A 56100-nucleotide genomic window follows, 5' to 3' on the forward strand; every position below is an offset into this window, starting at 1 on the left:
TTCTTCGTTAAGCGTTGGCCCGCTTGCAACCTCTTCAACCGTGATTGGCTTGCCGGACTTGGCGATGGCATCCTTGGCGCCGTCGAACCGCGGCTGGATGTTGAGCTGGCCTGGCGTCGCAATGAACAGGGCGACATGGCCGGATCCCACTTCATCGGCTATCCGGAGACCCATCTGGTAGCCCGCCTTGTAGAGGTCCTGGCCGATGTAGGCGAGGCGCTTGTTCGGGCTGCCCAGCGGAACGTCCGCATTGTAGGCAAAGACCGGAATGCCGGCTTGGAGGGCGCGCTCGGTCGGCTCGTTGAACGCCTTCGGGTCGACAAGGCAGCAGGCGATGCCGTCGGCCTTGGACGCGATTGCCGCGTTCAGCGAGTTCACCATCTGGCCGGCGTCGCTGGTTTCCGAGCCGGTCCACTGGTAGCCGCAGCCGAGCAGCTTGCAGGCGTCGGCAATGCCATACTGCGTCGGCACGAAGAAGGGGTTCGTCGTCACGTGGTTGATAAAGACGAACTTCCAGCGCGGATGATCCGGAAACGCGTCGGCGGCCGCGCGGGCCTGGGTGGCGAGGCTGGCCAGCATGGTCGCGGCGCCGCCGGCGACAGCGCCTGTCAACAGCCCGCGGCGCTGCAATCCGCGGCGCGTCTCAGGGCTAATCGTCTCATTGGTCTCGACCGGCGTCCGGTCTTGATCGTCACTCATCAGAAGCTCCCCAAACCCGGGCACGCGTCCTGTTCGGACGGAACCCGCAACGCATTATTGTGGTGCCCCGGCTTGGTCCGCGGCACACTCGCACCCCACCGGCGCGTGCGCGCTTATGTGGAGCAGGGCCTTTTAGAGTGTCAATGGTCAGACCTATGGCTAATAACCAGGATAGCGCTGTCAGACCAAAATTCGTTAAGCGTATGACACTCAACAAAAGATGCGGGGTAAGACAAATGGCGGAACCTGAGGTGCCTCCAGTCCTCCGCCCGATCTGGGCGATCAACCAGATGACGGCTTCCGAGTTCGCTGCGGTGTTCGCCGGCGTCTTCGAGCACACGCCCTGGGTCGCCGCGAAAGCTGCCCTCGAACGGCCTTTCCCATCGAAGCAGGCTCTGCTGGGAGCCATGGCCAAGGCCGTGGCAGCAGCTCCGGAGGAGGATCAGCTCGCGTTGCTGCGCGCTCACCCCACTCTGGGTGGCGAGGCCGCAAAACGGGGGGAGGTTACCGCCTCGTCGCAGTCGGAGCAGGCCGTTCTCGGGCTCGATCATATGGATGGCGATGAGGATGCGGCGTTTGCGGCCATGAACGTCGCCTATGAGCGGCGCTTCGGCTTCCCGTTCATCATTGCGGTCAAGGGGCAACGGGATCGCGCCGCGGTGCTGGCCGCTCTGACCCATCGTTTCGACGAGCCCCCGGATCGCGAACGGCAGACGGCGCTCGCCGAAGTCCTTAAGATCGCGGGTTTCCGTGTGGAGGCCCTGATCAGTGAGGAGCCCGCCGTGGAGCCGGGCAGCAGCGGCGATGCGGCGCTGTGACAGACGCCCATGGCGGCCCGACCCTCAGCCTGCACGTGCTCGACACGGCGCGTGGTGAGGCCGGCGCGGGTCTGACTTTTTCGTTGAGCCGGATCGCAGGAGACCGGCGGATGATCCTCGCGGAGGGCACGACCGATGGCACCGGACGTTGGGCGTTGGAGCCAGCGATCCGCCTTGATGACGGCATCCACGAGTTTGTATTCGCGGCCGAGGAATATCAGGCGCGGTTCGGCGTTGCCGGTTTCTATGACATCATCGCCATCCGCTTCCGCCTGGCTCGGGACGGCGGCCACTACCATATTCCGCTCATCCTCTCGCCCTTCGGCTACAGCACGTATCGCGGCGGTTGACGCCCCATCCGGTCAGTCACTGACGCCCGGGCGGCGAGCGTAAGAACAGCTTTCGTAGCTCGCGCTTCCTTGACACCACCGGGGGTGGTCGGTAGCAGACGGTTGCCTCGCGGGGCCGGAATATGCAGGTCTTATTTCGGTTCAGGGGCGGTGGAATGAGCGGCGATCACGAGGGGCAGTCTTTCGAGGAGCGTTTGGCGAAGGCGCGGGATAGCGCCAAGCTCGACCGGCCACCTCGGGAGGGGAAGGCGGCGAACGCGCCGGACAGCAGCGCCATGCGTCTGGCCATGCGCCTCGGGGTGGAGATGGTTGCGGCCCTTGTGATCGCTGTGGTCATCGGCTGGGGTCTCGACCGGCTTTTCCATACGCGGCCATGGTTGATGATCGCCTTCGTGCCGCTCGGTGCGGCGGCTGGGTTAAGGAACGTGTTTCGGGCTATGGGTCCGGAACGCAAAAGCTAATACGACTACTGGGAAACGTTCATGGCTGCTCCTACGATCGATGCGCTGAGCCAGTTCCGGCTGACCACGAGCCTCGGACCGATCGGTCGCGTCGTCAATTTCACCAACTCGAACGAGATGATGCTCATCGCAGCCGCGATCATCGTCATTCTGTTTGCGGTCGGGATGCGTACCCGGGCCGTGGTCCCTGGCCGTCTGCAATCCCTGGTTGAGTCCTTGTACGAGTTCGTCTACGCGATGTGTATCGACAACATCGGGGAGGAGGGCCGGAAGTTCTTTCCGCTCGTCTTTACGATCTTCATTTTCATCCTCCTCGGCAACCTTCTTGGGCTCTTTCCCTACTTCTTTGCCTACACGAGCGGGATCGTCGTCACGCTCACGATGGCTTTGTTCGTTTTTCTGTTCACGACCGCCGTCGGCTTCTATGTGCACGGCTTCCGCTTCCTCAAGTTCTTCGTGCCTGAGGGCGTTCCCGGCTGGCTTTTGCCGCTGCTGGTGCCCATCGAGATCATTTCGTATCTGTCGCGGCCAGTCTCGCTGTCCGTCCGACTTTTTGCCAACATGACTGCCGGTCATGTGATGCTGGAGGTCTTCGCGGGGTTCATGATTCTGCTGACGGCCAGCCTTGGAGTGTTCGGCGCCGTCGCCTCCATTATCCCGCTTGGGCTGAATGTGGCGTTGATCGCGCTTGAACTGCTGGTGGCCTGCTTGCAGGCCTATGTCTTCGCCGTGCTGACTTGCCTCTATCTGCACGACGCCGTGCATATGCACTGACCTGACTCTTCTTGAAGGATAACGGATTATGGATATCACTGCTCCGCTTCTCGCCCGCGACATCGGCGCGGGCCTGGCCACCATCGGCGTCGCAGGTGCCGGCGTGGGTATCGGCAATCTTTTTGGAGCGTTCGTCTCCGCAGTTGGCCGCAATCCTGCCGCGCGCGACCGCATGTTCCGTGACGTGCTGCTCGGTTTCGCGCTGACCGAAGCGATCGCGCTCTACGCGCTGGTTATCGCGCTCGTCATTCTTTTCACCTGATCCGCCGGACCTCGAAGCCGATCATGCGCCGCCTTCTCGCCACTGCTCTGCTGTCTTTCGGAGCAATCCTCGGGTCGCTCATCCTGCCGGGCGCTGCCCGTGCGGCCTCGAACTTGCCGCAGATGGATTTCAGCAACCCCCTGAATCTCTCGCAGGTGGTTTGGCTCGTTATCATCCTGGTCGCGCTGTATTTTATCCTCGCGAACTGGGCTTTGCCTGGCGTCGGGTCGGTACTCGCCGATCGCGCGCATCGCATCCAGGTCGATCTCGATGCGGCGCACCGGGCGAAGGCGGAGGCGGATAACGCCATCGCCGAACTACAGGCTGCCATCAAATCTGCGCGAGGCGAGGCTCAAGCCGAGGTGACGAAAGCAGCAGAGCGAGCCAAGGCGGAGGCTGCGCGGCAGGCCGAGGCGCTGGCGCACAAGCTAGATGAGCAACTGGTGAAGGCGGAGGCGGACATTGCCTCGGCCCGCACTGAAGCGATGAAGGCGATCCGTCCGATCGCCACGGAGACGGCGGGTCTGTTGGTGGCGCGCCTGACCGGCCGCGCCGCCGATCAGGGGCGGCTTGGCAGCGAGATCCAGGATGCCATGGCCACGCGCGGCTTGGCCTAGGCAAGAGGAACTAAATGGAAAACGAAGCGCTATCCTCTGCGCCGTGGATTCACGGGGCATTCTGGGTCCTCGTCGCCGTACTCATATTTATCGTCGCGTTTGGCGCCAGGATTGCGGTTCCGCTGGGCAAGCTTCTCGACAGCCGCGCCGCGGCGGTCAGGCAGTCTCTCGACGAGGCCGCACAGCTGAAGGCTGAAGCCGAGGCGATGCTGGTCGACGCCCGCAAGAAGCGCGCGCAAGCCCTCGCCGAAGCGAAGGACATTCTCGCGCGCGCTCATGAGGAGGCTGCCCGCGCGGCCGCCGAACTTACCGCCGAGGCCGAAATGCGCGCCCGTGCCCGGGAGCGGATGGCCGAGGAGCGCATCCAGGCAGCTCAGGCGTCTGCCATCGCTGAGGTCCGGTCGGCGGCTGTCGACGTGGCCATAGCGGCTACGGTTCAGGCTCTGCGCGATGGCTTGACGGCAGCTGAAGACGGCCGCCTGGTCGATCACGCGATTGCCGAAGTGCCAAACGCCTTCACCCGCCGCGCGGCGTAAGCCGCACCTGCTCTTCAGCCGCTGCGTCTACAGATACGGCAGCAGGAGCCTGGCTCCAGCATCCCTCATGCGGATGACGATATTGCGGGCGTTGATGTCGCTGAGTTCCAGTCGGCTCGACTTGTTCCCTTCCACCAGCGCCTCGAGCGCCACGGACAGCTCAGGGTCGTAGATCTCGACGCAGAGTTCGAAGTTGAGCCGGAAGCTGCGCATATCCCAGTTGCTGCTGCCGATCAGTGACCATTCGCTATCTACGATCATGACCTTCGAGTGCCGGAAGGGTGGCGGGCAGAGCCAGACCTTGACCCCGTCCTTCAGCATTGGACCGATATTGCCGCGTACGGCCCAGTCGAGCAGCCGATGGTTCCCCTTTTGTGGGATCACCACCTGAACGTCGACGCCGCGCATCGCAGCAAGCGACAATGCCGTGGTCAGCCGTTCGTCGGGCAAGAAGTATGGTGTCATGATCATGATGCGGTCGCGCGCGCAGGCAATCGCTTGCAGAACGGCGAACTCGACTTTCTCAAGGTCCTCGTCCGGCCCTGCCGTGACGACGCGCGCCAGCGAATCGCCCTGGGCGGCGAGCGCCGGGTACCAGGCTTCCCCATCCAACTCCTCATCCGCCACAAAAGCCCAGTCCCGGGCGAAAGCGAAGACAAGTTGGCCCACGATCGGCCCTTCGATCCGGAAGTGAGTGTCCTGCACCGGGTCTTTCGGACGCGTCGCGACCACGTTCTGGTCCGCGATATTGATGCCTCCGGTAAAGCCGATCCGCCCGTCGACGACGAGGATTTTCTTGTGGGTGCGCAGGTTCAGGAATGGCATCCGCCACGGCATGTAGGAATGCATGAACCTGCCGGCCGGCACGCCCGCCGCTCGTAGCCGGGTGTAGACCGGCGATCGCAGCCAGCCGCTTCCGATGCCGTCCACGATCACCCGGACCTCGACGCCGCGCTGTTTTGCCGCTTGCAAGGCGTCGACGAAGCGGCCCCCGATCTCGTCGTCCTTCATGATGTAGCTGGACAGGCCGATGGTGTGCCGAGCTTCCTCGATCGCGGCGAGCATCTCCGGATAGGCTTCGTCGCCATTTGACAAAGTTCGTATCGAATTGCCTGGCTCCGTTTGCCGTCCCGTGATGCGGCCGACGCCGTGGCGGAGGGCGGCCAGATGGTTGTCCTCTTCCGCCAGTTCGCGCCTCCTGAGAATGCTTTTTCCCTGGCGTGCGGACGGGGCGCGCACCCTGCGAGCACGCCGCCGCACCCGGTTCACGCCCAGCACGAAATATGCGAAACCGCCGAAGAAGGGCGCGAACCAGGCGAGGCCGATCCAGGCCGTGGCCGCCGCCACCTCTCGCTTTGTTTGCAGGACGTGGACGGTGACGATCAGCGCTATGAGCAGACCCACACTGAGTTCGATGTCGGGTCTGACCCTGGTCAGAAACTGTAGTAACTCGTCCATGGGTGGCTCACAGGCTAGAGGTGTCGGCGCGCGCACGCTCGCCGGAGGTTCAGAAGTTCTTGCTCCTCCCTAGAAAAGAAGCGCGCTCTCACTGTTCCCACGGGGGCGGGTCCGCTGGTGGCTCGATACCAGAAAAAGCCGCTTGGCCACTATCCGGGCGAGATCCAGCCTTGGCCCGCGAAAAAGTCCCCGACATTGGTCGCTACGTGCTTGGCCAGGTCCTCGGCATCCTTGGCGAGGCCGCTCCGTTGCCGCGCCACGGTTCCTGCAACCGAGCCGGCGACCGCCATGGCGACATGTCCTGCGGCGGCGCTTGCGGCGCCGAGCCCTAAGCCCGGCGTACGACCGCTGTTGGCATTCGCGTCATAGGTCTGCAAAAGCCTGTTATCGCCGGTTGGCTCCGCCCGCAGCACCTGGACATTCGCATAGACCTGGCTCTTACCCGCGCCGAACCCGATGAGCGTGCGTCGCGTCGCATTGCCGGCCGTCACGCGAACGATCTGCCCTTGGATAAGCACATCGCCGGGACGGGGCTGCTCACCGGGGCTGGCCGCCACGGCGGGCAAACCCATGCGGTCGATCGCATCGACCAGCGTTTGCGAGATCGCACTGGTGATCTCATAGGCCAGTTCCTGGCGCTCAGCCGGGGGATTGGATGAGCCGCTGATCGCCGCCAGCCGAGCCTTCACGCCTGAGTCGAGCTGGATAATGTCGGGATCAAGGGTGAACCCGTACACCAGCACCTCTGACGGCCGGGGCGTCGCGCGACCGCTCTCCTGAACTGGAACGACGTAGGTGCCGGTGTTCTGCACGTGGGTTGAGCAAGCTGCCAGCCCAAGCGCGGCTCCTGCCAGGAGGCCGACGAGCCGAAGGTGCCGGAGCATTCTGAAGCCGTGAATAATCGGTTTCATTTTCCAAGACCCTAATTTGTTTCGAACTCGAGCAAGGCTGGGCTCCGGCGTCAATGCTCCATCAGACGAACGCGAGAGTGAATGTGCGGAGGGTGGCGCGGAATCCTCTTTACAGCTAACCCAAGCGAATAAAATCCCCGTGGAGACGACTGGGTATGGACGATCTCATGCCGATGCAGGAACTCACGCCCGAACAGGTCGTCGCGCGTCTCGAATTTGGTTACGACCATGCATGTGGCGCCCTCCGGGATGCCCTCAGCCGCTACTCCAGGACCGGCATCGGCCCCACCGCCGCCGAGCGGCGGCACTTCCGGTATCCGCGTCTGGACGTCGCGTGGCACCCGACGGGTGCAGTTCGCACCACCACCACCCGCGCCTGGGCCAAGCTCCAGGAACCCGGCGTCTACTCCACCACCATCACCCAACCTGCCTTCTTTCGCGCCTACCTGCTGGAGCAACTGCAACCGCTCGTAAGCGAGTTTGGCGCCACGCTCTCAGTGCATATCAGCGACCTCGAAATCCCCTATCCATACGTGACCGAGGTCGGAGACGAGTTTGTGCATGGCGCCGTTCAGGTAGAGGAGTTGGCGCGCCTCTTCCCAACGCCTCGCCTGTCGTCGGTCGGGGACGAGGTCGCGGATGGGCTATGGATTTTCGATCCTGCAAAGCCGCGTCCGCTCGCTCTCTTTGATGCGGTCCGCACCGATTTTTCGCTCAAGCGGCTCACTCATTACACCGGCACGAACTGGCGCACGCTCCAACCCTGGATTCTACTTACCAACTACCAACGCTATGTCGACGGCTTCGTGCGCTTCGCGCTCGACGAGCTTGCGCGTCCACAATCGCGTTACGTCGCGCTGCATCTCCCAGGTGGGCGAAGCGTAACGCGAGGCACGCTCCCCGCGGAGGCGGCCGAGATCGTCGCCAGCGCACCGTGGCAGAGTTTTCAGATGCCCGCCTACAACTTGCAGAGGGATGACGGGCAGGGCATCACCATCGTCAATATCGGCGTCGGCCCCTCCAACGCGAAGAACATCACCGACCACCTTGCCGTGCTGCGGCCGAACTGCTGGCTCATGATCGGGCATTGCGGCGGCCTGCGGCAGAGTCAGGTCATCGGCGACTACGTATTGGCGCACGGCTACCTCCGGCGAGACCGGATCCTGGACGATCTGCTGCCGCCGGAAGTTCCGGTGCCTGCCTTGGCCGAAGTTCAGCTTGCCTTACAGGAGGCGGCGGCGCGCGTCACCGGCGACCGGGGGGATGCGCTCAAGCGCCGGCTGCGGACCGGCACCGTCGTCACCTACGACGATCGCAACTGGGAGCTGCGGTGGTCGCAGGAGCGGCGGCGGATCAACCTCAGCCGTGCGATCGCGGTCGACATGGAGAGCGGCACCCTGGCGGCTCAAGGCTACCGGCTGAGGGTGCCCTACGGCACGCTGCTCTGCGTGTCGGACAAGCCGTTGCACGGGGAGATCAAGCTCCCCGGAGCCGCGACCGCTTTCTATCAGCGTGCGGTCGGGGAGCATCTGGCGATCGGGCTGGAGACGATCGACCTGCTGCGTGATCAGCTTCACTCGCTTCATTCACGCAAGCTGCGTGCGTTCGACGAGCCGGTCTTCCGCTAGAGATCTCCGTCTTCTGTTCCTTGCAATCTTGTTGCGAAACCGATCCTTGTTATGTTAGTTTCGATAACAAGACAAGGAATGGTTGGATGGTTCTGGTCGATGAGGCGGTGCTGAAGGCTCTGGTTCCCGGTGAGAGCGGTCTGAGGGCAACACGGCAAGCCGCGATCATGGCGGGCATGGCGGCGCCCGTTGCCTCTACGCTCGCTGGTCACAGCATAGACACGCCGCTCCGTGTCGCTCATTTTCTGGCCCAGGTAGCGCACGAGTCTGACGGTTTTTGCACGACGGAAGAATATTCCGATGGCCGCGCCTATGAGGGGCGGCGAGATCTCGGCAACGTTCAGCCGGGGGACGGGCCGCGTTACAAGGGCCGCGGGCTTATCCAGCTTACCGGGCGGATGAACTACGCGTCCGTGGGAGAGGCTCTGGGCCTCGATCTGGTCGGCGACCCGCTTTCTGTGAACGATCCCGTGACCTACCTGCTCGTCGCCTGCCAGTTTTGGACGCGCCTCAAGATCAACGCGCATTGCGATGCGGACGACCTCTACGCCGTGACGCGCCTCGTCAACGGTGGGCTCAACGGCCTCGAAAGCCGGCTTGCTTACCTGACGCGCGCCAAGACCCTGATCGCTCCTTTGGCCGCCAGCGCCATACCGGCGTCCAACTGGCCGGTTCTATACCGGGGCACGACCGGCGAGGCCGTGGCGCAGTTGCAGCAGGATCTGGCGGCCCATGGCTACCCGGTCGCTCGCGACGGCAGTTTCGGACCGGGAACCGAGACCGCGCTGCGTCATTTCCAGAGCTTGCATGGCTTGGCGCCCGATGGCATCGCCGGTCCTGTTCTTTGGGAGGCGCTCGCATGAAGCGAAACTCCAAATCTCATAGTTGCAAAACCGTAACATTCTGCTAGCTTTGCCTTGGTCACGATGTGTCTGGCCAGCCGGCATCAGGGTGTTTCCGCGAGCATGCGTCTGTCGTCGCCTTTCCTGCCGGCGCCCACAGGTTCGATGGCCCACGCATGCGGCGCGTCGGCTCTCGCACGCGGTTTGGCGTTGATGGACGCTTTCAGGCCGGACGAGGCCGAGCCGTTCCTGCGCGCGGCTTTGGCGGCAGCGCCGGCAGACAAGGACGTGCTTCTGGCAATGGCCGACCTGCACCAGCGGCGTGGCACCGCTCCCGCGGCTCAGCTCGACTACGCGTTCCGCGTGGTTCGATCGCATCCGGACTGTGCTCAGGCCCACAAGCTTTTCGCATTGGCCGCCCGGGCGCTGGGGCTGGAGCCTCTGGCCATCGGGCATCTCCGCCGCTGCATCGAACTCGCCCCCGTCGACGGTAATGCCCGCTTCCACCTTGGCCTGACGCTGCTGCAGTTTGGGCACTGGGAGGAGGGCCGGGCAATCTACGAGCAGCGCCCAACGCAGCCTTCAGCCAACGGCTATGTCAAACCGGCGCCGCCTGGGCGTTTGGAGTGGCGTGGCGAGGATTTGCATGGCCGGACGCTCGTCTTGCTTGGCGAGGATGGGCACGGCGACCAGATCCAGAATTTTCGTTTCGCGCGTCATTTTTTGGCCGCGCGACCGAAACGTATGGTCATCGACGTCCGGCCGCCGCTCCGGCGGCTGTTCCTGCATGCGCTTCAGTCATCCCCTGGCGGGGAGGCGTGTTTGGCCGCCACGTTGGACGCGGCGGGAACAGATGTGGATTACGTGCTTGCATTCGGCAGCATGAGCGGCTGGCTTGGGAAGCGCGAGAGCGAACTCGCGGCGGAAACGCCCTATCTGCGGCCGGTGGCGGCGCCGCCGGCGCGGCTGCCTGACGAGGTGCGGATCGGGATCGCGTGGCGCGGCAACCAACGTTTAGACACCGATCGGGTCCGGTCGATCCCCTTCTTTTCATGGACGGCGCTGCTGGCGCTTCCTTTGCCGGTACGGTGGGTGAGCCTGCAACATGATGACCACCGGCCGGAGGAGCTTATCTTGATCCGTCAGTACAACGTCGAAACGCCGTTGCGCGGTGGCGACGACTTTTTGGATACGGCGGATGTCGTGGCAGGGCTCGATCTCGTTATCTCAGTGGACACTGCGATGGCGCATCTGGCCGGGGCGCTTGGGCGTCCTATCTGGCTGCTCAATCGTGCGACAAGCGAATGGCGCTGGGGATGGAAAGCAGACCGCTCGCCACTGTATCCGACAATGGCGCTCTTCAATCAGGAAACCCTCCTGGAGTGGGCGCCAGTCATGGCGGCGGTTCAGTCGAGGCTGACCGACAGCTTCGCCGCCCAAAGCAGATGACGGCATCGCTCCCCGGACCGAAGGATCCTCGCACCGTGGGTACAGCCGCGCCGATCTCCTATGCCATCCTCGTCCCCACCGTTTACGGCCAGATGCTGATCAATCGCCATGACATCAACCAGGCGAACGCGTTGATCAAAACCTGCAAAGGACACGACCACCACGAGATCGAGATGATTGCCCGGATTTTCGACATCCTTGCCGCGCCCTTCGGCGTCTTCATCGATGTCGGCGCAAATATCGGCACTCACACGCTGGGCATAGCCCGCCATCTTGGACGAGGTGGACGCGTGTACTCCTACGAGCCGCAGCGCCTGCTGTTCCAGATGATTTGCGGGTCGCTGGCGCTGAATGCGGTCACCAATGTCTTCTGCATGAACGAGGCCGCGGGAGCCGCGCCGGGTAAAATCGCCGTCCCGCAGTTCGACTACTTCAGCCCGATGAATTTCGGCAGCGTCGAGTTCGGCCCTCAGCAGCGGGAGAAGCTCGATCAGATCCGTGGAGATGACCCCGCCAAGGCGGAGTTCGTTCGTGTTTCAACGATCGATCATCTCGAGTTGGCTGAGGTCCATGTCATCAAGATCGACGCTGAAGGCATGGAACTGGATGTCCTGGCGGGCGCACAAGAAACGATCGCCCGTTGCACCCCTATTCTGCTGGTCGAGTATCTCAAAGTCGACCGCAAGCTTTTGCTCGCGGTCCTCAAATGCGCCGGCTATCAGGTCTACCAGTTCGACATCAACGTGCTGGCTATTCCAAAAGTCTACGAGGCAAGGGTGCTCACCAATCGGCCGCGGCTATGACGCCAGCGGCCTGATTGCGAGAATGACGTTAGCGCCAATAGCCGTAGTCGGGGTGGCCGTAGCCGTGGTGATAGCCGTGGTAGGGAAAGTAGCAGCCACCGAGCGACAACGCGATCAGAACGCCGGCGCCGAGCCGCATCAAACTCTTCTTCGACATGATTAACCTCCTGTTCCACGCACCATTTGGGGCACGTCCTTTGGCTGAGGTTTGGTCAAAGCATGGCAAAACAAGGGCTAGAGTCAGAAAACAATGCCCGACAGCAAATCCTGAGCGGCTGCGGCATCCGCCACTATTTGCGCCCGGAGAGCATCGAAGCTCGGAAACTTCTGCTCGGCACGAATAAAGCTGCGCAGCGAGACCGAAATCTCCGTTTCGTAGAGGTCTCCAGAGAAATCGAATATATTCACTTCCAGCCGGCTCTCCATTGCATCGGTCACCGTCGGCCGGTAGCCGATGTTGGCTACGCCCTTGTGGCGGGTTCCGTCGGGTAGCCCGACCATCACCGCGTAGACGCCGCGGGCCGGCTCCAGATGGCGCCCGAGCGGCAGGTTTGCGGTGGGGAATCCGATTGTCCTTCCTCGCTTGTCGCCGTGCGCGACGGTTCCACGGATCGTCCAGGGCCGGCCGAGCAGAGCGTTCGCGCGCTCAGGGTAGCCGTCCTGCAGCAATCGCCGGATGCGGGTGGAAGAGACCGGGCCACTCAAATCGCTGAACGCTGGCGCGATTGAGAGGCCGATGCCCAGTGCCTCGGCCTTCGCCGCCAGAAACGCCACATCGCCGCCACGCCGGTGGCCGAAGGCGAAATCCGCGCCGCAGATGAGATGCCGCGCGTCCAGCCGCTCGTGCAGCAGGGCGCGCGTGAAATGCTCGGCGGATTGCTGGCTGAAGTCATGGTCGAAATGCTGCACGAACACCCAGGCCACGTTCAGGCCGGCGAGCGCCGCCGCCTTTTCGGGCAGCAATGTCAGCCGAAACGGCGGGTCGTCCGGGCGAAAGTATTCGCGGGGATGCGGCTCGAAAGTCAGGACGGCCAGCGGCGCATCCGGCCGCGCCGCATGGGCTGCGCGCAGAACGGCGGCATGGCCGAGATGGACGCCGTCGAAATTTCCGAGCGCCACCGTGGCGCCCCGTGCTTCCGGGGGGATGGGGTCGCCGGGGCCAATGATACGGATGCTCATGAGGTCGAGATGCCTGCGTCGTCGGTGGAGTCAAGCGTCCAGGCGCTCTAGCCCTTGGGGTGGGCGCGGCGCCAGACATCCATGAGCTGCGCCGTATCCACCGCAGTATAACGCTGTGTGGTGGAGAGGCTGGCATGGCCCAGCAGCTCCTGGATCGCCCGCAAATCCGCGCCTTGCGCCAGCAGGTGGGTGGCGAAGGAATGCCGCAGCGCATGCGGCGTCGCGTGCTCGGGCAGGCCATTGAGGCGCCGGAAGTTCCGTAGCGCGAGTTGAGCAATGGCCGGGTCCATCCGCTTACCCCGCGCGCCGAGGAACAGCGGAGCCTCCGGCGCAGGCTGCCAGTGCAGCGTGATCCAGCGGGCCATCACCTCGCGCACGATGGGAAGCACCGGCACGATCCGCGTCTTGCTGCCCTTGCCGAGGACACGCAGAGGCGCATCGGACCCGGGCAGCGGCGCCTCGCCCCGCTGCAGGCCGAGCGCCTCCGAGATGCGCAACCCGCAGCCGTAGAGGAGCGTGAACAGTGCCGTATCGCGTGCCTGGATGGCGGCCATGTCGGAAACTTCGCCGATGTCGGTGGTGATCAGCCGGGCATCGACCGCAGTCAGCGCGCGGGGCAGGGGCTTCCGGGCGCGGGGACTCGCCACCAGCCCGATCGCCGAGTTGGCCACGCCGTGCTCCCGCTCGACGTAACGGAGGAAGGAGCGGACGGCGGAAAGCTTCTTCGCCCTCGTGGCGTTGCCGTGGTCCTCGGCGGCCTCGGCGGCCATCCACGCGCGAAAATCCGCCACGCTCAGGCCGGCAAGATCGGGGAGGCTCGGTTCGCCGCCGGCGTGGCGCGTCAGGAACCCAAGGAAGCCGGCGATGTCGCGGCCGTAGGTTTCAACGGTCAGAGCCGCGGCGCGGCGTTCGCCGGCAAGCCAGCCGAGCCATTCCTGCCTTGCCGCCTCCGCCATCATGGAAGGAGTGGACTTGTCGTCATTGCCCGGACACACCTCATCGTCAGATGGACCAACGTAGCGATCATCCCGAGGCGGCGCGAGAGGCGGAGCCGCCACCTGTGGCCGGACGCGTCTCCGTTCTGCTGCCGGTGCCGTTGGCCGGGCCGCTCGATTACCGGGTGCCGCCGGAAGCCATCGTGACCGCCGGCGACGTGGTCATGGTGCCCCTGCATGGGCGGACCATGCATGGCGTGGTGTGGGATGCCGCACCGGACCCGGATTTGCCGCTCGCGCGACTGAAGCCTCTGATGCTCGTGCCCGGCCTGCCGCGCCTGGAGGCGCCGCTCCGCCGGTTCATCGACTGGGTGGCAGCCTACACCTTGTCGGCTCCGGGCGAGGTTCTGGCCATGACAATCCGCGCGCCGCTTCTGGCGGCCTTGCCGCAGAGGTCCGGGCTCGGCTGGCTGCCAGGTGAAGCGCCGCCCGACGCCGCGCTGACGCCTGCGCGCCGCCGCCTGCTCGATGTGCTCGCGGATGGACAGCCGCGAGCGTTGCCGGACCTCATCCGGGAGGCGGGAATAGGTCAGGGCGTCGCGCGCGCGATGGCTGATCGCGGCTGGCTTCGTCCGGTGGCTTTGGCCCAGCCGGCGGCTTTCGACCGCCCCGACCCGGATCATCCCGGCGCCGCCACGCTCTCGGCCCAGCAGGCGGAGGCTGCAGGAACCTTGGCGTCGAACGTTCGCACCGAGGCCTTCTCGGTGACCCTACTCGATGGCGTCACTGGATCGGGCAAGACCGAGACTTACCTGGAGGCAGTGGCGGAGGCCATCCGCCTCGGTCGCCAGAGCCTCATCCTTCTGCCGGAGATCGCGCTCTCGGCTCAGTGGCTGGAGAGGTTCGCCCGACGGTTCGGCGTGCCGCCTGCCGTCTGGCACTCCGATCTCACCCCGGCGACCCGGCGCCGCACCTGGCGTGCCGTCGCGGGTGGCCATGCGGAAGTCGTCGTTGGTGCCCGTTCGGCGCTCTTTCTACCCTTCCCGCGTCTCGGGCTGATCGTTGTCGATGAGGAACACGAATCCGCCTTCAAGCAGGAGGAGGGCGTCATCTACCACGCTCGCGACATGGCCGTGGTCCGCGCCCGGCTGGAGCACGCCCCGGTCGTGCTGGTCTCCGCGACGCCCAGTCTGGAGACCATGACCAACGCCGACCAAGGGCGCTATGGGCGGCTGACCCTCACCTCCCGCCATGCTGGGGCGGCGCTGCCGAAGGTCGAGGCAGTGGATCTGCGAGCGCACGCGCCGGAGCGCGGCCGGTTTCTCTCGCCGCCGCTCATCGATGCCATCAACGAGACGCTCGAACGCGGCGAGCAGGCGATGCTGTTCCTCAACCGCCGCGGCTATGCGCCGCTGACGCTGTGCCGGCATTGCGGCCACCGCTTCGCATGTAGCGCCTGTACCGCCTGGCTGGTGGAGCACCGCCAGCGCCGTCTGCTGCAGTGTCACCACTGCGGCCATGCCGAGCCGGTACCCAAAGCCTGCCCCGCCTGTGACGCCGAGGATAGCCTGACGGCCGTGGGTCCCGGCGTCGAACGCATCACCGAGGAGGCGACGCTGCTCTTTCCGGACGCGCGCCGGCTTGTCATGGCGAGCGACACCATCGGCGGCCCCGAGGGTGCGGCGCGGGCAGCGCAGCAGATCACCGACCGGGCCGTCGATCTCATCATCGGCACGCAGATCGTCGCCAAGGGCTGGCATTTCCCCCATCTGACACTGGTGGGTGTGGTCGATGCCGATCTCGGTCTTGCCGGCGGGGACCTCCGCGCGGGCGAGCGGACCCTGCAACTGCTCCATCAGGTGGCGGGGCGGGCAGGGCGGGCCGAGGCGCCGGGCCGGGTGCTGCTGCAAAGCTTCTCGCCCGAGCATCCCGTGATGCAGGCGCTCGTCGGGGGCGACATCGCGGCCTTCATGGCGGCGGAAGCGGAAGGCCGCAGGCCGGGCCACTGGCCTCCGTTCGGGCGTTTGGCGGCGCTTGTCATCGCGGGCGAGGACATGGCCGAAACCGATCGCGTGGCGACCGCGTTCGGTCGTGCGGCGCCGCACATGGCCGGGGTGGAAGTTCTGGGACCGGCTCCGGCGCCGCTCGCGATGCTGCGAGGGCGGCACCGCCGTCGGCTGTTGCTCAAGACCCGGCGGGACATCATGGTGCAGCCGATCCTGCGGGATTGGCTGGCGCAGGTCGTGGTGCCGCGCGGCGTGCGGGTGGACGTGGACGTGGACCCGGTGAGCTTCATGTGAGCGTTCCACGCGCGGCAAACCGGCCCGGCTCCGTTGCTTCGCCGGAACCCCTATGATAGTTCCGCCGCATCGAAGACAACTGGCGTTGGCGTCTCGGGAATGTTCTCGGACATCGGGTCGCGGGAACGTCTCGACAACATATGACGGGTAGGACACGTGGCCTCGGGCGCCGGCACTCAATCACCGAACCAGATCCTCGCGGGGCGCTACGCCACCGCACTCTATGAATATGCGGAGGAGGCCGGCTCGCTCGATCGCGTCATCGACGAGATGGATGCGCTCGGCCGGCTGATCGACGAGAGCCCGGAGTTCCGGTCGTTTCTCGCCAATCCTCTGATCGACATCCAGGAGGGCACGAAAGCAGTGCGTGCCGTTCTGCAGGAGCAGGGCTTTGGCACGCCTGTGCAGGACTTCGTCGGCGTCGTGACCCACAACCGGAGGCTTTTCTTCCTCCGTTCGATCGTGCAGGCCTTTGCCGCTCTGGTCGACAAGAAGCGGGGCGTTGTCCGGGCGGAGGTCACCTCTGCTCACCCGCTGACCGACCTGCAATCCACTCAGCTGCGCGCCCGCCTGACCGAATTGGGCTACGGCCGCGTGCAGATCCACGAGGCGGTCGATCCGTCTCTCCTCGGCGGCCTCGTCGTCAAGCTCGGCGCCCGTCTCTATGATACCAGCCTCAAGTCGCGCCTACAGCGACTGCAATACGCGATGAAGGGAGCCGCCTGACATGGAGATCCGCCCAGCAGAGATCTCAGAGATCTTGAAGAAGCAGATCGCCAGCTTCGACACCGACGCCAATGTGGCCGAGACCGGTCAGGTGTTGAGCGTCGGTGACGGCATCGCTCAGGTCTTCGGTCTGCAGAACGTCATGGCTGGCGAACTGGTCGAATTTCCTGGCGCCGGCATGAAGGGCATGACGCTGAACCTCGCCGCCGACAGCGTCGGCATCGTCATCTTCGGGGACGACAGCCGCATCCGCGAGGGCGACACCGTCGTCCGCACCGGCGACATCGTCGATGTGCCGGTCGGCCGCGAGCTTCTCGGCCGGGTGGTCGACGCTCTCGGCAACCCCATCGACGGCCGCGGCCCAATTGCAACCACCGAGCGCCGGCGCTCCGAGGTCAAGGCGCCCGGCATCATTCCGCGCAAATCGGTGCACGAGCCGATGCAGACCGGCATCAAGTCGATCGACGCGCTGGTGCCGATCGGGCGCGGCCAGCGGGAGCTGATCATCGGCGACCGCCAGACCGGCAAGACCGCCGTCATCATCGACACCTTCATCAACCAGAAGACGATCAACGCCGGCGACGACGAGAAGCGGAAGCTCTACTGCATCTACGTCGCCATCGGGCAGAAGCGCTCGACGGTTGCCCAGCTCGTCCGCACGCTCGAAGAGTACGGCGCGATGGAATACTCCATCGTCGTTGCGGCCACGGCTTCGGACCCTGCGCCGATGCAGTTCCTGGCACCCTACTCGGCCTGCGCGATGGGTGAGTATTTCCGCGACAACGGCATGCACGCGCTGATCGCCTATGACGATCTCAGCAAGCAGGCGGTTGCCTACCGGCAGATGTCCTTGCTGCTGCGCCGCCCGCCCGGCCGCGAAGCCTTCCCGGGCGACGTTTTTTACCTGCACTCCCGTCTGCTCGAGCGGGCGGCGAAGATGTCGGATGTCGAGGGCGCGGGCAGCCTGACCGCCCTGCCGGTCATCGAGACCCAGGCCGGCGACATCTCGGCCTACATCCCGACCAACGTGATCTCGATCACCGATGGGCAGATCTTCCTGGAGACGGACCTCTTCTTCAAGGGCATCCGCCCGGCCGTGAACGTCGGCGCCAGCGTCTCTCGCGTGGGCTCCGCCGCCCAGATCAAGGCGATGAAGCAGGTCGCCGGCCGCATCAAGCTCGACCTTGCCCAGTACCGCGAGATGCAGGCGTTCAGCCAGTTCTCCTCCGATCTCGATCCGGCGACGCAGAAGCTTCTCGCTCGCGGGGCGCGGCTGACCGAGCTTCTCAAGCAGCCACAGTTCCATCCGCTGCCAGTCGAGGAAGAGGCGGTGGTCATTTTCGCCGGCGTGCGAGGTCTTCTCGACCGCGTGCCCGTCGACAAGATCGTCGATTTCGAACGCCGTTACGTGTCCGACCTCAAGACGCGGGAGCCGGGCATCCTGGAGGCAATTCGCAACGATCGCGAGATAAAGCCGGAGACGGACAAGAAGCTGACCGACTTCATCACCAAGCTCGTTGATGAATTCGTCTCCTGAGGCCGGCGAGAGATCTGAAAAATGCCGAGCCTGAAGGCCCTCCGCACGCGGATCAACAGCGTCAAATCGACGCAAAAGATTACCAGCGCCATGAAGATGGTAGCGGCGTCCAAGCTGCGCCGTGCCCAGGCGCAGGCCGAGGCGGCGCAGCCCTACGCCGATCGCATGGCGCGGATGCTCCGGGCACTCGCTGCCAGCATGACCGATCAGCCGCCGGGCAGCGTGCCGCCTCTGTTGGGTGGGACCGGTCGCGACCAGAAGCATCTGATCGTGAGTGTCACAGCCGATCGTGGCTTAGCCGGTGGGTTCAACGTCAACTCGTCCCGCTACACCCGGAACCTGCTGCGCCGGCTGGAGGGCGAGGGGAAGTCCGTCAAGCTCATCGCCATCGGGCGCAAGGGGCGGGACTATCTGCGGCGCGAGTTCGCCGACAAGCTCATCGAGAACCCGATGAAGGGCGGCAAGAAGCGCCCGGAGTTCGGAGACGCGGAACTCGTTTCGGCCCGTATTCAGGACATGCTGGCGAAGGGCGAGGTGGATGTGGTGACCCTCGTCTATAACCGCTTCGTTGGTGTGATGTCGCAGGTCCCGAGCGAGGTGCGCCTGATGCCGATGGCGCCGGACAAAGATCAGCTTCGGGACGAGGAGCGGGCGGAGCTTGAACGCGCCTCTTATGAATTCGAGCCGGATGAGGATGAGATCCTCGCCCGGCTGTTGCCGCGTGCCCTCAGCATCCAGATCTACCGCGCGATGCTGGACAATGAGGCCGGCTTCTACGCGGCACAGATGACGGCGATGGATTCGGCGACCCGTAACGCCGGAGACATGATCAAGCGTCTGACTTTGAACTACAATCGCGCGCGTCAGGCAAACATCACTTCGGAGCTGGTCGAGATCATCTCCGGCGCGGAAGCCGTCTAGGAGCAGGATACGAAAATGGCGAACAATTCGGTCGGTCGCGTCACGCAGGTTCTTGGCGCCGTTGTCGATGTGCAGTTTGAGGGCGAGTTGCCCTACATCTACAATGCGCTCACCACCAAGATTGGCGATCGCACCCTGGTGCTCGAAGTCGCCCAGGAATTGGGCGAGCATACAGTGCGCGCCATCGCCATGGACACGACCGACGGCATGGTGCGCGGTCAGGAAGTGGCTGACACAGGTGCTTCGATTTCCATGCCGGTGGGTCCGGCCACGCTCGGCCGCATCCTCAACGTGATCGGCGACCCGATCGACGAGCGCGGCCCTGTCAATGCGCAGACGCATATGCCCATCCACCGCGAGGCGCCGTCGTTCGAGGATCAGGCCTCGAACGCCGAAATCCTCGTTACAGGCATCAAGGTGGTCGATCTGCTCGCGCCCTACCTCAAGGGCGGCAAGATCGGCCTGTTCGGCGGCGCCGGCGTTGGCAAGACCGTGCTGATCCAGGAGCTCATCAACAACATCGCCAAGGAGCATGGCGGCGTGTCGGTGTTCGCCGGTGTCGGCGAGCGCACCCGTGAAGGCAACGACCTCTATTACGAGATGGTCGATGCCGGCGTCATCGATCTTGAAGGCGACAAGTCCAAGGTCGCGCTGGTCTATGGCCAGATGAACGAGCCGCCGGGCGCCCGCATGCGCGTCGCACTTTCAGGTCTGACGATTGCCGAATACTTTCGCGATGAGGAGGGCCAGGACGTGCTCTTCTTTGTCGACAACATCTTCCGCTTCACGCAAGCCGGTGCCGAGGTTTCCGCACTTCTCGGCCGCATCCCGTCGGCGGTGGGCTATCAGCCGACGCTCGCGACCGATATGGGCCAGTTGCAGGAGCGCATCACCTCCACGAAGAAAGGCTCCATCACCTCGGTGCAGGCCATTTATGTGCCCGCCGATGACCTTACGGACCCGGCGCCTGCGACCTCGTTCGCCCATCTCGATGCGACGACGGTGCTGAACCGTTCGATCGCCGAGCAGGGCATCTACCCGGCGGTCGATCCTCTCGACTCCACCTCGCGCTCGCTCGATCCCCGCATCGTCGGCGACGAGCACTACCAGGTGGCGCGCGACGTGCAGAAGATCCTGCAGACCTACAAGTCCTTGCAGGACATCATCGCCATCCTGGGCATGGACGAGCTGTCCGAGGACGACAAGCTCGTCGTTGCTCGCGCGCGCAAAATCCAGCGCTTCCTGAGCCAGCCCTTCCATGTAGCCGAAGTGTTCACCGGAAGCCCCGGCGTGTTCGTGCAGGTTGCCGACACCATCAAGGGCTTCAAGGAAATCGTCGCGGGCAAGCACGATGAGTTGCCGGAGGGCGCTTTCTACATGGTCGGCACGATCGAGGACGCCGTGAAGAAAGCGGAATCGATGCGCGAGAAGGCGTGACGGATGCCCGTCTCGCTGGAGATCGTCAGCCCCGAGAGGCTTCTCGTATCGCAGGCCGTGGACATGGTCGTGATACCGGCCTCCGAGGGCGACATCGGCGTCCTGCCTGACCACAGCCCAATGATCGTGCTTCTGCGCGGCGGTGAGGTCATTCTCTACGAAGGCGACACTATCACCGCCCGGTATTTCGTAACCGGCGGCTTCGCCGAGATCACCGAGGAGCGCTGCACGGTTCTCGCCGACACGGCCGAGCCGTCAGCGGCGGTCGATCGCGGCCTCGGTGAGCGCCAGTTGCAGGATGCGATGCACGATCTGTCCGAGGCCCAACGGGTCGGCGAACTTGATCGCCTTGTGCCGATCATGGAGCGGGTGCAGGTCGCCCAGGCCATCGTCGATCTCGGGGCCACAGGCGGCTGACCGTACAACCTCCTAATTGACGACGCCCAAGAGCAGCGCTTCCAGCCGGCGCGACTGCACTTGCGCGTCGAAGTCGCGGCGCATCAGGTGTGCCGCCGCCCTACCCAGCCGCAGCCGCCGAAGAGGATCGTCCATCAGTCCCGTGATCGCCGTCGCCAGGGCGTGTGCATTTAGCGCGGGCACGAGCACTCCTGTCTCGCCAGCGACCACGGCTCCGGCAAGCCCTGCCTCATCGGAAGCCAGCACCGGGAGCGCCAGCGCCATCGCCTCCATGGCGACGCTCGGCAGCCCTTCGGCGTCTCCGTCGGCGGCCGCAATGCTCGGCACGACGAGCAGCGCCGCCTCCCGCATCAACCCGGCCAAAGCCTCTGCGCTTTGCCAGCCGAGGAACCGGAGGCGCTCGAGCCCCGCGGCTTGATGATGAAGTTCATCCGCCAGCGGCCCATCTCCCACGATCGCCGCCTCCGGCTCCCGTCCCTCGGCGCGGAGCATCTGGAGGGCGTCGATCAGCACGGAGACGCCCTTCTTCGGCACAAGGCGACCCGCGAAGAGCAGAGGCCCCTGCAACGGCCCGGGCGGCACCTCGCCAGGAATATCTGTGCCGATCGGCAGCACGATCAGCTTTTCCGCGGGAAATCCGCGAGCCATGAGCTTCGTCCGCACACTCTCCGAGACGCAGACGAACAGCCGGGCCTCCTTGATCAGCGCGGGCAGTCGGCGGATGAACAGAGCAGGCGGGAAGCCGCCGCGGTAATGCTTGTTCTTGTGTGCATCGCCGCCGTGGAAGGTCACGACAAGCGGAATGTTCAGCGCGCGCGCGAGCGGCAGCGCGAAAGCGCCCCCTCGGCCGAACTGGGCGTGGACCACCACCGGGTTCTGCGCCCTGAGGGCGTCGAGGTCCGGCACCAGCCCGATCTCCTTGAACAAAACACGGCGGGCGACGCCGGCCGGACCATCCCCGCCAAGGCGATGCACCGCCAGGTTCGCCGAAGCAGCAACGGGCGTTATCTGCCGGCCGACCCAGAGCGGGCGGAGTTGCGAGAAGCCGAGGTATTGCCGCCGCATGAACCCGGCCTCGGATGCCGGCAAGATCACGTCGCGGTAGATCAGCGCAGTGGGTGTCATGCCGGAAGGGTCAAAGTGACCCTGGCGCCGCCTTCCGACCGATTGGCGAGCGTCAGGTCGCCACCGTGCGCCCGTGCGATATCCCTGGCGATCGGCAGGCCGAGACCGACGCCGCCCGTCTCCCTGTTCCGGCTTGTCTCGAGCCGCTGAAACGGCTGCATCACGCGTTCCATCTCCGACGGCGGGATACCAGGACCGTTATCCGCGATCTCGATGCGCAGCGAGGCCCCGGGCCGGTTCGGAGGCGCGAGACGCACGGAGGCGGCGTCACCGTACTTGATTGCGTTCCCGACGATGTTGGTCAGTGCCCGCTTGAAGGCCTGTGGCCGCACCCGCACAGTCCAATGGTCCGGTCCCTCGTACCTCAGGTTCTCGACGATCTCGGGCGCGGCATCGCCCGCTTCGTCCAGCACCGTCCGCAGTAGTTCCGCGAGATCGATTGGCGAAACCGGTTCGTTCGGGCTGGCGATCCGGCCGAAGGCGATGGTAGCGGAGACCATCGCCTCCATCTCGTCGAGGTCGCTCAGCATCTTGGCCCGCTGATCGTCATCCTCCATGAACTCCGCGCGGAGCCGCATGCGCGTGATGGGCGTGCGCAGATCGTGTCCGATGGCGGTCAGCAGCAGCGTGCGGTCTTCGACAAAGCGCCTGATCCGTGCCGCCATGGTGTTGAAGGCGGAGGCCGCAGCGGCGATCTCCGACGGCCCGTCTTCCGGCAAGGGTGGCGCGTTCACGTCCCGTCCGAGGGCTTCGGCGGCGGCGGCGAGGGTCCGCACCGGGGCTGTCAGCCGCCGCACGGCCCATATGGTGAGTGCCGCCGCCAACACCGTCATGATCACAAAGGCGACGAGGAACTCGGTGCCTTGGATGACGCCCGGTCCCGGCAGATGGCTGGAGATAACCAGCCAGGTGCCGTCCGGCATCTCGAGGCCGGTGAATTCCCGCCGCGTCTCCGGGTCGACCGCGAAGCGCATATGCTGTGGTCGCAACTCGGGCGGCAGCGGGAAGCTATCCATGTTGATGAGGATGCTGTGCCGGATCGGCGGCGGCGTCGGCATGAGAGTGGCAAAGACCGGGTCGATCTTGGGGCTGAGCTGGACCGTGAAGTTCTTGGGGACCGGCAGGTGTCCGATCCGGTTCGCCCGTTCAGCCAGGGGAGTTTCGGCGAGATCCCGGTAGATGCTCATGACGCGGAAGGTAAAGACGCGGACCGCCGCCACGCGCACCAAGTCGTTACGGTCCAGCGTATGAATGCCGAGCCCGAGCGTCTGGACGACTACCAACCCGATGATCAGGACGAAGGCCGTGCGGGCGGCGAGGCTGCGTGGCCACAAGGGGATGCGGCGGAACCAGGACATGGGATTAGTGCCTAGAGGGCGGAAGTCCGGTCATACCTCTAGTGGGGGAATTAGGAAATTCATCACCCTCAGGTGCGCTCCACGGTAGCCGCGAGCACGTAGCCACCTCCGCGCACGGTCTTGATCAATTGAGCGCCGCCGCCCTGGTCGTCGAGCTTGCGGCGCAGGCGGCTTACCGCCACGTCGATCGCGCGGTCGAAAGGGCCTGCCTGCCGGCCCCGCAACAGGTCCAGCAACATATCGCGGGTCAATACGCGGTTGGCGCGCTCGAGAAGCGCGAAGAGAAGATCGTATTCGCCGCCCGTCAGCGGCACCTCGACGCCTTCCGGGTTGAGCAGCCTCCGGCGTGCCGGCTCCAGCGTCCAGCCGGCGAAGCGCAACGGCCGGGCGATCCTCTCGCCGGAGCCGGGATTCTCCTGCGTGTCGCTTGCCCTGCGCATCACCGCGCGGATCCTCGCCATGAGTTCGCGAGGGTTGAACGGCTTGGCAATGTAGTCGTCCGCGCCGAGTTCCAGCCCGATGATCCGGTCGGTATCCTCGCCCATGGCGCTCAGCATGACGATCGGCACGTCTTCCTGATCGCGGAGCCAGCGGGCGAGGTCGAGGCCACTCTCACCGGGAAGCATGAGGTCCAGAACGACCAGTTGGAAAGCGCCGCGCGTCCAAGCTCTGCGCGCTTCCCGTGCGTCTCGGACGGCGGTTATCCGGAAGTCGTTCTTCTCCATGAACCGGGTGAGAAGATCGCGTATCTCGTGATCGTCGTCGATGACGAGCAGATGCGGCCGAATGTCCATGAGCACATCATAGGGGGCTAAGCGCATTGAGTGCAGATAGTGCAGCCCTCTGTTGCAATTTGTCGCGTTCGAGACGGATGCCCGTCACAGGAGGGGCTCATACGGCGGAAATCACAACGCAAAGGTGCATGTCATGGGACGTTTTGCCACTGCCGCCATCATCGCTCTCGCTCTGGCGGGTGCCGCGGTCGAGAGCCACGCCGACGATCTGACTGGCGCTGCTCCTGCCCGTGGCCCGGCGCCTCCGTCCAAGCAGTTTCTGGCTGACGCACCGCCAGGGAACGCCGGGGCGCCCATGCCCGCAGTAGTTGCCCCTGAGCCGGGTGCCCCTCAGCCGGGTGGACCGCAGCCAGTTGGACCGATGGGCGCCATGCCGCGGCCGCCCGGACCGGACGGCATGGGCTGGGGCGGAAGGCCAGACATGCACCCCGACATGTGGCGGATGCACCAGATGGCAGAAACCTGGGGCTTGTTCTTCAATCAGCGGGACAAGAACCTCTCAAACAGCGACATCCAGGTGCTGGCCCAGGCGATTTTGCTGATGCACGGCAACCACGCCTGGAAGGTCATCGATGTGGCTGATGCCGCCGACGGACAGGCGACCTTTGCCTATTCCACCTCGGACGGCTCGGTGATCGCGAGGTTCGAAATCGACCGCCATAGCGGCCGGATCATGCGGATCGGTTGATCCGAGGCTTGATCTTGCACGTCGCGACGCGGGTTTGCGCGTTGTGGTTAGGCTGCCCGATGGAGAAGGCCTTCCCCATTAAGCTAGGAGGTCCTGTCAAGCAGCAACTTTGGGTTGATCAAGGGGGTAGAGACCAGCGATAAACCAGCCAAGCGGGAGACCCTTTGGTGTTGAAGCAATCTAAGCCTCCTCGGTCGGCGCGTGCCATCCGGCAGAAGACTTCCCCGTCGCCCGTCGAACTTTCAGTTCATGAGGGTATTGTCTCGCTAAAGGCGCTCGGGAGCGCCCCGCTACCTGTCGGGACCTTCGAAATCTTGTTCGAGGGCAAGTCCTCAGGCCCGCTTTCGATTGCCGAAGCTTCCCGGACCGTCAATTTTCCGCTGCCGCTTCATCTATTGCCGGTTGAGGTCGACCTGATCGACAGCGCCACGGGCCGAAGCCCATTCCCGGCACCTCTGTCTCTCGAGCACGTTCTGCAGATGCGGGTCGAACGCGCGTCTCTTGGGGATGGAACGGTCACCGTCGAGGTGACGCTCGCCGGCGAGCCGGTGGATCAGCTTGCCGTACTTCTCGTCGTCGAACCCGAGACGGTTTACGGCTATGGCTTTGCCCGCCGAACCCGGCTGGAAGCGAATGGCCGGAGCTTATACGTCTGCTCCATCCCTCTGTTGACGCTCCTGCCGATCGACGCCTCATTGCCCTTGACCATCTTTGTCAGCGGCCGCCGTCTGGAGCCGCCGATGAGGGTCCAGGCGCAGGCGGCGGGCATCGCCGGGTATGTCGATCACGCCTCATCGGAGGGCATATCCGGCTGGGCTGTCGACCTGCGGGATCTTGCGCGTCGCCTGCCGATCGACGTGTTCGGGAACGGTCGGCGGCTCGGCACTGTCTTGGCCTCCATACCGCGTCCTGATCTCGCGACGGTGGGGGTGGTCGCGCCGTGCGGCTTCACCATTCCGAAGGAGATGTTCGCCGCTCTGCGAAACGGCGACGAGTTATCGCTCCTCATTGCCGGAACGCCGACCCACCTCATCCACAGCCCACTCAAGCTCACCGTCGAAAGCCATATCCGCGGGCTCTTCGACAACATCGACGGCAACCAGGCTTGCGGCTGGGTCATCGATCTGGTGCGGCCCGACGCACCCTGCACGGTGGAGGCGCTTTGCCAGGGGCGGGTCATCGGCACTGCTCTAGCCACCGGATTGAGACGCGATGTGCTCGAGGCTGGACTTCCCACCGACCGATGCGGCTTCCGCATCACCTTCGAGGAACCGCTCCATACGCTGTTCGACCGCGACATCAGTGTTCGGATCAAGGGCACCAACATCTTTCTGAACGGCGGTCCGCAGCAGGCGAAGCTCAACCCGAACATCGGCCGTTACCTGACGCCTGACCGCGGGATCGCGCCTGCCGCCATCCGCCGCCTGCGCGCCCGGGCCAATCGCGGGCTCCAGGGCCTTGGCGTATCGCTGGTCATGCCGGTCTACAACACGCGGCGCGAATGGCTTGTCGAGGCGCTGCGCAGCGTCTGCACTCAGTGGTGCGACGCCTGGGAGCTGATCTGCGTCGACGATGCCTCGACGGAGCCGCATGTCGCGCGGGTGCTGGAATGGTTCGCGCAGATGGATAGCCGCATTCGCGTCATCCGCTCGCCTGCCAACCTCGGAATCGCTGGCGCCACCACGCTCGGTATACAGGGCGCCCGCCAGTCCTATGTGGCGCTGATGGACCATGATGATGTGCTCGAGCCTGATGCGGTCCATCATCTGGTCGCGACCGCTCTCAGGACGGGTGCCGATTTCCTCTATAGCGATGAAGCCCTGACCGGCGAGGACAGCTCCGTCGTGCTCGACGTGAGGGCGCGCCCCGCCTTCTCGTACGACTACTACCTCTCCCACCCGTACTTCGTGCATCTTGTGGCGGTCCGCACGGACATCGCTCAGCGGATTGGCGGGTTCGACACGAAACTGACGATCTCCGCCGATGTCGATTTCATCCTCAGGGCAATCGAGCAAAGCCGCAGCGTCGCACATATTCCCCGCGTTCTGTACCGCTGGCGCACCCACGCGACCAGCGCCGGCCATGAGAAGCAAGGTCAGGTGATGGCGGCCACGACACAGGTGATCCAACGTCACCTCGATCGCGTGAGCCCGGGCGCACGCGCGCGTGGGGCCCCGGAGTTCAACCAGTTCGAGGTCGAATGGCCTGACCCGGGGGGCCGGGTGCTCATCGTCATCCCAACCAAGGATGGCATCGACGTGCTGCGCCAATGCATCGAGTCTATAGAGGCCACGACGCCAGAGAACGAATACCGGCTGGTCGTGATCGATCACGAGTCGAAGGAGCCGAAGTCCAAGAAATACCTGGCGCGGCTCGCCAAGCGCCACACCGTGATGAATTACTCGGGTATTTTTAACTACGCGCTGATGAACAACCGGGCAGTCCGCTCGCAGCGGGCAGGCGAGCCTTTTATGCTTTTCATGAACAATGACATCGAAGCGGTCGAGCCGGGCTGGCTGCAACGCATGCGTTCTCTGGCGGCACGGTCGGACGTAGGCATCGTCGGCACGACCCTGATGTACAGCGACAAGCGGGTGCAGCACGGCGGAGTCATCGTCGGCATCAATGGCCTTGCCGATCATGCCCTGCGCTTCGAGCCTGTTTGGGAAGGCGATGGCAAGCGGACGCTCGGCTACAACGCCTCGCTCACCTCGGTGCGGGATTTCTCAGCCGTGACCGCTGCCTGCATGATGATGCGGATGGAGGTCTTCGACGAGGTCGGTGGCTTCGACGAGGCCTTCATCGTTGGGTTCAACGACACCGATCTCTGCCTGCGCGTGGGCAGGGCCGGCTACAAGGTGCTCTATGACGGGCGCACTGTGCTGTTCCACCATGAATCAGTGACCCGCATCGCCAAGGCGCAGCTCAAGCATCCGAAGGATGACCAGAAGCTGCGGGACGATTGGGGCGACCTGTTGAAGAACGGCGACCCATACTACAGCCCGCTGCTCGAGCTTTACGGACGGGATCACCGACTGCGGCTGGAGCCATGCGGCCCGGCGGCAGCGCGCCTTGTCCAGGTCGTCCTTGCCGGGCAGCAGCCGCGGCCGGTGCGGGCAGAAACCGGGCCTCCGAAGTCACGAAAGGCCACGAAGCCCAAATCGAAGCTCAAAGGCGGTTCAGCGGTCGAGGTCCTGGTCCCGGACGCGGTCGGCTAGTTCGGTCTTCTGCCGCTTTGCCCGAAGGCGACGAGGCCGGCGCACCTTGTCGATCTGTGCATTGAGTTCGGCGCCGAACAGGATCGCATAGGCGCTCACCCAGAACCACATCATCACGCCGACTGCCGCACCGAGCGCTCCGTAAGCGGCGTTGTAACTCGCGACGTGGCTCACATAGAACGAGAACAGCACCGAGACGAGCAGCCAGAGGATCGACGCGGTGAGCGCGCCGGGCAGCACCGGCCCGACGCCGTCTGGATGCGGAGCGGGTCCAAGCTTGTAGAACAGCATCAGCATCGTGAGCACGAAGACGAATAGTCCGGCGATCCCCGAAAGATGGGCCAATTGCGCCGTATAGGCGGAAAGACCGAGCGCCGAGAAAGCGGTCGGCAGACCCACAAGCACGCCGATGCCGAGCACGGCCGCCAGCACGGCTCCCAAGGTCATGACGAAGGCGAGCGCCTGGAAGTGCAGCACACCGCGGGTTTCTTTGCGTTTATAAGCGAAATTGAGGGCCCAGATGAGCGATTTGGTGCCTGAAGCCGCTGACCAGAAGGCGATCATGAAGCTCACGATGAGGCTGATGCTCAGCGTGCCGCCATGGTTGCTCACGAGTTGCTGCACGCGGTCCGACAACAGCTGGTAGGCGGCGCCCGGCATGATCTGCTTGAGGTAGGCAAGCTGCGGCTCGACGGTCACCGGATCGAAGGCCATGCCGTAGATCGAGATCAGCATGGTGATAGCGGGAAACAACGATAGGGTGGCGTAGAAGGCGCAGCCAGCCGCGTTCAGCGACATGTAGTCCGAGATCATGGCGAGAGCCGTCGCGCGCAGCACGCGGCCGCGCGGGGTCTTCATCTGGCCTTCGATCTCGCGCCTGAGCGATTCGTTCACGAGCGGCATGGGTCTTCTTTATCCTTGAACCCTTGGATGGCCATCTGCCCTGCTACTCAAACTCTAATAATATAACATCGGGTGTGCGATCGATCTTAAGGATCGGCGTGCCGGCCGGCTTTAGTGAGCGCCCGGCCGCTTCGGGCGTCTTCCGTCATGACCGGGGAATTCGGTCCTTGCGGCTCAAGATCAAGCCGTCTATTTCCCCAGCACGCAGCAACGCACGTGCCTCTGGCCCTCGGGGTTTACGCAACGACGTCAAGCGTTCTGGCAACTCTTTTCTGTTAGCTGGTTCGTTCGACCGTTTCGCAACCACGCCCGCCGCCTGTGAAAGGCGGGCGATTTTTTATGAGGGACAGTGCGAATGACGCCCAAGATCGCGCGCTTTCTTGATGTCCAGCAGCCGGCGACGCCGTGCCTGGTCATGGATATCGATCGCGTGGAGGAGAACTACCGCGCGCTTCGCCGGGTGCTTCCGCTTGCGACGATCTACTACGCCGTCAAGGCCAATCCCGCCCGACCCGTCCTCGACCGTTTGAGGAACCTCGGCAGCTCGTTCGATGCCGCGGGTATCGAGGAGATCGAGCAGTGCCTCGCGGTCGGCGCCTCGCCCGAGGCAATCAGCTTCGGCAACACCATCAAGAAAGCGTCCGCGATCTCCCGCGCGCATGCGTTGGGCGTGGATCTCTACGCGTTCGATTCCGAGGAAGAGCTCCGCAAGCTGGCGCGTATCGCGCCGGGCAGCCGTGTCTATTGCCGGCTGATGGTCGCCAACGCCGGAGCCGAGTGGCCCTTGTCCAAGAAGTTCGGCACCTCCGTCGCAGAGGCGCGGCGCTTGCTGCCGCTGGCCGCGGAGTGGGGCCTCCGCCCCTGGGGGCTGTCCTTCCATGTCGGCAGCCAGCAGACCGACCCGCTCGCCTATGCGGCCGCCATCGGCAGCGCCGCCATGCTTTTCACCGATCTTTCGGAGCGTGGGCTCGATCTGCGTTTCCTTAACCTTGGCGGCGGCTTCCCCTCGCGCTACCGCAGCGACGTGCCGCCGGTGGATGATTTTGCGGATGCGATCATGAGCGCCATGACAGGCCATTTCGGGAATGCTCTGCCGGACATGGCGATCGAGCCCGGGCGGGCCGTCGTCGGCAACGCGGGCGTTGTTTGCAGCGAGGTCGTGCTGGTGAGCAAGCGTAACCCCGACCCCGCTGCTCCACGCTGGGTCTATCTTGATATCGGCCGCTTCGGCGGTCTTGCCGAAACCGAAGGGGAAGCCATCCGCTACCCGGTCAGGACGCGTCACGATGGTGGCCCTGCAGGGCCCGTGGTGCTGGCCGGGCCTACCTGCGACGGCGCCGACATTCTCTATGAGCGCAGCGGCTACCATCTCCCGCTGGCTCTGACGGATGGTGACCGGGTGGAGTTTGATACTGCCGGCGCCTATGTCACCACCTACGCGGCTCAGAGCTTCAACGGCTTCGCGCCGCTTGTGGAGCACTATATCTGAGGCTTCCAGCGGAGGCGGCCGGTGCGGCGGAAAGGCCTCGGCTTTACGCAGTCTCCGGCTGATCTTCGACGCTCGGAGCAGGGGCAGAAGCAGTCCCGTAAGCGGCGACGAAGTCCTCAAACGCCGCGGCATCCAGCGGCCGGCTGAGCAGGTAACCCTGCACCTCGTCGCATCCCTCCGCGCGGAGTTCGGCGAGCTGGGCTTCGGTTTCCACGCCCTCGGCGACGACCCGCAGCCCCAGACCCTTGCTCAGGCTTATGATGGCCCGGATGACCGCCGAGCCGCCGGGCCGGCTGCTCATGTTCTGGATAAACCCCTGGTCGATCTTAAGCCTGTTGAGCGGCAGCGTCTCGACGTAGGTAAACGATGCGTAGCCGGTGCCGAAGTCGTCCACAGAGAAGGAAATACCAAGCTTCTGCAGGGCGATGATCTGGGTCCGAGCCTGCTCATGATTTTCGAGGAAGGTGGTTTCCGTCAGCTCCAGGTCGATGAGGTGAGGCGACACGCCCGCCCGCAGAACCGCCGCCGTGACCAGCTTGGCCACGTCGTGATGACGAAACACGGAGGCTGAAAGGTTGATGCCGACGCGGACCGGCATGCCCTGCCGCTCCCAGGATGCCGCTTGTCGGCAGCCTGCATCCAGCACCCAAAGGTTGATGGCGTTCATCAGCCCAGCCTCTTCGGCGATGGGGAGGAACTCGTCCGGGTAGACAATCCCGCGTCCGGGCCGGTGCCATCGAACCAGCGCCTCCGCGCCGGTGATGCGGCGCGTCTCCGCATCCAGCTGCGGTTGGTAGTGCAGCACGAGTTCCTGGTTGAGAAGTCCGGCCCGGAGGTCGATCTCAAGCTGTGCCGCATCGCGAATGGCCGACTGCATGTCGGGCTCGAAGAGGCAAATCGTGTTCCGGCCCTGATCCTTCGCCCGATACATCGCGAGATCTGCATTCTGGAGCAACGCATCCAGCGTCGCGCCGTCGCGCGGGAAGAGGGTAATGCCGAGGCTGCATGTCGTGTGGATCGTGCGCCCATCGATCTCGAACGCCGCGTCGAAGCTGCGGCGAATTTTCTCCGCCAGGATGCGCGCTTCCGTCTCTGCTTCCACTCCAAGGCCGAGAAGGGGCTGGATCACGGCGAATTCGTCGCCGCCGAGCCGCCCGAGACTGTCCTGAGGCCCGAGTACTATCGCCAGGCGCTCAGCCACTTTGCTGAGCAGCACATCGCCGTTGTAATGCCCAAACGCATCGCTGATACTTTTGAAGCGATCCAAGTCGAGAAAGTGGAGCGCGAATTCCCGGTCTTCGGCGGCAGACGCATCGATCGCATCTTCCAGACGAAGATGGACCTGCATGCGGTTCGGCAGGCCGGTCAGGGAGTCATGATGCGCCACGTGATGGAGGTGCCGCTCCGCACGTTTGCGCTCGGTTATGTCGAGCGAAGTGGTCAGAACGGACGTAACGAGGTTGAACGCCGATTTCAGCGGCGTCTTGGTCGTGAGAAAGACACGCGTCATGCCGGAAGCGTCCGCAATCTCTTCCTCGAAAGCCGGCAGCGGCATTTCGGTTGCGAAGACCCGGGCGTCGAGCTGGCGGGACCGTTGCGCATGCTCGCCCTGGAATCCGGTCGAGCCGCCTTCCGCTTCCCCGCTGAGCGTGGTGGTCTGGTATGCGTTAACGAAGATGCAGTCTCCGCGGCGATCCGACGCGCTGATCATGGCGGGCACAGTGTCGATGACCTGGGCAAGCCTGTCGCGGCTATCGCGAAGCAGTTCCTGCCGCTCCTGTTCCACATCCTGCAGTTCTTTGGCCAAAGCGTAGGCACGGCTGCGGATGAGTTTCTGCCGGGTTCCTATCTTGAGAAGGTTCCGCGCCCGGGTGACGAACTCCTGATGATCGATCGGTGTCTGGACGAAGTCCGTGGCGCCTGCCTCCAGCGCTTCGAGCCGAAATGCGCGGTCGTCATACGCTGTAATAACGATTATCGGGACGTCCATTCCATTGGGAAGAGCACGGATTTGCTGGGTGAAGGCCGCTCCGGTCATCTGCGGCATCTTGTAATCGGTTATGATCAGATCAGGGATCTTGGCGCCGATCCATTTCAGCGCAGGATCGGGGGCGGCAAAGGCTTCCACCTCGATATCCTCGCCGAGGGAGCCCGCAAGCTTTGAAAAGATGCTGCGGTTGGTAGCCCGGTCATCGACGATCACAACGAATCGCATCTAATCTCCTGAAGTCTACAGTCTTGCCGGTAGGGACATCCCGTATTCAGCAGGTATGGTTCAAGCTTAAGACGCTGCGCGCGACCTGGACCAACTAGAACCTGAAAATGGCTCGTATGGAAAGATCCGGTAGCAGCCTCGCCAGAATAATGCTGTGCTCCTCCCAGTAGGACATGGGCACGTTTCTCACATAGACACGCCCCTGCGAATACTGGCGACCTCATATCGAGGCTGCCATTCCGCAGCAGTCCTGCAACCGGCAGAGGCTGATCGGCGTAAAGGGTCATGCGCGTACGCGCATGGGTCCGTCGCGCCTGCGTCGGCCTTCGCGTCGTCATGCGGTTGAGCTGCGCTATGACCAAGACCGTCCTTGCCGTAGGTTGGCGGAGTTAGCCGAGGAGAGATGCAGCCATGGTTGGATTGAGAATGTCGCGCTTGCCGGACGGGCCTTCCGTCGGCCCGGCTCGGGATGCGGCCGAACTCTTGCCGAGCTGGGATCTCTCGGACCTGTATGACGGGGTCGACAGTCCTCGCCTGGCGCAGGACCTGGAGCAGGCAAAGGAAAGCGCCGCCGCCTTCCGGAAAAACTACGCTGGTCAGTTGGAAGCCCAGTCCGCGCCCGGCCTCGCCGAGGCGCTGCAGCGTTACGAGGCGATCGAGGAGGTGCTGGGCCGGATCATGTCCTATGCCCAGCTGCTTTTCAGCGGTGACAGCTCCGACGCCTTGATCGCTCGTTTCTACCAATCGATGAGTGAGAAGGTGACGGAGATCTCGACGGACCTCCTGTTCTTCTCGCTCGAACTCAACCGCCTCGATGAAGCTGCTCTCGCGACCAAGCTGGCCGACCCTGTTCTGGCGCCCTGGAGCGCTTGGCTGTCGGATCTCCGCGTCTTCAAGCCACATCAGCTATCGGACGAGATCGAGAAACTCCTGCACGAGAAAGAGGTAACGGGCTCCAGCGCCTGGAGCCGTCTTTTCGATGAAACCATGGCCGGCCTTCGCGTCGATGTCGGGGATGAGCGCCTGACCGTCAGCGACGCGCTCAATCGCCTGTCCGACCGCGATCGTGATACACGGGCGGCGGCCGCGAGCGGCATCAGCGCCACCTTCAGCGAAAACATCCGGCTTTTTTCGCTGATCACCAACACCTTGGCGAAGGACAAGGAGACGATGGACCGCTGGCGCAGCTACCCAACTCCGGGCAGCTACCGCAACCGGTCCAACATGGTCGAGGATGAGGTCGTCGACGCGCTGGTAACGGCCGTTGTTGCGAATTACCCGCGGCTCTCGCACCGCTACTACAGTTTGAAGGCCGGCTGGCTCGGTCTGCCCCGCCTGCAGCACTGGGACCGGAACGCGCCCTTGCCGGCGGATGCCGATGCGACGGTGCCTTGGCCCGAAGCGCGCGACCGTGTCCTCTCCGCCTACGGCGCCTTCAGCCCTGTGCTGGCCGGGATCGGTCAACGCTTCTTCGATCACCCATGGATCGATGCAGGGCTGCGTCCAGGCAAGTCCGGCGGCGCTTTCGCCCACCCGACCGTGCCCTCGGCGCATCCTTACATCCTGATGAACTATCATGGTCGCACGCGGGACGTGATGACGCTGGCCCATGAACTGGGGCATGGCGTGCATCAGGTTCTGGCTGGCGAGGCGCAGGGGTATCTGCGTTCGGGCACGCCGCTCACGCTCGCGGAGACGGCGAGCGTCTTCGGCGAGATGCTGACCTTCCGCGCGATCCTCGATGCCGAAACCGATCCGCGCCGTCGCCGCCTGCTACTCGCCGGCAAGGTCGAGGACATGCTCAACACGGTGGTTCGCCAGATCGCCTTCTACCGCTTCGAGGCGCGTGTCCATGCCGAACGGCGCACAGGTGAAATTCTGCCCGAACGTCTGGGAGAAATCTGGCTCGAGGTGCAGACTGAAAGCCTTGGGCCCGCCTTCGAGTTCACGCCCGACTACGCTGTGTACTGGACTTATATCCCGCACTTCATTCACTCGCCCTTTTACGTTTACGCCTATGCTTTTGGGGACTGTCTGGTGAACGCGCTGTATGCCGAGTTCGCCGGAGGGCACCCTCGCTTCCAGGAGAAATACCTCGACATGCTGCGTGCCGGCGGAACCAAGAGGCATAAGGAATTGCTCGCGCCCTTCGGGCTGAACGCGGCGGACCCGGCCTTCTGGACGCGCGGGCTCGACATCATTGCGGGCTTCATCGACGAATTGGAAACGGCCGACGGTCCGGCCGCTGGAGGCATAACGGATGCCGGATAAGGTGGAGGGCAGGGAGGCGACCCTGTTCGGCAGCGTGCGGCGTTTCGCACGAACGTCGGGCGCAGTCGGCGGCATCGCCGCGCGTGTAGCGGGGGAACGGGTTTTCGGCATCAAGACCGACCGTGCTTCGCACGCCGAAGACCTGAAGCAGATTCTCGGTGGCCTGAAAGGGCCGCTCATGAAGGTCGCGCAGATTCTGACGACGATCCCGGATGCTCTGCCGCCGGAATATGCGGCAGAACTCTCGGAACTGCAGGCCAATGCCCCGCCCATGGGCTGGCCGTTCGTGCGGCGTCGCATGTCTGGCGAATTGGGGCCGGACTGGCAGTCCCGTTTCCAGAGCTTCGGCCAGGAGGCCGCCGCCGCCGCCAGCCTCGGGCAGGTGCACAAGGCGGTGCTGCCCGATGGCTCCGAAGTCGCCTGCAAGCTGCAATATCCGGACATGCCGAGCACAGTGGAGGCCGATCTCCGCCAGCTCAAAATCGCCATGGCGATCTACCATCGCATGGACAACGCCATCCAGAACGACGAGATCTACAAGGAGCTGTCAGAGCGTCTGCGCGAGGAACTCGACTACCTCCGGGAAGCGGCGCAGATGCGGCTTTACCATTCGATGCTGGAGGATGTGGCGGACGTTCATGTGCCGGTGCCGGTCGATGATCTCACCACGCCCCGCTTGTTGACGATGACTTGGCTGGATGGTGGTCCGTTGCAGCGTTGGATCGACAGCGATCCGCCGCTCGAGGCTCGCAACCGCGTGGCGGAGGCGCTTTTCCGGGCGTGGTACGTTCCCTTCTATCGCTTCGGCGTCATTCATGGCGATCCGCACATGGGGAATTATCAGGTCCGCCCGGACGGCACGGTGAACCTGCTCGATTTCGGCGCGATCCGCGTCTTCCCCGCCAGTTTCGCCCGCGGCGTGATCGACCTCTTCGAGGCGATCCGCGACCACGACGACGAGAAGGCGGCGCACGCGTATCGTAACTGGGGCTTCGACGACATCACGCCGACCAAGGTCACGGTGCTGAACGGCTGGGCGCGTTTCCTCTACGAGCCTCTGCTGGATGACCGGGTGCGTCGCATCCAGGAGAACGAGGACGGCCAGTATGGCCGGACCGTGGCCGAAGGCGTTCATACAGGCTTGAAGTCTATCGGCGGCGTCCGGCCTCCGCGGGAGTTCGTCCTGATGGACCGGTCGGCTGTAGGCCTCGGCAGCGTCTTCCTGCGCCTGAAGGCGGAGCTGAACTGGAGCCGCCTTTACCACGAGGTGACGGCAGATTTCGACGAAGCGGCCGTAGCCCAACGGCAGGCGGATGCCCTGGCCGTTGCTGGAGTTCCTCCACCGAAATAACGCCTTGTATGCGCTTGTCACCGTGCTTGCAGGGAGCTTGTAACTGCGAGCACGGGCTATCTCCGGAGAAAACCATGTTGCCTCGACCCCCACAGGCAGCACGCCCATGGCGTTTGCTGCTGCTCATTCCTGTGCTGGCGGTGCTCGCCGTGCCGGTGTTCAACCGGACCGGGCCGGCGCTCTGGGGGTTCCCGTTCTTCTACTGGTATCAGATGCTCTGGGTTATCCTGTGTTCCGGAGCGGCCGGGCTCGTCTTCCTGCTTGAGAACCGCGGTGGTCATGATGGAGAAGACGCGTGAGGGCGCCGCTTCCGCTTCAGCCGGTGGCGCTCGGCGTCTTTCTGACACTGTTCGTCCTCGTCACAGTCTTGGGCTTCCTCGGAGCGCGCTGGCGGCGCGGTGACCTCGGCACGCTCGACGAATGGGGGTTGGGCGGCCGACGCTTCGGCACGCTCATTTCCTGGTTCCTGTTAGGCGGCGATCTCTACACCGCCTATACCTTCATAGCTGTTCCGGCGCTCGTCTTCGGCGCCGGGGCCATCGGCTTCTTTGCAGTCCCTTACACGATCATTATCTACCCGATCCTGTTCAGCGTCTTTCCGCGTCTGTGGCGCATCTGCAAGCGCCACGGCTATCTCACGGCTCCTGAATTCGTCCGCGGGCGCTTCGATAGCCGCGGCTTGGCACTGGCTGTCGCAATTACGGGCATTCTCGCGACCATGCCCTACATCGCGTTACAGCTTGTCGGCATGCAGGTGGTGATCGCGGCGCTCGGGCTTGGCGGCTCAGGCGTCTGGGCCGACGTGCCGCTGTTCGTCGCGTTCCTCGTCCTGGCGGCTTTTACCTACACCAGCGGGCTGCGCGCCCCCGCCATCATCGCCATCGTCAAGGATTTGCTGATCTACGTGACGGTGATCGCGGCGGCGATCGTCATCCCCATGCACCTCGGGGGCTGGGACAAGATTTTTGCCGCCGTTCCGGCCACCAAACTGACGCTGCCGGTTCCGGGACCTCATACGCTCGGCAGTTACGGCGCATACGCCACCTTGGCGTTGGGCTCGGCCCTGGCTCTCTTTCTCTATCCGCACTCGATCACTGGAATCTTGGCAGCCAGCAGTGGGCGCGTCCTGAAGCGGAACGCCGCGCTACTGCCAGCCTATTCCCTCATTCTGGGTCTGCTCGCACTGCTGGGCTTCATGGCCATCGCCGCGGGAGTTGGAACAGCGCCGCGTTACGCCGCCGGCTTCGCCGCTTACCATGCCAACTTCGCCGTGCCCGCGTTGATACTGGCGGCGTTCCCACCCTGGTTCGCGGGCGTCGCCTTTGCCGCTATCGCAATCGGCGCACTTGTTCCGGCCTCGATCATGTCCATCGCGACAGCCAACATATTTACGCGCGATATCTACCGCTCCTACCTTCGGCCAGATGCCACGGGTGCGCATGAGGCGGGCATGGCCAAGCTGTTCAGCCTTCTGGTGAAGCTCGGCGCGCTTGTGTTCATTCTTGGGCTGCCGGCTGCGACCGCCATTCAATTTCAGCTTCTAGGCGGTATCTGGATCATTCAAACCTTGCCCGCCGTAATGCTCGGCTTGACGCGGATGCGGTTGCGCGCCGGAGCTTTACTTGCCGGCTGGGCTTCCGGTATGTGCGTCGGCACCGCTATGGCGGCTTCCACCCATTTCAAAAGTGCAATTTTCCCGCTGCATTTGCCGGGCGCGCTCACGGCGCCCGGCTATGCCGCGCTTTATGCGCTGATCGTGAACTTGGCCGTCAGCCTCGTTCTTTCGGCGGTGTTTAACGTCCTCCGCGCGAACTCTGACGAAGAACCTGACCAGGCGGCTCGTTTCGAGTTCTGATAACGACCGGTGATTAGGTGCCCCCGCCGCCGGCACCACCGCCGGCGCCACCCGATGCGCCCGCGCCGCCAGAGCTGCCGCCGCCGGAAGGCGATGTCGGGGATGCTCCGGTGCTGTTGGGGCCTGGAACCGTTCCGGTCACTGGATTGGTCGGCGCCGAAGTGGCAGGCGAATTGACTGGCGACGTCATCGCGGGCTCTCCCGCTGTCGTTCCTGTATCTGAACAGGCCGCCAAACCGAAAAGTGCGGCTGCTACTGGCACTATAATTGAAAGTTTCCTGAGCATTGTCGTCCTCTCCTTCTGTTTCAGTTCAGCTAAATCAGTTGATAGGTTCTGTATTCCCGTCAACGTGATGTCTCGCGCACGATTCCGTGAACCGTCAGGAACTGATCGCCATGCATAGGATGCGCAGAGTGAGGAGCGTCGAGGCTCTCCTCGATGAGGCGGATGCCTTCCTTCTCGACCAGTTTGGCACCTTGCATAACGGCGCCACGCTCTACCCCGGTGTTGCCGAGGCGATGGCCGCGATGCGCTCGGCGGGCAAACGCCTCATCATCCTTTCAAACTCGGGCCGGCGGTCCAGACCCAACATCGCCCGTCTGTCTCGTATCGGGCTGCCACCGGACAGCTATGACGGCTTTCTCAGTTCCGGCGATGTCGCCTGGAACCTTATGGCGGAGGGCCGACACCCCGCCGTAGCAGGGGCGCGGCGGTGCCTCGTTCTGTCGCGCGGCGTTGACCCAGAGGCGCTCGAAGGTCTGGACCTCGAGCCGACCGACGATGCCGCGACGGCGGATCTGGTTCTCCTGCTCGGAAGCGACGCCGACCGCATCAGCCTGGACGCCTACAGGGAGCGGCTGGCTCCTGCTGCGGCGCGCGGCACTCTCTGCCTGTGCGGCAATCCGGATCGAACGATGGTGCTGCCCGACGGTGCCTTGGCGCCGGCCGCCGGACAGATCGCGGAGCTTTACGCCGAGATGGGCGGCCCGGTCCTCTGGATCGGCAAGCCGGGCGCCGCGATCTACGATGCGGCTTTCGACCTGCTCCAGCCGATGCTGGGCGGCGCCATTGATCGGGCGCGGATCTGGGCGGTCGGCGACAGCATCGAGCACGACGTAGCGGGTGCGGCCGCTCAGGGCTGCCGGTCCGTGCTCGTCATGACCGGGTTGATGGCGGGCCGAGGCGATGCAGCCGTCGCGGAGGAAATGGCCCGTTGGGGCAGGATGCCGGACGCGATCCTGCCCCAGTTCGCTTAATCGGCGCGACTTTCGATTGCACCCGTAATGAAAGTCCGTCGGCCTCCGTCAGAATGATCGGCTACCGCGAAGCTTGCTGTTTCGGCCACCTGCGCTTATTGATTTGTTATCGAATCAATCTGGCTTTGGGGGGTAGCGATGCCGCGTGATGTGCCGCTGCATGATGACGTGGTGTTGGATGAGGATCGCCACGAGTCCTCACCCTGCGAGCGAGATGACCGCATCCGCCCGGCTCCGGTCTGGATGCGGGCATCCGATCTGCGGGAAGCCGCTCTCAGGCGCGACGTCGCGCGGTTGACGCGGGAGCTTCACGAACTGGTCGAAAATGCGGATCGGCAACGAACTTCATCTGTGCACGCGCCGCCGCCCGCTGCGCAAGCGTCAACGGGCGAGCGGGATGCAGCGCGGCTTGCCGCCAAGGATGCGTTGATCAGAGCGTTGTACACGTCGCGATCCTGGCGAGTGACATCTCCTTTGCGCGCGGTCTCGCGACTAATGGGCCGGGGGCCGGAGCCTGCACTCGATGTGGCTCTCGCGCAAACCGACACTGTTGTGCTGACATCAAGCAGTGGCGCCCGTAAACCATCACCGCCGGATAGTCGGCTCGAATCGTCGCCGGTGCGGCGCCGACCCGATGGACACAGCCGCGGCGAAGTTCTGGTCGTAGCGCCGCATCTTCCGCTCTTCGACCGGCAGGCCGGCGGCCTGCGGCTCAGGAGTTTGATCGGTATGATCGCGGAACTGGGTTGGGCGGTCACGTTCTGCGCCGCCAATCCGGCCGACTGGGGTCCTGAGTTCCTTGCCAGTGCTGACGGGCGTGCCGGGTATGAGGACGCTCTGCGCGTCGTAGGGGTCACCCGCTTCGTCTACGGCATCGACGGCATCCGCGCCTTCCTGATCGAGTCCGGCGGACGGATGCGCTACGCCTTCCTCAGCTTCCCCGCGGTGGCGCGCGATGTCACGCCGCTTATCCGGAGCCATTGTCCCTGGGCCCGGGTGATCTTCGACACCGTCGATCTGCATTTCCTGCGGATGCGGCGAGAGGCCGAGCTGCGGGGCGACCCTCGCCTCGCCGCTGAGGCAGAGCGTATGCGGCAACTCGAACTCGCCTGTATGCGCAGCGCGGACGTGACGGTCGCGGTATCCGAGGCGGAGCGTCAACTGCTGCTCGACCTTGTGCCGGAGGCGGTGGTCGAGACCTTGCCCTGTGTTTTTCAGCTGCCCTCCAGCCTGCCGCCGGGGCCGTGCGGCCGCGCCGGGCTGCTCTTCGTCGGCGGCTTCTGGCACGCCCCGAACAGCGACGCGGTGCATTGGTTCGCCGAGCATGTGTGGCCACGCATTCGCCTGCAGTCGCCCGGGGTTGTCTTCCGGATTGCCGGCTCAGATCCGACGCCGGAGGTGCTGGCGCTGGCGCGGCTGCCGGGCATCGAGGTTCTCGGCTACGTCCCGGACTTGACGCCGCATTTCGACGGCGCCCGCGTCTTCGTCGCGCCGCTCCGGTTCGGCGCCGGCATGAAGGGGAAGGTCGGTCAGAGCATGGTCCACGGTCTGCCGGTCGTGGCCACAGCCATCGGCGCGGAAGGCATGTCCGCCGTGGACGGTCAACATCTTCTGGTGGCCGAGAGTGCAGAGGACTTCGCCGAACGCGTGCTCAGCCTGCTGGAGGATGACAAGCTCTGGCGCCGCCTGCAGGAGCGGGGCCGCACGCTGATCGAGCAGACCTTGTCGGAGGCGGTGGTAGCGGCCCGGGTGGAGACCCTGTTCCGTGTCTAGTGTTCTGGCCGTCGGCATCTACCTGGCTGACCGCCCGCACGCTGCCGGGCACCTCCTCTACGAACTGGCGGGCAGCCGCGCTCATGAGGTAACGCAGCGCTGGACGGCGCTGGCTCCGGGCGGCGCGGGCTATTGCGACCTGCCGTGCACGGTCGCAATCGAGATCTCGCCCGCCCCGAAGTTCTCCTTGATAGACGCCATGACGCATGACGCGGACAACTTCGACTGGGTCTTCCTCTGCGACGACGATATCGAGGTTCCGGCGGATTTCATCGACAACTTCATCGAGTTGGCGGAGCGGTTCGACTTCGCCTTGTGTCAGCCTGCGCGGACCACGGACAGTTACATCGACCACGGCATCGTCGCGCGGATGGCGGGTCTTTCGGCGCGCCGCACGCGCTTTGTCGAGATCGGTCCGCTTGTCGCGATCCGGCGGGACGCCATGCCGCTGCTGCTGCCGTTCGGCAATGATTGCGGCATGGGCTGGGGCCTCGATTTCATTTGGCCCGGCATCATCGAAGAGGCGGGGCTGCGAATGGGCATCATCGATGCCGTGCCCGTCGCGCACCGGATGCGCAAGCCGGTCACGGGCTACGACCATGGAGGCGCGTCGCGCGCCATGTTCCAGCTGATGGCCGCGCATCCGCATCTGCCGCGCGAGCAGGCTTTCACCGTGCTCGAAGCCTATGTCTGACGCGCCCGAAATCACCGCGATCCTGACGACGCATAACAGGGCGCATCTGCTGCCCCGTGTTCTCGATGGGCTGTCGGCCCAAAGTCTGGCCCGCGACCGTTTTGAGGTCGTCGCCATCGATGATGGGTCAACGGACGATACCCAGGCTGTATTGGCCGCCCACCGGGAGCGGTTGCCGTTGAAGAGCGTCCGTCAGGCGCCGAGCGGATTGGCGGCCGCCAAGAACCTCGGCGTCTTCATGAGCCGCGCGCCGATCATCCTTTTTATGGATGATGACGACGTGGCCGGTCCCGGTCTGCTCGTCAGCCACCTCGCGATGCATCTGCGTCATCGCGAGCAGACGGTCGCTGTTCTCGGCCACACCGACCTCGACCCTGCAATCGCGCATCTGCCGTTGATGCGCCACGTGACCGGCGCCGGCTCCCAGCTTTTCTCGCACGGCTGGATGAAGCCGCATCAGAGGCTCAGCTTCCGGGAGTTCTGGGGCGGCCGCAGCTCCTGCAAGCGGTCTCTGCTGATCGAGCACGGTGTCTTCAACCCTGCCTTCCATTTCGGATGCGAAGATATCGAGCTCGGCTGGCGCCTCGATCCGCATGGGTTGCAGGTGATCTACGAGCCGGCGGCGCGCAGCACGATGATCCGGGCGCTCACCTTCGACGACTTCTGCCGCCGCTCGATCCGTCAGGGGCGGTCGCAGTGGCTCTTCACGGCTCTGCACGATGTGCCGGCGGTGCGGGACTATTGCGAGGTTGATCGGGCATTGGCGATTTGGCCGGCAGCAAAGGGCGATTTCGCAGCCATACTGCGTCGGGCGGAGGCGCTGGACCGCATGATGCGGCAGCGCGGGCCGGACGCGCCGCCGCTCTCAGCCGTGTCGCAGACTGAACTGGATGAGGCGTATGCTCAGGCCTTCTTCCTCTGCCGCGCCAAGGGTGTTGCCGATGCGGCCAGCCTGCCGCTGGCGGTCCGGCGACCTGAGGATTGCAACGCCGCGCGTTTCGCCTTCCCAGGTATCGTCGGCCTGCAACGGGTGCCGTCGCCTCTTGCCTAGAAGGGCGACGACCCCGATCCGCGTCGGCGCGATGTCGTTCCTGGCAAGGGCCTTTCGCAAGGCATCCGGATTGAAGGGTTGCCACGTCACTCCCGAAGGATTGGCGATGATGGTGCAGATTGCCGGTCCGGGTGTTAGCCAGACGCTCATCAGCGGCGTGCTCCACGGCCAGGCGTAACGACGGAGCGCGGCAACCTCTATCGGCGGGAGTTTTGCCAGCGCATCCCGCCAGGACACAACGCCGCGTCCGGCCATGAGCGCCGTCCGCATCGCGCTTGTGTAGCTGAGCCATCCCATCGTTGCCGCGCCATCGGTGGTCGCCATCGTGAGGCCGAGCATCGCCATGAACATCGCACTCGAGGCGGGTAACCGCCGTCCTCTGGCTCTGGAAATGAGCAACAGCACCATAGCGGGCGCGGTGAGCAGGCAGGCATTGTCGCGCGCGGCAAAGGCGGCTGCCGGGCAGGGAGGCTCCGCCACACCCAACACCGCCAGCACAGTGAAGACGAGGAGCATGCCGCTCATTGCCACGGTCCGAGGGGCGGGCGGCAGCATGACGACAGGCAAGGCCAGAACGCCGATCAATCCTGTCAGGGCCATGACGTTGATCTGGCGATCACCGGATAGGAGCCACCCCAGGCCCGCAACGTCCCGGATCAAGCCGGCCCGGTTCGCGACGATGCGCGGATGCAGCACATCGTGGATAGCGATCCCAGAACCGCCCGCGATCAGCACCGCCGCCAGCACCAGGACGATCCGTGTGATGCGGTCCCTCGTTGACCTGCAGCGCCAAAGACACGCGAAGGCAAGGATCGGGCCTAGGAAACCCATCGCCTCCTGCAGCCGCAGGGTGCCTACGGCGAGCAGTAGAATACCGGCGAGCCGCCAGCGGGTCGTCTCTCCGAACAGGATCAACAGCAGCAGCAGCCAGCAATAGGCGGCAGCCGTTGGGCCATCGGCCACGCTCGCGAATGCGGCGGTCATCGAAGCGGCGAGAAAGATCAGGACCGGGAAAAGCCCGTAGCTGCGGTCAGCCGCGGGCAAAACTGCGAGGCAGGTGACCGTCAACGCCCATGGCGTCAGGTTGGTTGCCAGGCTGAAGGCCAACGCCGTCGTATGCGTGCGATCCTGCCCCAGCCACATCAGCAAAACGGCGGGTATCTGCATGAGGATTTGGCTGGTCGAGCGAGAGTGCTCGACGACGGCGAACGAATGCCGCAACAGGATCTGCTCGACGTAGTAAGCGCCGTCGGCATAGAGCCCGCGGAGGGCGAGACCGGCCCAGAGTTGCATCAGCAGGATCGCGCCCAGGGCGACGGCGAGCGCCATCCAGCCGATACGCGGAGAATGAAAAACGGCGGTCATTCCGAAATGATATCGGAACGACCGCCGTTTTGGAAGCCGGAAGGGTTAGTTCTTCGTCTTGTCGACGAGGCGGTTCTTCGAGATCCACGGCATCATCGCGCGCAGCTTCTCGCCCACTTCCTCGATCTGGTGTTCGGCCAGGCGGCGGCGGGTTGCCTTGAAGCTCGACTGGTTCACCTTGTTCTCCAGCATCCAGTCACGCGCAAAGCGGCCCGACTGGATATCCGCCAGCACCCGCTTCATCTCCGCCTTGGTCTCGGAGGTGATGATGCGCGGACCCGAGATATATTCGCCATATTCGGCGGTGTTGCTGATCGAGTAGTTCATGTTGGCGATGCCGCCCTCGTAGATGAGGTCGACGATCAGCTTCACCTCATGCAGGCACTCGAAGTAGGCCATCTCGGGCGCATAGCCTGCCTCGACCAGCGTCTCGAACCCGCCTTTGATGAGTTCGACCAATCCGCCGCAAAGAACCACCTGCTCGCCGAACAGATCGGTTTCGCACTCTTCCTTGAATGTCGTCTCGATGATGCCGGCACGGCCGCCGCCGACGGCGCTCGCATAGGACAGCGCGATGTCCATTGCGTTGCCGGACTGGTTCTGCGCCACCGCGACCAGGCAAGGCACGCCGCCGCCCTTCTGATACTCGCCGCGCACCGTGTGGCCGGGGCCTTTCGGCGCGATCATGAACACGTCGATGTCGGGGCGCGGATCCAGCAGGTTGAAATGCACATTGAGGCCGTGCGCGAAAGCCAGCGCGGTGCCCTCCCGCATATTGGCGTGGAGCTTCTCGCGGTAGAGGTCGCCCTGGCCCTCATCCGGCGTCAGCACCATGATGACATCGGCCCATTTGGCGGCCTCGGCCGGGTCAAGCACGCGAAGCCCGGCGGCCTCCGCCTTGGCGACGCCGGCCGAGCCGGGGCGAAGCCCGACCGCCAACTCGCGCACGCCGCTATCCTTGAGGTTCAGCGCGTGGGCGTGGCCCTGGCTGCCGAAGCCGATGATCGCGACCTTCTTGCCCTTGATGAGGTTCACGTCGGCATCGCGATCGTAATAGACACGCATCGTAACTCGTCTCCTGTAGTGATTAAACCCGGCTCAGATGATCGTCTTCGTTCCGCGCGCGATGGCGGCGACGCCACTTCTCGAAATCTCGGCCAGCCCCAGCGGGCGCATCAAATCCAGAAAAGCGTCGATCTTGTCGGTAGCGCCCGTCAGCTCGAACACGAAACTATCGATTGTGGTGTCGACAATCCTGGCCCGGAAGGCATCGGCGATCTGCAACGCCTGTCCGCGGGGCTCGCCGCTGGCGATGACCTTGATGAGCGCCAGCTCCCGCGCAACATGCGGTCCCTCGCCGGTGAGGTCGGCCACCTTGTGCACCGGCACGATGCGGTTCAACTGAGCCTTGATCTGCTCGATGACCTGCTCGGTTCCTCGCGTCACGACGGTGATCCGGCTGCGGCCGCGATCCTCGTCGATGGGCGCCACCGTCAGGCTGTCGATATTGTAGCCGCGCCCGGAGAACAGGCCGATGACGCGGGCGAGCACGCCCGCTTCATTCTCCACCAGGACCGCGATGGTGGCGGTCCGACTCAGGCCGGTTTCGCCGCTCATCACACCAGCACCATCCCGGCGTTGGTAACCTCGGCGTTGTCGCGGTTCTTATCCGGCCCCAGCAGCATCTCGTTATGCGCCGCGCCCGAGGGGATCATCGGGTAGACGTTCTCGCCCTGGTCCACCGCTATGTCGGCAATCACCGCGCGGTCGCATTTGATCATCTCCAGGATGACGCGGTCGAGATCGTCGATCGTCGTTGCCCGCATGCCGACCCCATGAAAGCTCTCGGCGAGTTTGGTGAAGTCGGGCAGGGACTGGCTGTAGCTTTCGGAATAGCGGCCGCCATGCAGCAGCTCCTGCCACTGGCGGACCATCCCCATGTATTGGTTGTTGAGGATGAAGACCTTCACGGGCAGCCGATACTGCGCCAGCGTTCCCATCTCCTGGATGTTCATCAGGATCGAGGCTTCGCCCGCGATATCGATCACCAGAGCATCCGGGTGGGCGATCTGCACGCCCATGGCGGCGGGCAGGCCATAGCCCATGGTGCCGAGGCCGCCGCTCGTCATCCAGCGGTTGGGCTTCTCGAAGCCGAAATGCTGGGCCGCCCACATCTGGTGCTGCCCGACTTCGGTCGTGATGAACGTGTCCCGCCCGCTCTGCTGCGTCAGCTCATAGAGCCGACGGACGGCATGTTGCGGCTTGATGATCGATCCCGGCTCCTGCGGCTGGACGAAGGCGAGGCTGCGGCGCTCGCGCCAGCTGTCGATCTGGCGCCACCAGCTGGCCATGGCCGACCGATCCGGCCGGGCGCCCTCGGAGCGGATGGCCGCGAGCAGGGCCCGCAGCACAATGCCGGCATCGCCCACGATCGGCACGTCGACCACGACGTTCTTGTTGATGTTGGAGGCGTCGATATCGACATGCACCTTCCGCGAGTTCGGGCTGAAGGCGCTCAGCCGGCCGGTCACGCGGTCGTCGAAGCGGGCGCCGATGTTCAGCATCACATCGCAACCATGCATGGCCATGTTGGCCTCGTAGGTTCCGTGCATGCCGAGCATCCCGACGAAGTGCGGGTCGCTTGCGGGGAGGGTGCCCAGGCCCATCAGCGTATTGGTGCAGGGGATGCCGGTTTCGGCCACCAGTTCGCGCAGTGCTACGGAAGCCTCCGGCCCGGCGTTGATGACGCCACCGCCGACGTAGAGAATGGGGCGTTTTGCTGAGCGAATGAGCGCAACTGCCTTTTCGATCTGCGCCGGATCGGGCTCCGTGCGCGGCCGGTAACTCCGGTGCGGCTCCTGGGATGCCACCACGTAAGGCGCCGGATTGATCAGGATATCCTTCGGCAGATCGACGACCACAGGGCCGGGACGGCCGCTGCGGGCGACATAGAAGGCCTCGTGCACCACGCGGGCGAGGTCGCCGGACTTCTTCACCAGATAGTTGTGCTTCGTCGCGGGACGGGTGATGCCGACCGTATCCGCCTCCTGGAAGGCGTCGTTGCCTATGAGATGCGTCGGCACCTGGCCCGTGAGGCAGACCACGGGGATGCTGTCCATCAGCGCGTCGACGAGGCCGGTCACGGCATTGGTGGCGCCGGGCCCACTGGTCACCAGCACGACACCGACCCGGCCGGTGCTGCGCGCATAGCCCTCGGCGGCATGGACCGCCGCCTGCTCATGCCGGACCAGAATGTGCCGGATGGCGTTCTGCTGGAAGATGGCGTCGTAAATCGGCAGGACGGCGCCACCCGGATAGCCGAAAATAACCTCTACGCCCTGCTCCTTCAGCGCGCGCAGAAGGATCTGCGCGCCCGACATCGGGAGATCGGCGGAGGGGGTCACGGCGTTCATAAGAAAATCCTTGGTTGCAGCCGGAAGGGCGGGGGCCGGTAATGAACCTCGCTACCCTCCGGCGTCAACCGCCTTCGCGAATAAAACGCGTCAGATCAGCTATTCGGCTTTCCGAAAGTTGCGCGGAATTGCCGATTTGCGAATGGATCATATGCAGATGACCCTCCGCGGCTAATTCATGGTGCCGGAACCAGGTGGCTTGGCGCTTGATGTAATGGTTGGTATTCGCGATCGCCTGGGCGCGGGCCGCTGCCATCGTCATTTCTCCGCGCAGATAGGCGCCAAGCTCGGGCACGCCATGGGCCCGCATCGCGGGCAGGCTCGGGTCAAGGTCCTGCGTCATCAGCGCCCGCACCTCCTCAGCCGCCCCGGCCGCGAGCATCGCGTCGAACCGCTGCACGGCGGCCAGTTGCAGATCGGCCCGCGGCGGATCAAGCCGGATGGCGCGGAAGCGCCACGGCGGTGGCGGCAGGGCGGTGGCGCTGCGCCACTCTTCCAGACCACGGCCGGTGCTCAGCCACACTTCATAGGCGCGCGCGATGCGCTGGCCGTCCGTCGGCGCGATCAGCGCGGCCGTCTCGGGGTCGTGTGCTGCGAGTTCGGCGTGCAGCCCGGCAGCCCCGAGTGTGACCAGTGCCGCGCGCGCTTCCGTCCGCGCCGCCGGATCGATTGGCGGGATGTCGGAAAGCCCGTGCCGCAACGCCGAGAAATAGAGGCCGGTACCGCCGCAAAGGATCGGCAGCAGCCCCTTCGCATGCGCCTGTGCCATTTCGGAGAGGGCGGTTTCCCGCCACCAGGCGACGTGGCCGGGTTCGGCGGCCGGGCGCACGCCGTAGAGCGCATGAGGGACCTGGGCTTCATCGGCGAGGGTCGGCCGCGCCGTCAGGATGCGCAACTCCCGGTAGATCTGCATTGAATCGGTGTTGATGACGATGCCGCCAAGCCGTTCGGCGAGGATCAGCGCCAGCGCAGACTTGCCGCTGCACGTCGGGCCTGCCAGGAAAAGGGCCAGCGGAAGGTCCGGCTCCACGCCTTCATGCAGAATGCTCGCGGCACTAGACACCGCGCGTTTGTCTCGTGCGGTGGGTTCGCCGTTCTACGCATGCAACGCACCTTGCGCGACGTCGCCTGCCCGGCCAGTCTCCGCGCCGCATGCGTTACATCCTCACACTTGTTGCCGACCGAAACTCCACAAGCCTCAGTGCTGCCATGATCCGCAGGGTAGCGGAAGCGGTGCGGGGCAGTAAGCCTGTCCTTTTGAGCGAGGGCGAGGCCGCCGATATCCCCTGTCTGGAGCCGCCCGATCCCATCGCGATCCAGCAGGCTCTGGAGAATGCCGCGGTGGACTGCATCGTGACCAAAACGCGCGGGCGCCGCAAAGCCCTGTTGGTGGCCGACATGGACAGCACCATCGTCACGAGCGAGACGCTGGATGAGCTCGCGGCTTTTGCCGGGGTGAAGGCGGAAATCGAGGCGATCACCCGCCGCAGCATGAACGGCGAGATCGACTTCGCCGAGGCGCTGCGGGCGCGCGTCGCCATGCTGCGCGGGCTCGACCTGGATGCGCTGGAGAAGACCTGGAAGCAGACCGAGCTGATGCCGGGGGCGCGCGAACTGGTGGCGACGATGCGCGCGCACCATGCGCTGACGGCGCTGGTCTCGGGCGGCTTCACCTTTTTCACCGGGCGGGTGGCGGCGGCTGCCGGTTTCGACGAGCACCATGCCAATGGACTGATCGACGATGGGCATACGCTGACGGGCGAGGTGGCCGAGCCGATCCTGGACCGCGACGCCAAGAAGGCAACGTTGCTGCGCCTCGCCGAGCAGCGCGGGGTCAAGCTCTCGGCAACGCTGGCGGTCGGCGACGGCGCCAACGATCTGGCGATGCTGGCGGTGGCGGGGCTAGGTGTCGCCTACCATGCGAAGCCGATCGTGGCGCGGGAGGCAAGGGCGCGCATCGATCATGGTAATCTTCGGGCTATCTTGTTCGCGCAGGGTTATCCTGCCTCGGCTTTCGTAACTGTCTGAGGTTCGCAAGGAGATGGCCTGATGTCGACGCCAGTTCGCGACTGGATCCTCCCACAGCTCGACGCTTTGATTGCCGAGGGCGTCAAGAACGGCATGGACCGGCAGGTGATTGTCGCCGTCATCACCGACATCGTCGAGGGGCCTGGCTACAACGACGTGGTCACCCGGGAGGAGGATGCTCCGCTCCCGACGGGTATGACGGACCCGACACAGGAGCCGATACCGACGAGCGTTATGCCGTTGACCCGGCCCGAGTGGTTTCCGTATTCCCCATCCTCCCTGCCGGATCCGGAGCAGTAGCCGGCCTGGGGAAATCTAGCCGCTCCCCGGCTTGCCGAAGATTGGCGGATCATAGTCGACCGCCATGAAGGTGAGCCCATCCGGCGGCGCCGTCGGGCCAGCCGCAGCCCTCGATCGCGCCGCCAAAGCCTGCGCCACCCGATCGGGCCGCCAGACCCCTTCGCCCACCAGCTTCAGCGTCCCCACCATGTTGCGCACCTGGTGGTGGAGAAAACTCCGAGCCTCGGCCTCAATCACCACATGCGCGCCCTGCCGCCGCACATCCAGGCGGTCGAGCGTCCGCAGCGGTGAGTTGGCCTGGCAGCTCGCGGCGCGGAACGAGGTGAAGTCGTGCCGCCCCAGCAGGTGGCGTGCGCCTTCGGCCATCGTTTCCGCATCCAGATCGTGCGGCAGATGCCAGACATGGCCCATCTCGAGCGCCGGGCGTGCCCTGCGGTTGAGGATCACGTAGCGGTAGCGCCGGCGGACAGCCTTGAAACGCGGATGCCAGTCCGCCGGCGCCTCGCGCGCCTCCCGCACCACCACCGCATGCGGCTTCATGTAAAAGTTAAGCGCATCCCGCACCCGGTCGGGCGGCAGGATGCCCGGCAGGGCGATCATCGCCACCTGGCCTTCGGCATGAACCCCGGCGTCGGTTCGGCCCGCCACGGCGCAGGCCACAGGCGCGCCACCGGCCAAATGCGCCGCCGCGTCCTCCACGATCTTCTGAACGGACAGACCGTTGTCCTGAAACTGCCAGCCGACGAACCCCCGCCCGTCATACTCGATGAGCAGGGCGTAGGCCGTCGTCACGATCCTCGCCTCATTGCCCGTAACGCCTCATCCGCCGAGCCGACTGCCCACCGGCAGAGCGAAGCCGCGCAGGAACTCCGCCGCCGTCACCGGACCCCGGCCGGCCCTCTGCAACCGGATGATCCGCAGCGCGTTCTCGCCGCAGGCAATTGCGAGGGCATCGTCCAGCACGAGGCCGGGCTCGCCAGCGCCGGACACGACCTCCGCTTCCAGCACCTTCAGCACCTCTGTCCCGATGGTCGAGAAGGCTCCCGGCCAGGGGTCATATGCTCTCGTCTGCCGCTCGATCCGCTCGGCGGGCAGGCTCCAGTCGATGCGCCCGTCGGCGCGCGTCAGCCTGGAGGCGTAGGTGACGCCCTCTGCCGGTTGCGGAGTGGCGGGTGGATTTTCCGCCAGCGCCCGAAGCACCAGTGCAGCCCCGAGCGCCGCCAGCGCATCATGCATGTCTGCAAGCCGCGTCTTCGGCCCGATCGGCAGCGCGCCACGCAGAAGCATGGGGCCAGTATCCAGCCCCGCGTCCATCTGCATGATCGTGACGCCCGTCTCGCTGTCGCCGGCGAGGATCGCGGCATGAATCGGCGCCGCTCCACGCCAGCGCGGCAGCAGGCTCGCATGGATGTTGAGGCAACCCCGGGCGGGGGCCGCCAGCCACTCGCGGGGCAGGATAAGCCCGTAGGCCGCGACTACGCCAGCATCGGCGCCGAGCGCCTGGAACGCTGCCAGCGCCTCGGCGTCCCCCCGCAGCTTAGCGGGATGACGAACCTGGAGGCCCAGCGACTCGCCGGCACGTTGCACCGGGCACGGCTGGAGCGTCTGGCCGCGGCCTGCCGGCCGGGGTGGCTGGCAATAGACCGCCGCCACATCATGCCCTGCGCCCACCAGCGCCTGCAGCGCCGGCACCGCGAAGTCGGGGCTGCCCATGAACACCAGGCGCATGAGCCTATCCAACCTTCCGGGCGCGCTTCTCCTTGGCCATCTTGCGCAGGATCATGTTGCGCTTCAGCGCCGAGAGATGATCGACAAACAGAATGCCGTCGAGATGATCGATCTCGTGCTGCAGGCAGGTGGCGAGCAGCCCGTCCGCCTCGATCGTCTGCGGCCGGCCATCGAGATCCTCGTAAACCACAACCACGCGTTCCGGCCGCGTCACCTCCGCGTAGTGGCCTGGAAGCGAAAGGCAGCCTTCTTCCCGGGTCGCTTCCTCGCGGCTTTTCTTCTCGATCGTCGGGTTGATCAGAGTGATCGGCGCCGGTTTTTCGTCCGGTTGCAGATCAATGATCGCGAAGCGCAGGTCGAGTCCGACCTGAGGCGCCGCCAGGCCGATGCCCGGCGCGGCATACATCGTTGCCAGCATGCGCGGCAGGATCGAGCGGATCGTCTCACGGTCCTTCGCGGCAACCGGCCGGGTCTTGGCTTTCAGCCGAGGGTCGGGCGCGAGGAGCAGAGGCAAGGGTTCTGGCGTTGAGGTGGTCATCCGGACGACTTACCCGCGTGGCCTGCATGGATCAACGGAGTGCTCTGCATGGACGCCCTTGCAACCTGGTTCGCCCAGACCCACAATGCAAATCTGCGAGTGCCAATTATGGGCTCGTGAATGCTTCGCTCTCACCAGAGGAGGCTCAGGCCATGACCACCCGTGTGTTTACCTCGCCGCTCTTTCTCGGCTTTGACCATCTGGAGCAGATACTGGAACGGGCGTCCAAAACCCAGTCCGAAGGCTACCCGCCCTACAATATCGAACAGACCGGCCCTTCCGGCCTGCGAATCAGTTTGGCCGTAGCCGGGTTCAGCATGGAAGATCTTCAGATCACTCATGAGGACAACCAGCTGGTCATTCGCGGGCGGCAAGGAGAGGACGGCCAGAACCGGGTCTTTCTCTATCGTGGGATCGCCTCGCGGCAGTTCCAGCGTGCTTTTGTGCTGGCGGAAGGCATCGAGATTAAGGGTGCGTGGCTGAACAACGGCCTGCTCCATATCGATTTGATCCGCCCGCAGCCCGAGACAAGGGTGCGGACGATCCCGATCGACACGGTGGCGAAGCCGCCGGCGGGCGCGGTTCCTGCACGTGCAAGGCGCGATATCCGCGAGGTTGCCGAAATGCGGACCGAAATCGGGCCACAGGTAGGGATTGCCCGCATCGTGGGCGAGCAGTGAGCGTCCTGCCGAAGCGAACTTTGAACGGGATGGGCTTGTGAGCCGTCCCTCGAGAAAGGTTAAGGGTAAAATGCGTAGCCAGAATGCCAACGATGGCGTGGATGCCGCTGCTGTGCAGATCCTCGACATCCGCCACATCACGACCGACCAGCTAGCTCAACTCGGTGTATCGCGTCTTGCTTACATCAAGCCGGTCACCGTAGGGGGCGAAGATGTTTTCGCCATTCATGCCGCGGACGGAACGCCCATGGCCGTCGCCCCCAACCGGGAACTCGCCTGGGGGGCGATTATCGAGCACGAGATGGTGCCGACGCTCGTCAATTGAGCCAGCGCTGCTGACTGCCGCCGGCGCGCCCGTCGGTCGAGCGCGTTATTCGCTTCCGCCCGACTCGGGCCGCCGGGCATGGTTTCGAAATGGCTAAATCCGCCGCCCGCTTCGTCTGCCAGAGTTGCGGCGCAGTCCACGCCAAATGGAGTGGACGGTGCGAAGCCTGTGGCGCCTGGAACAGCATCGTGGAGGAAGTGCAGCCTGCCGCCCAAGTGCGTGCGGTCGCTACGGGCCGCAAGCTTGCACTGGTTGGGCTGGAAGGAGAGGCTGACCCGCCGCCCCGGCGCCCGCTCGGCTTGGCGGAACTCGACCGGGTGCTGGGCGGAGGCCTTGTTCCGGCATCCGCCATCCTCGTCGGCGGCGATCCCGGCATCGGCAAATCGACGCTTATGCTGCAGGCGGCAGCGTCGCTCGCTCGCGGCGGTGGTCGCGCCATCTATATCTCAGGCGAGGAATCGGTCGATCAACTGCGTATGCGGGCGCGCCGTCTCGGGCTGACGGATGCCGCGGTGGAACTGGCCGCGGCTACCGGTGTGCAGGACATTCTGGCGACGCTTGCCGCCGCAGGGCGCGGGCCGGGCGGAGCGGTCTCCCTCCTGGTCATCGATTCCATCCAGACGATGGCGCACGAGGCTCTGGATTCCGCGCCGGGTAGTGTCGCCCAGGTGCGCGCCAGCGCCCTCGAACTCATCCGCCTTGCGAAATCGGAAGGCTTCGCGCTGGTTCTGGTCGGTCATGTCACCAAGGAGGGTGCGCTGGCAGGCCCGCGGGTGATGGAGCACATGGTCGACGCCGTGCTCTACTTCGAAGGCGAGCGCGGCCACCAGTTCCGCATCCTGCGCGCGGTGAAGAACCGCTTCGGCGCGACCGACGAGATCGGCGTCTTCGAGATGACCGAGCAGGGCTTGGCAGAGGTCGCCAACCCTTCGGCGCTGTTCCTCGCCGAGCGGCGGGGCAACATTGCCGGGAGCGCCGTCTTCGCGGGATTGGAAGGGACGCGCCCGGTCCTCATGGAAATCCAGGCGCTGTTGTCGCCGAATGCTGGCGGTTCGCCGCGCCGCTCGGTGCTCGGCTGGGATGGCGGCCGCCTCGGCATGCTGCTCGCCGTGCTTGAAAGCCGGGGCGGTCTCCGGCTTTCCCAGCATGACGTCTACCTCAACGTCGCGGGCGGTTTGCGCATCACCGAGCCGGCAGCCGACCTCGCCGTCGCCGCGGCGATCGCCTCTGCCGCGGCCGGGCAGCCGACCGACCCCAGCCTTGCCTTCTTCGGCGAGATCGGGCTTTCCGGCGAGGTCCGGCAGGTGGCGCAGGCCGAGGCGCGGCTCAAGGAGATGGCGAAGCTCGGGTTCACCGCCGCGGCCATGCCGCGCCGTCTGGGCGGCGGCAGCCGGCGGCCGGTCGCGGCGCCCCCCGGACTGGCTCTGGTGGAGATCGGCCATGTGAGCGATCTTCTCGGCCGGTTCCGTGATCGGCCCGCGGCTGCTCCGGGCAGAAAAGGGGAGCCTGCCTTGGAAGGATTGGAATGACCTGGTTCGATCTCGCCATGCTGGCCGTGCTGGCGCTGTCCGCCCTGCTCGCCTTCTTCCGCGGCTTCGTGCGGGAAGTGCTGGGCGTCGGTGCCTGGATCGGCGCCATTTTCGTGGGCTACTGGTTCTTCCCCTTCGTCGCGCCGAAGTTCGAGCAGTGGATCCACGCCAAGGAGTTCGCCGATCCCGCCGCGATCGCCGTCGTCTTCGTTGTTGCCCTTATCGTGCTCTCCGTCATCAGCAGTTGGGTGGGGGCATTGGTGCGCGGCTCGGCGCTTGGCGGGGTCGATCGCACGTTGGGGCTGGTGTTCGGGCTCGCGAGGGGCGCGGTCGTGCTCATTTTCTGTTACGTCGCCGCAGGGTTGGTGACGACGCCGCAGGACTGGCCCGAGCCGATACGGGATGCGCGGCTGCTCCCCTATGTGTATGAGGGGGCGCAGGAGGCTGTGGCCCTGCTACCGGCGCAATACCACCCGCATCTTGCGGCACCGCCGACCACGCAGCCGCCCAGCCTGCAGGATTTGCTGCAGCCGGAGCCGAAAGGCTCAGCTCTTGCATCGCCCACGCCGTCGACCAATCAGAGCGCGAGCAGCGACAGCGGTAGCAATCAGAGTCAGTAGAGCCTGCATCGGTGATGCGGGGTCGAGGCCTTCAGGGGTGAAGTCGATGATGGACGTTTACGGGTCGGACCGGGCCGCGGAAGCCGGCGACGACGACAAAATGCACGAGGAATGCGGCGTCTTCGGCGTCTGGCATGTCGTCGACGCGGCGGCCATCACGGCGCTCGGCCTTCATGCTCTTCAGCATCGCGGACAGGAGGCGACCGGCATCGCCAGCTACGACGGCGAGCGCTTCCACGTCCATAAGGGGCTCGGCCTCGTCGGCGACAACTTCAGCGACGCCAAGGTCATCGCCGGCCTCCCCGGCGCCCATGCCATCGGGCACAACCGCTATGCCACCACCGGCGAGACGGTGCTGCGGAACGTCCAGCCCCTCTACGCGGATTTCGAGTTTGGCGGCTTCGCGGTCGGCCACAACGGCAACCTGACGAACGCTCTCGCCCTTCGCCGCCAACTGGTGCGGCGCGGCTGT

Annotated in this window: 52 protein-coding genes and 1 pseudogene (2 of these 53 only partly in view); 35 read left to right on the top strand and 18 right to left on the bottom strand. The window is 64.8% G+C overall.

Features of this window, described 5'->3' with window-relative positions; translation table 11 throughout:
- A protein-coding gene (locus ACOEQ1_RS01110) for a sugar ABC transporter substrate-binding protein (RefSeq protein ID WP_419757394.1) crosses the window boundary here: on the bottom strand, positions 1 to 699 show its 5' portion. It extends 408 nt beyond the left edge of the window; 699 of the gene's 1107 nt are visible here — the first part of the coding sequence; the start codon lies at positions 697 to 699; its stop codon lies off the left edge, out of view.
- 236 nt (positions 700 to 935) lie between these two features.
- Between ACOEQ1_RS01110 and uraD the strand changes: the two genes are divergently transcribed.
- The 7 genes from uraD to ACOEQ1_RS01145 all read left to right on the top strand — a co-directional run bounded on the left by uraD (position 936) and on the right by ACOEQ1_RS01145 (position 4517).
- Positions 936 to 1517: a 2-oxo-4-hydroxy-4-carboxy-5-ureidoimidazoline decarboxylase gene (uraD, locus tag ACOEQ1_RS01115; protein ID WP_419757395.1), complete on the top strand. Its 582-nt coding sequence runs from the start codon at positions 936 to 938 to the stop codon at positions 1515 to 1517.
- Positions 1514 to 1867 (top strand): hydroxyisourate hydrolase, encoded by a 354-nt coding sequence (gene uraH / locus ACOEQ1_RS01120; protein WP_419757396.1) that lies wholly within the window; start codon positions 1514 to 1516, stop codon positions 1865 to 1867. Before uraD ends, uraH begins: the two co-directional genes overlap by 4 nt.
- A gap of 155 nt (positions 1868 to 2022) precedes the next feature.
- Positions 2023 to 2328 (top strand): AtpZ/AtpI family protein, encoded by a 306-nt coding sequence (locus ACOEQ1_RS01125; protein WP_419757397.1) that lies wholly within the window; start codon positions 2023 to 2025, stop codon positions 2326 to 2328.
- 21 nt (positions 2329 to 2349) lie between these two features.
- Positions 2350 to 3102: a F0F1 ATP synthase subunit A gene (locus tag ACOEQ1_RS01130; RefSeq protein ID WP_419757398.1), complete on the top strand. Its 753-nt coding sequence runs from the start codon at positions 2350 to 2352 to the stop codon at positions 3100 to 3102.
- Positions 3103 to 3130: 28 nt separating this feature from the next.
- Entirely contained in the window at positions 3131 to 3364 is a 234-nt protein-coding gene (locus tag ACOEQ1_RS01135) for an ATP synthase subunit C family protein (RefSeq protein WP_419757399.1), read from the top strand.
- A gap of 23 nt (positions 3365 to 3387) precedes the next feature.
- Complete coding sequence (locus ACOEQ1_RS01140; protein ID WP_419757400.1) at positions 3388 to 3981, top strand: F0F1 ATP synthase subunit B; 594 nt, start codon at positions 3388 to 3390, stop codon at positions 3979 to 3981.
- 14 nt (positions 3982 to 3995) lie between these two features.
- Complete coding sequence (locus ACOEQ1_RS01145) at positions 3996 to 4517, top strand: F0F1 ATP synthase subunit B (protein ID WP_419757401.1); 522 nt, start codon at positions 3996 to 3998, stop codon at positions 4515 to 4517.
- Positions 4518 to 4544: 27 nt separating this feature from the next.
- Here ACOEQ1_RS01145 and cls read toward each other — a convergent pair whose 3' ends face one another.
- Entirely contained in the window at positions 4545 to 5975 is a 1431-nt protein-coding gene (cls, locus tag ACOEQ1_RS01150; protein WP_419758607.1) for a cardiolipin synthase, read from the bottom strand.
- A gap of 149 nt (positions 5976 to 6124) precedes the next feature.
- On the bottom strand, positions 6125 to 6859 hold the full coding sequence (locus tag ACOEQ1_RS01155; RefSeq protein ID WP_419757402.1) for a DUF4410 domain-containing protein: 735 nt from the start codon (positions 6857 to 6859) through the stop codon (positions 6125 to 6127).
- A gap of 182 nt (positions 6860 to 7041) precedes the next feature.
- Between ACOEQ1_RS01155 and ACOEQ1_RS01160 the strand changes: the two genes are divergently transcribed.
- The 4 genes from ACOEQ1_RS01160 to ACOEQ1_RS01175 all read left to right on the top strand — a co-directional run bounded on the left by ACOEQ1_RS01160 (position 7042) and on the right by ACOEQ1_RS01175 (position 11608).
- The gene (locus tag ACOEQ1_RS01160) at positions 7042 to 8514 is read left to right on the top strand and encodes an AMP nucleosidase (protein ID WP_419757403.1); all 1473 of its coding nucleotides are present in this window, start codon (positions 7042 to 7044) and stop codon (positions 8512 to 8514) included.
- An 86-nt stretch (positions 8515 to 8600) separates the two neighbouring features.
- Positions 8601 to 9377: a peptidoglycan-binding protein gene (locus ACOEQ1_RS01165; protein WP_419757404.1), complete on the top strand. Its 777-nt coding sequence runs from the start codon at positions 8601 to 8603 to the stop codon at positions 9375 to 9377.
- A 192-nt stretch (positions 9378 to 9569) separates the two neighbouring features.
- Positions 9570 to 10805, top strand: coding sequence for a glycosyltransferase family 9 protein (locus ACOEQ1_RS01170; RefSeq protein WP_419757405.1), 1236 nt, complete (start codon positions 9570 to 9572; stop codon positions 10803 to 10805).
- A 35-nt stretch (positions 10806 to 10840) separates the two neighbouring features.
- Positions 10841 to 11608, top strand: a complete 768-nt coding sequence (locus tag ACOEQ1_RS01175) for an FkbM family methyltransferase (protein ID WP_419757406.1) — start codon at positions 10841 to 10843, stop codon at positions 11606 to 11608.
- A gap of 28 nt (positions 11609 to 11636) precedes the next feature.
- Here the strand turns inward: ACOEQ1_RS01175 and ACOEQ1_RS01180 are convergent, their stop codons facing one another.
- The 3 genes from ACOEQ1_RS01180 to ACOEQ1_RS01190 all read right to left on the bottom strand — a co-directional run bounded on the left by ACOEQ1_RS01180 (position 11637) and on the right by ACOEQ1_RS01190 (position 13746).
- Positions 11637 to 11765, bottom strand: coding sequence for a hypothetical protein (locus ACOEQ1_RS01180; RefSeq protein ID WP_419757407.1), 129 nt, complete (start codon positions 11763 to 11765; stop codon positions 11637 to 11639).
- An 83-nt stretch (positions 11766 to 11848) separates the two neighbouring features.
- Positions 11849 to 12787, bottom strand: a complete 939-nt coding sequence (locus ACOEQ1_RS01185; RefSeq protein ID WP_419757408.1) for a bifunctional riboflavin kinase/FAD synthetase — start codon at positions 12785 to 12787, stop codon at positions 11849 to 11851.
- Between the two features lie 47 nt (positions 12788 to 12834).
- Positions 12835 to 13746, bottom strand: a complete 912-nt coding sequence (locus ACOEQ1_RS01190; RefSeq protein WP_419757409.1) for a tyrosine recombinase XerC — start codon at positions 13744 to 13746, stop codon at positions 12835 to 12837.
- Positions 13747 to 13793: 47 nt separating this feature from the next.
- Between ACOEQ1_RS01190 and ACOEQ1_RS01195 the strand changes: the two genes are divergently transcribed.
- The 6 genes from ACOEQ1_RS01195 to atpC all read left to right on the top strand — a co-directional run bounded on the left by ACOEQ1_RS01195 (position 13794) and on the right by atpC (position 21060).
- Positions 13794 to 16022 carry a primosomal protein N' gene (locus ACOEQ1_RS01195; RefSeq protein ID WP_419757410.1) on the top strand — a complete coding sequence of 743 codons (2229 nt, stop codon included), beginning with the start codon at positions 13794 to 13796 and terminating at the stop codon, positions 16020 to 16022.
- A 156-nt stretch (positions 16023 to 16178) separates the two neighbouring features.
- Positions 16179 to 16748, top strand: a complete 570-nt coding sequence (locus ACOEQ1_RS01200) for a F0F1 ATP synthase subunit delta (RefSeq protein WP_419757411.1) — start codon at positions 16179 to 16181, stop codon at positions 16746 to 16748.
- Position 16749: 1 nt separating this feature from the next.
- Positions 16750 to 18285 carry a F0F1 ATP synthase subunit alpha gene (atpA, locus tag ACOEQ1_RS01205; RefSeq protein ID WP_419757412.1) on the top strand — a complete coding sequence of 512 codons (1536 nt, stop codon included), beginning with the start codon at positions 16750 to 16752 and terminating at the stop codon, positions 18283 to 18285.
- Positions 18286 to 18306: 21 nt separating this feature from the next.
- Positions 18307 to 19206 (top strand): F0F1 ATP synthase subunit gamma, encoded by a 900-nt coding sequence (locus tag ACOEQ1_RS01210; RefSeq protein ID WP_419757413.1) that lies wholly within the window; start codon positions 18307 to 18309, stop codon positions 19204 to 19206.
- Positions 19207 to 19221: 15 nt separating this feature from the next.
- Positions 19222 to 20643, top strand: coding sequence for a F0F1 ATP synthase subunit beta (atpD, locus tag ACOEQ1_RS01215; protein WP_419757414.1), 1422 nt, complete (start codon positions 19222 to 19224; stop codon positions 20641 to 20643).
- A gap of 3 nt (positions 20644 to 20646) precedes the next feature.
- The gene (atpC, locus tag ACOEQ1_RS01220; protein WP_419757415.1) at positions 20647 to 21060 is read left to right on the top strand and encodes an ATP synthase F1 subunit epsilon; all 414 of its coding nucleotides are present in this window, start codon (positions 20647 to 20649) and stop codon (positions 21058 to 21060) included.
- 12 nt (positions 21061 to 21072) lie between these two features.
- On the opposite strand, the gene ACOEQ1_RS01225 is transcribed toward atpC, so the two are convergent.
- The 3 genes from ACOEQ1_RS01225 to ACOEQ1_RS01235 all read right to left on the bottom strand — a co-directional run bounded on the left by ACOEQ1_RS01225 (position 21073) and on the right by ACOEQ1_RS01235 (position 24337).
- Complete coding sequence (locus tag ACOEQ1_RS01225; RefSeq protein ID WP_419757416.1) at positions 21073 to 22185, bottom strand: glycosyltransferase; 1113 nt, start codon at positions 22183 to 22185, stop codon at positions 21073 to 21075.
- The gene (locus ACOEQ1_RS01230) at positions 22182 to 23543 is read right to left on the bottom strand and encodes an ATP-binding protein (RefSeq protein ID WP_419757417.1); all 1362 of its coding nucleotides are present in this window, start codon (positions 23541 to 23543) and stop codon (positions 22182 to 22184) included. The genes ACOEQ1_RS01225 and ACOEQ1_RS01230 overlap by 4 nt, the downstream gene beginning before the upstream one ends.
- 68 nt (positions 23544 to 23611) lie before the next feature.
- Entirely contained in the window at positions 23612 to 24337 is a 726-nt protein-coding gene (locus ACOEQ1_RS01235; protein WP_419757418.1) for a response regulator, read from the bottom strand.
- Between the two features lie 133 nt (positions 24338 to 24470).
- On the opposite strand from ACOEQ1_RS01235, the gene ACOEQ1_RS01240 reads away from it, so the two are divergent.
- Together ACOEQ1_RS01240 and ACOEQ1_RS01245 are read left to right on the top strand one after the other, a co-directional pair.
- Entirely contained in the window at positions 24471 to 25025 is a 555-nt protein-coding gene (locus tag ACOEQ1_RS01240; RefSeq protein WP_419757419.1) for a hypothetical protein, read from the top strand.
- Positions 25026 to 25339: 314 nt separating this feature from the next.
- Positions 25340 to 28243, top strand: a complete 2904-nt coding sequence (locus tag ACOEQ1_RS01245; RefSeq protein WP_419757420.1) for a glycosyltransferase family 2 protein — start codon at positions 25340 to 25342, stop codon at positions 28241 to 28243.
- Here the strand turns inward: ACOEQ1_RS01245 and ACOEQ1_RS01250 are convergent.
- Positions 28205 to 29146 (bottom strand): YihY/virulence factor BrkB family protein, encoded by a 942-nt coding sequence (locus tag ACOEQ1_RS01250; protein WP_419757421.1) that lies wholly within the window; start codon positions 29144 to 29146, stop codon positions 28205 to 28207. The two genes, ACOEQ1_RS01245 and ACOEQ1_RS01250, sit on opposite strands and share 39 nt — an antisense overlap.
- Before the next feature lie 355 nt (positions 29147 to 29501).
- On the opposite strand from ACOEQ1_RS01250, the gene ACOEQ1_RS01255 reads away from it, so the two are divergent.
- Positions 29502 to 30635, top strand: coding sequence for a type III PLP-dependent enzyme (locus ACOEQ1_RS01255; RefSeq protein WP_419757422.1), 1134 nt, complete (start codon positions 29502 to 29504; stop codon positions 30633 to 30635).
- Positions 30636 to 30678: 43 nt separating this feature from the next.
- On the opposite strand, the gene ACOEQ1_RS01260 is transcribed toward ACOEQ1_RS01255, so the two are convergent.
- A complete protein-coding gene (locus ACOEQ1_RS01260; RefSeq protein WP_419757423.1) occupies positions 30679 to 32850 on the bottom strand; it encodes an EAL domain-containing protein in 2172 nt (723 codons plus the stop codon).
- Positions 32851 to 33276: 426 nt separating this feature from the next.
- On the opposite strand from ACOEQ1_RS01260, the gene ACOEQ1_RS01265 reads away from it, so the two are divergent.
- The 8 genes from ACOEQ1_RS01265 to ACOEQ1_RS01300 all read left to right on the top strand — a co-directional run bounded on the left by ACOEQ1_RS01265 (position 33277) and on the right by ACOEQ1_RS01300 (position 43102).
- Positions 33277 to 35121, top strand: coding sequence for a M3 family oligoendopeptidase (locus ACOEQ1_RS01265; RefSeq protein WP_419757424.1), 1845 nt, complete (start codon positions 33277 to 33279; stop codon positions 35119 to 35121).
- Complete coding sequence (locus ACOEQ1_RS01270) at positions 35111 to 36472, top strand: ABC1 kinase family protein (protein ID WP_419757425.1); 1362 nt, start codon at positions 35111 to 35113, stop codon at positions 36470 to 36472. The genes ACOEQ1_RS01265 and ACOEQ1_RS01270 overlap by 11 nt, the downstream gene beginning before the upstream one ends.
- Before the next feature lie 74 nt (positions 36473 to 36546).
- Positions 36547 to 36771 carry a DUF3311 domain-containing protein gene (locus ACOEQ1_RS01275; protein ID WP_419757426.1) on the top strand — a complete coding sequence of 75 codons (225 nt, stop codon included), beginning with the start codon at positions 36547 to 36549 and terminating at the stop codon, positions 36769 to 36771.
- A complete protein-coding gene (mctP, locus tag ACOEQ1_RS01280) occupies positions 36768 to 38327 on the top strand; it encodes a monocarboxylate uptake permease MctP (protein ID WP_419757427.1) in 1560 nt (519 codons plus the stop codon). The genes ACOEQ1_RS01275 and mctP overlap by 4 nt, the downstream gene beginning before the upstream one ends.
- Positions 38328 to 38732: 405 nt before the next feature.
- Complete coding sequence (locus ACOEQ1_RS01285) at positions 38733 to 39584, top strand: TIGR01459 family HAD-type hydrolase (protein WP_419758608.1); 852 nt, start codon at positions 38733 to 38735, stop codon at positions 39582 to 39584.
- Between the two features lie 729 nt (positions 39585 to 40313).
- Complete coding sequence (locus ACOEQ1_RS01290) at positions 40314 to 41357, top strand: glycosyltransferase (RefSeq protein WP_419757428.1); 1044 nt, start codon at positions 40314 to 40316, stop codon at positions 41355 to 41357.
- The gene (locus ACOEQ1_RS01295; RefSeq protein WP_419757429.1) at positions 41350 to 42051 is read left to right on the top strand and encodes a hypothetical protein; all 702 of its coding nucleotides are present in this window, start codon (positions 41350 to 41352) and stop codon (positions 42049 to 42051) included. The genes ACOEQ1_RS01290 and ACOEQ1_RS01295 overlap by 8 nt, the downstream gene beginning before the upstream one ends.
- Entirely contained in the window at positions 42044 to 43102 is a 1059-nt protein-coding gene (locus tag ACOEQ1_RS01300) for a glycosyltransferase family 2 protein (protein WP_419757430.1), read from the top strand. Before ACOEQ1_RS01295 ends, ACOEQ1_RS01300 begins: the two co-directional genes overlap by 8 nt.
- Before the next feature lie 1410 nt (positions 43103 to 44512).
- Here the strand turns inward: ACOEQ1_RS01300 and ilvC are convergent.
- From ilvC to miaA, 4 genes and pseudogenes are all read right to left on the bottom strand, one after another.
- Positions 44513 to 45538: pseudogene (gene ilvC / locus ACOEQ1_RS01305) on the bottom strand (ketol-acid reductoisomerase); the annotation flags it as partial.
- Positions 45539 to 45565: 27 nt separating this feature from the next.
- The gene (gene ilvN, locus ACOEQ1_RS01310) at positions 45566 to 46084 is read right to left on the bottom strand and encodes an acetolactate synthase small subunit (RefSeq protein WP_419757431.1); all 519 of its coding nucleotides are present in this window, start codon (positions 46082 to 46084) and stop codon (positions 45566 to 45568) included.
- On the bottom strand, positions 46084 to 47880 hold the full coding sequence (locus ACOEQ1_RS01315; protein WP_419757432.1) for an acetolactate synthase 3 large subunit: 1797 nt from the start codon (positions 47878 to 47880) through the stop codon (positions 46084 to 46086). Before ACOEQ1_RS01315 ends, ilvN begins: the two co-directional genes overlap by 1 nt.
- Positions 47881 to 47944: 64 nt before the next feature.
- On the bottom strand, positions 47945 to 48943 hold the full coding sequence (gene miaA, locus ACOEQ1_RS01320) for a tRNA (adenosine(37)-N6)-dimethylallyltransferase MiaA (protein ID WP_419757433.1): 999 nt from the start codon (positions 48941 to 48943) through the stop codon (positions 47945 to 47947).
- Positions 48944 to 49032: 89 nt separating this feature from the next.
- On the opposite strand from miaA, the gene serB reads away from it, so the two are divergent.
- Positions 49033 to 49908, top strand: a complete 876-nt coding sequence (gene serB / locus ACOEQ1_RS01325; RefSeq protein ID WP_419757434.1) for a phosphoserine phosphatase SerB — start codon at positions 49033 to 49035, stop codon at positions 49906 to 49908.
- 21 nt (positions 49909 to 49929) lie between these two features.
- Complete coding sequence (locus ACOEQ1_RS01330) at positions 49930 to 50208, top strand: hypothetical protein (RefSeq protein WP_419757435.1); 279 nt, start codon at positions 49930 to 49932, stop codon at positions 50206 to 50208.
- A 15-nt stretch (positions 50209 to 50223) separates the two neighbouring features.
- Here the strand turns inward: ACOEQ1_RS01330 and truA are convergent, their stop codons facing one another.
- The 3 genes from truA to def are packed head-to-tail and all read right to left on the bottom strand — an operon-like array spanning position 50224 to position 52474.
- Positions 50224 to 51000, bottom strand: coding sequence for a tRNA pseudouridine(38-40) synthase TruA (truA, locus tag ACOEQ1_RS01335; protein WP_419757436.1), 777 nt, complete (start codon positions 50998 to 51000; stop codon positions 50224 to 50226).
- A gap of 27 nt (positions 51001 to 51027) precedes the next feature.
- A complete protein-coding gene (gene fmt / locus ACOEQ1_RS01340; RefSeq protein WP_419757437.1) occupies positions 51028 to 51936 on the bottom strand; it encodes a methionyl-tRNA formyltransferase in 909 nt (302 codons plus the stop codon).
- A 4-nt stretch (positions 51937 to 51940) separates the two neighbouring features.
- Positions 51941 to 52474: a peptide deformylase gene (def, locus tag ACOEQ1_RS01345; protein WP_419757438.1), complete on the bottom strand. Its 534-nt coding sequence runs from the start codon at positions 52472 to 52474 to the stop codon at positions 51941 to 51943.
- Positions 52475 to 52626: 152 nt separating this feature from the next.
- Here def and ACOEQ1_RS01350 point away from each other — a divergent pair, with 152 nt between their 5' ends.
- The 5 genes from ACOEQ1_RS01350 to purF form a co-directional block, all read left to right on the top strand.
- On the top strand, positions 52627 to 53154 hold the full coding sequence (locus ACOEQ1_RS01350) for an Hsp20 family protein (RefSeq protein WP_419758609.1): 528 nt from the start codon (positions 52627 to 52629) through the stop codon (positions 53152 to 53154).
- Positions 53155 to 53224: 70 nt separating this feature from the next.
- Positions 53225 to 53479: a DUF1150 family protein gene (locus tag ACOEQ1_RS01355; protein ID WP_419757439.1), complete on the top strand. Its 255-nt coding sequence runs from the start codon at positions 53225 to 53227 to the stop codon at positions 53477 to 53479.
- 89 nt (positions 53480 to 53568) lie between these two features.
- Positions 53569 to 55008 (top strand): DNA repair protein RadA, encoded by a 1440-nt coding sequence (gene radA / locus ACOEQ1_RS01360; RefSeq protein WP_419757440.1) that lies wholly within the window; start codon positions 53569 to 53571, stop codon positions 55006 to 55008.
- A complete protein-coding gene (locus ACOEQ1_RS01365; RefSeq protein ID WP_419757441.1) occupies positions 55005 to 55628 on the top strand; it encodes a CvpA family protein in 624 nt (207 codons plus the stop codon). Before radA ends, ACOEQ1_RS01365 begins: the two co-directional genes overlap by 4 nt.
- A gap of 46 nt (positions 55629 to 55674) precedes the next feature.
- On the top strand, positions 55675 to 56100 hold the start of the coding sequence (gene purF / locus ACOEQ1_RS01370) for an amidophosphoribosyltransferase (protein WP_419757442.1). It continues 1062 nt past the right edge of the window; only the first 426 of its 1488 coding nucleotides appear in the window; its start codon is at positions 55675 to 55677; the stop codon falls past the right edge of the window.

It is taken from the genome of Acidisoma sp., assembly GCF_965199065.1.
In the GTDB taxonomy this organism is placed as follows: Bacteria; Pseudomonadota; Alphaproteobacteria; order Acetobacterales; family Acetobacteraceae; genus Acidisoma.

What these genes read in the sequence shown, in the direction of transcription:
- ACOEQ1_RS01145 (WP_419757401.1), top strand. Translation starts at nt 3,996, where the DNA reads ATGGAAAACGAAGCGCTATCCTCTGCGCCGTGGATTCACGGGGCATTC.
- serB (WP_419757434.1), top strand. Translation starts at nt 49,033, where the DNA reads ATGCGTTACATCCTCACACTTGTTGCCGACCGAAACTCCACAAGCCTC.
- ACOEQ1_RS01190 (WP_419757409.1), bottom strand. Translation starts at nt 13,746, where the DNA reads ATGATGGCGGAGGCGGCAAGGCAGGAATGGCTCGGCTGGCTTGCCGGC.
- ACOEQ1_RS01265 (WP_419757424.1), top strand. Translation starts at nt 33,277, where the DNA reads ATGTCGCGCTTGCCGGACGGGCCTTCCGTCGGCCCGGCTCGGGATGCG.
- radA (WP_419757440.1), top strand. Translation starts at nt 53,569, where the DNA reads ATGGCTAAATCCGCCGCCCGCTTCGTCTGCCAGAGTTGCGGCGCAGTC.
- ACOEQ1_RS01230 (WP_419757417.1), bottom strand. Translation starts at nt 23,543, where the DNA reads ATGTCCTGGTTCCGCCGCATCCCCTTGTGGCCACGCAGCCTCGCCGCC.
- ACOEQ1_RS01165 (WP_419757404.1), top strand. Translation starts at nt 8,601, where the DNA reads ATGGTTCTGGTCGATGAGGCGGTGCTGAAGGCTCTGGTTCCCGGTGAG.
- ACOEQ1_RS01130 (WP_419757398.1), top strand. Translation starts at nt 2,350, where the DNA reads ATGGCTGCTCCTACGATCGATGCGCTGAGCCAGTTCCGGCTGACCACG.
- ACOEQ1_RS01240 (WP_419757419.1), top strand. Translation starts at nt 24,471, where the DNA reads ATGGGACGTTTTGCCACTGCCGCCATCATCGCTCTCGCTCTGGCGGGT.
- ACOEQ1_RS01290 (WP_419757428.1), top strand. Translation starts at nt 40,314, where the DNA reads ATGATCGCGGAACTGGGTTGGGCGGTCACGTTCTGCGCCGCCAATCCG.
- ACOEQ1_RS01285 (WP_419758608.1), top strand. Translation starts at nt 38,733, where the DNA reads ATGCGCAGAGTGAGGAGCGTCGAGGCTCTCCTCGATGAGGCGGATGCC.
- atpD (WP_419757414.1), top strand. Translation starts at nt 19,222, where the DNA reads ATGGCGAACAATTCGGTCGGTCGCGTCACGCAGGTTCTTGGCGCCGTT.
- ACOEQ1_RS01155 (WP_419757402.1), bottom strand. Translation starts at nt 6,859, where the DNA reads ATGCTCCGGCACCTTCGGCTCGTCGGCCTCCTGGCAGGAGCCGCGCTT.
- ACOEQ1_RS01180 (WP_419757407.1), bottom strand. Translation starts at nt 11,765, where the DNA reads ATGTCGAAGAAGAGTTTGATGCGGCTCGGCGCCGGCGTTCTGATCGCG.
- ACOEQ1_RS01330 (WP_419757435.1), top strand. Translation starts at nt 49,930, where the DNA reads ATGTCGACGCCAGTTCGCGACTGGATCCTCCCACAGCTCGACGCTTTG.
- ACOEQ1_RS01250 (WP_419757421.1), bottom strand. Translation starts at nt 29,146, where the DNA reads ATGCCGCTCGTGAACGAATCGCTCAGGCGCGAGATCGAAGGCCAGATG.
- atpC (WP_419757415.1), top strand. Translation starts at nt 20,647, where the DNA reads ATGCCCGTCTCGCTGGAGATCGTCAGCCCCGAGAGGCTTCTCGTATCG.
- ACOEQ1_RS01225 (WP_419757416.1), bottom strand. Translation starts at nt 22,185, where the DNA reads ATGACACCCACTGCGCTGATCTACCGCGACGTGATCTTGCCGGCATCC.
- ACOEQ1_RS01195 (WP_419757410.1), top strand. Translation starts at nt 13,794, where the DNA reads ATGGACCAACGTAGCGATCATCCCGAGGCGGCGCGAGAGGCGGAGCCG.
- ACOEQ1_RS01140 (WP_419757400.1), top strand. Translation starts at nt 3,388, where the DNA reads ATGCGCCGCCTTCTCGCCACTGCTCTGCTGTCTTTCGGAGCAATCCTC.
- ACOEQ1_RS01135 (WP_419757399.1), top strand. Translation starts at nt 3,131, where the DNA reads ATGGATATCACTGCTCCGCTTCTCGCCCGCGACATCGGCGCGGGCCTG.
- cls (WP_419758607.1), bottom strand. Translation starts at nt 5,975, where the DNA reads ATGGACGAGTTACTACAGTTTCTGACCAGGGTCAGACCCGACATCGAA.
- ACOEQ1_RS01210 (WP_419757413.1), top strand. Translation starts at nt 18,307, where the DNA reads ATGCCGAGCCTGAAGGCCCTCCGCACGCGGATCAACAGCGTCAAATCG.
- ACOEQ1_RS01365 (WP_419757441.1), top strand. Translation starts at nt 55,005, where the DNA reads ATGACCTGGTTCGATCTCGCCATGCTGGCCGTGCTGGCGCTGTCCGCC.
- ACOEQ1_RS01350 (WP_419758609.1), top strand. Translation starts at nt 52,627, where the DNA reads ATGACCACCCGTGTGTTTACCTCGCCGCTCTTTCTCGGCTTTGACCAT.
- ilvN (WP_419757431.1), bottom strand. Translation starts at nt 46,084, where the DNA reads ATGAGCGGCGAAACCGGCCTGAGTCGGACCGCCACCATCGCGGTCCTG.
- ACOEQ1_RS01125 (WP_419757397.1), top strand. Translation starts at nt 2,023, where the DNA reads ATGAGCGGCGATCACGAGGGGCAGTCTTTCGAGGAGCGTTTGGCGAAG.
- ACOEQ1_RS01270 (WP_419757425.1), top strand. Translation starts at nt 35,111, where the DNA reads ATGCCGGATAAGGTGGAGGGCAGGGAGGCGACCCTGTTCGGCAGCGTG.
- ACOEQ1_RS01315 (WP_419757432.1), bottom strand. Translation starts at nt 47,880, where the DNA reads ATGAACGCCGTGACCCCCTCCGCCGATCTCCCGATGTCGGGCGCGCAG.
- def (WP_419757438.1), bottom strand. Translation starts at nt 52,474, where the DNA reads ATGACCACCTCAACGCCAGAACCCTTGCCTCTGCTCCTCGCGCCCGAC.
- fmt (WP_419757437.1), bottom strand. Translation starts at nt 51,936, where the DNA reads ATGCGCCTGGTGTTCATGGGCAGCCCCGACTTCGCGGTGCCGGCGCTG.
- ACOEQ1_RS01260 (WP_419757423.1), bottom strand. Translation starts at nt 32,850, where the DNA reads ATGCGATTCGTTGTGATCGTCGATGACCGGGCTACCAACCGCAGCATC.
- ACOEQ1_RS01185 (WP_419757408.1), bottom strand. Translation starts at nt 12,787, where the DNA reads ATGAGCATCCGTATCATTGGCCCCGGCGACCCCATCCCCCCGGAAGCA.
- ACOEQ1_RS01235 (WP_419757418.1), bottom strand. Translation starts at nt 24,337, where the DNA reads ATGGACATTCGGCCGCATCTGCTCGTCATCGACGACGATCACGAGATA.
- ACOEQ1_RS01355 (WP_419757439.1), top strand. Translation starts at nt 53,225, where the DNA reads ATGCGTAGCCAGAATGCCAACGATGGCGTGGATGCCGCTGCTGTGCAG.
- atpA (WP_419757412.1), top strand. Translation starts at nt 16,750, where the DNA reads ATGGAGATCCGCCCAGCAGAGATCTCAGAGATCTTGAAGAAGCAGATC.
- uraD (WP_419757395.1), top strand. Translation starts at nt 936, where the DNA reads ATGGCGGAACCTGAGGTGCCTCCAGTCCTCCGCCCGATCTGGGCGATC.
- ACOEQ1_RS01255 (WP_419757422.1), top strand. Translation starts at nt 29,502, where the DNA reads ATGACGCCCAAGATCGCGCGCTTTCTTGATGTCCAGCAGCCGGCGACG.
- ACOEQ1_RS01300 (WP_419757430.1), top strand. Translation starts at nt 42,044, where the DNA reads ATGTCTGACGCGCCCGAAATCACCGCGATCCTGACGACGCATAACAGG.
- ACOEQ1_RS01170 (WP_419757405.1), top strand. Translation starts at nt 9,570, where the DNA reads ATGGACGCTTTCAGGCCGGACGAGGCCGAGCCGTTCCTGCGCGCGGCT.
- ACOEQ1_RS01160 (WP_419757403.1), top strand. Translation starts at nt 7,042, where the DNA reads ATGGACGATCTCATGCCGATGCAGGAACTCACGCCCGAACAGGTCGTC.
- ACOEQ1_RS01275 (WP_419757426.1), top strand. Translation starts at nt 36,547, where the DNA reads ATGTTGCCTCGACCCCCACAGGCAGCACGCCCATGGCGTTTGCTGCTG.